Genomic DNA, 56,621 nt, shown 5'->3' with positions numbered 1-56,621 from the left:
GGGACGTTCGTCCGGTACGACGGCGAGGGGCGCCCGCCGGTCACCGACGGCCCGTTCGCCGAGACCAAGGACCTCATCGCCGGGTGGGTGGTGATCGACGTCGACAGCCACGAGCGCGCCATCGAGCTGGCCGGGGAGCTGTCGGCCGCCCCCGGCGCGGGCGGGAAGCCGATCCACGAGTGGCTCGAGGTGCGACCGTTCCTGGCCGCGCCGCCCACCATCACGGAGTGACCTCCCCGATGAACGAGGCCCTGCTCCGGGGCCTCACGCCGAGCGTCCTCGGGATCCTCGTCCGCCGCGGAGCCGACTTCGCGGCGGCCGAGGACGCCGTACAGGACGCGCTGGTCGAGGCGGTCCGCGTCTGGCCGGCCGACCCACCGCGGGACCCGAAGGGCTGGCTGGTCACCGTGGCCTGGCGCAAGTTCCTCGACGCGACCCGGGCGGACGCGGCCCGCCGGCGGCGTGAGGACCTCGTCGACGTGGAGCCGGCGCCCGGGCCGGCGACCGCGGTGGACGACACGCTTCAGCTCCACTTCCTGTGCGCCCACCCGTCGCTGACGCCGTCGTCCGCGGTCGCGCTCACGCTGCGCGCCGTCGGCGGGCTGACCACCCGGCAGATCGCCCAGGCCTACCTGGTGCCCGAGGCGACCATGGCGCAGCGCATCAGCCGGGCCAAGCGCACCGTCGCCAGCGTGCGGTTCGACCAGCCCGGCGACGTGGCCACCGTGCTGCGCGTCCTCTACCTGGTCTTCAACGAGGGCTACTCCGGCGACGTCGACCTCTCCGCCGAGGCCATCCGGCTCACCCGGCAGCTCGCGGCCGCGATCGACCACCCCGAGGTGGCGGGGCTGCTCGCCCTCATGCTGCTCTACCACGCCCGGCGCGCCACCCGGACCGCGCCCGACGGCCGCCTGGTGCCGCTCGCCGCGCAGGACCGCGGCCGGTGGGACACGGGGTCGATCGCCGAAGGCGTCGAGATCCTGCAGGCCGCCCTCGCCCGCGACCGGTTGGGCGAGTTCCAGGCCCAGGCCGCCATCGCGGCACTCCACGCTGACGCGCCCACCGCCGAGGAGACCGACTGGGTGCAGATCGTCGAGTGGTACGACGAGCTGGCGCGCCTGACCGACAGTCCGGTCGTCCGGCTCAACCGCGCGGTGGCCGTCGGCGAGGCCGACGGTCCGCGCGCCGGGTTGGCGGCGCTCGCGGCGCTGGACGACTCGCTGCCCCGCCACACCGCGGTGGCGGCGTACCTCCACGAACGCGACGGCGACCCGGCGACGGCTGCGCGGCTGTACGCCGAGGCGGCCCAGAAGGCACCCAACCTCGCCGAGCGCGACCACCTGACACGTCAGGCCGCCCGGCTCAACGCTCGCCGGCGTCGCTGAGGGGGCGGATGGACAGGTCGTGCCGGAACACGTTCCGGGGGTCCCAGCGGGCCTTCACCCGCGGAAGCCGCCGGTAGGTGGGGCCGTAGTCGCGGTAGTCCCATCAATCGCCGTCGGGGTACTGTCCCGGTTCCACCGACCTATCGATGGTGTTGGTGGAACGATAGAAGACGTGGGAACTGCGGAAACTGCCATGCCTGCTATCTCGCCGCTTGCCGGCGAGCCGATTAAGCGTGCCGATGCCGAGCGGCTCGCGGGAGTGCTGAAGGCCTTCGCCGACCCAGCCCGACTGCGCCTGCTCAGTCTGATCCAGTCCTCTCCGGAGGGCGAGGCGTCGGTGACCGACCTCACCGCGCCGCTCAATCTCTCCCAGCCGACCGTGAGTCATCACCTTCGGATCCTCACCGAGGCCGGCCTGATCGAGCGCGAGAAGCGGGGCGTCTGGGCGTACTACCGCCTGGTGCCGTCCTCGATCGCGGCGATAGCCGACCTGTTGACGCCGCCCCGGAAACGGGCGACGAAGAGGTCCCGCTGAGCGGCACGTCGCCGACGACTCCCCACTCCTCGCGCCGCCGGTTCGTCGGCGGCGCGAGGAGCTGTCGGCGTACGCCGCCCTGAGGGGGCGCTAGCCCAGGCGCAGTCCGGCGGTGAGGAGCCCGACCATGCGACGCGCGTCGTAGCGGGGGTTGTCGTCCGCGCCGATGCAGAGATTGCCGACGCCGCGCAGCAGCTCGTAGGCCTCGACGTCCGAGCGGATCTCCCCTGCCGTCGCGGCGGCGTCGAGCAGTTGGGCGCACACGGGGACGAGGCGGTCGAGGAAATAGGCGTGCAGCGTCTCGAAGGCGGCATCGTCGGACTGCAACGCCTCGGCGAGGCCGTGCTTGGTGACCAGGAAATCGACGAAGAGGTTGATCCAGCCCGCCAGGGCGGCGTACGACGTGCTGCTGTTGGCCAGCAGTGTCGGGCCGGCCTCCGCGCAGGCCTCGACCTGGTGCCGGTAGACGGCGACGATGAGATCGGCTCGCGTCGGGAAGTGACGGTAGATGGTGCCGACGCCCACGCCTGCCCGCGCGGCGATGTCGCGCACCGGCGCACCGACGCCCTGAGCGACGAAGACCGCGGCTGCCGCGTCCAGCAGGGTCTTCTCGTTGCGCCGGGCATCGGCGCGCTTCCGCGGGGCCGGCTCCCCTGATCCGCTGTCGAACTCGACCACCGCCTGTTGCCTCCGTCACTCGCCTTGTCAAATGGAACCGTGTTCCGTATGTTGATTGCGGAACACGGTTCCGCTTGCCCATGGTGCCACGAACAGGTGACCCATGACCAGGCCGGGCCCACCACTCACCCCTCAGGAGGAACCGCCATGCAGTACCGCACCTTGGGCCGTACCGGTGTGCAGGTCAGCACCCTCGTGCTCGGCGCGATGAACTTCGGAAAGATCGGCAACACCACCCAGGACGAGGCGACCGCCATCGTCGATGCCGCCCTCGACGCCGGGATCAACCTCATCGACACCGCCGACATGTACAGCGACGGCCAGTCCGAGGAGATGGTCGGCAAGGCCATCGCCGGCCGCCGCGACGACATCGTGCTGGCGACGAAGGCGAACATGCCGATGAGCGACGAGCGCAACCATCGGGGCAGTTCGCGCCGCTGGTTGGTGACCGCGTTGGACAACAGCCTGCGCCGACTCGGTGTGGATCACGTGGACCTCTACCAGATCCACCGCTGGGACCCCACCACCAGCGACGACGAGACGTTGTCGGCGCTGACGGACCTGCAGCGGTCGGGAAAGATCCGGTACTTCGGATCGTCGACCTTCCCGGCCTACCGCATCGTGCAGGCCCAGTGGGCCGCGCGGGACAACCACCTGAGCCGTTACGTCACCGAACAGCCCAGCTACTCGATCCTGCAGCGCGGGATCGAGGCCCACGTCCTGCCCGTCACCGAGCAGTACGGACTCGGCGTGCTCGCGTGGAGTCCGCTGGCCTCGGGCTGGCTGTCCGGCGCGATCCGCGAGGGCCGGGCAGTCACGACCAGCCGCTCGACGTTCATGCCGCAGCGCTTCGACACCACCGTCCCCGCCAACCGGGCCCGGCTCGAGGCCGTCGAGCAACTGGCCACCGTCGCCGACGACGCCGGCCTGACCATGATCCAGCTCGCCCTCGGCTTCGTCACCGCACACCCCGCCGTGACCAGCGCGATCATCGGCCCGCGCACACTGGACCACCTGCACTCGCAGCTCGCCGCGGCGCACACCGTGCTCACCCCCGACGTGCTCGACGCGATCGACGCGATCGTCACTCCCGGCGTCGACCTCGCCGCACACGAGAAGTTCGACACGCCGCCCTCCCTGCTCGACCCGGCGCGGCGACGTCGCTGATCGCTCCCCGACGCTCGCCGCACACTCCGCGGCGCGGCGGTTCGCCGGCGGTAGCGTGGGGCCGTCCCGACAGGAGGAGGTACGGACCATGACCCGGCGGCATCCCGCGCTCGACTCGACCTCAAGATCGCGTACCGCCGCTGACGGAGGGCGCCCCGTGATCGACCCGTACGCGAGTCTTGACGATGCTGGGGTTGCGGTAGCGGCGGTCCGTGCCGGCGCGGACGTGGTGCGCACCAGGTACGGCCACCGGCTCACGCGCATCGACAAAGGCGCCGGCGACTTCGCCACCGCCGCCGACGTGGCGGCCGAGCAGACGATTCTCGAGGTCATCCGTGCTGCTCGGCCGGATGACGCGGTGCTCGGCGAGGAGGGCGGGCAGCACGGCGCGGCCGACGCCGCGCGGCAGTGGTTGGTGGACCCGCTGTGCGGCACGCTCAACTACGCCGTCGGCAACCTGCTGGTGGCCGTCAACGTTGCCCTGCGCGACGGGGCCGCGGCGGTCGCCGACCCGTTCGGCGGCGAGGTCTTCTTCACCGACGGTCAGACCGCCTGGGTACGGCAGGACGGGGTAGACGCGCCGCTGACGCCCACGTCCGCCACCCGGCTGGTCGACGTCAACCTGGATCCGCCGTTCCCGAGCGCGCCCGGCTTCCGGGCCGTCGACCTGCTGGCCCACCCCGGGTTCATCGAGCGGTTCCGGCCGCGGGTGGTGTCCACGACGCTGGCGCTGGCCTGGGTCGCGGCCGGCAAACGCGCGGCGTACGTCACCGATGGCGGTGACCTGGCCCGAAGCGTGCACTTCGCCGCCGGCATCGCCGTGTGCCGGGCCGCCGGATGCGTGGTCACCGGGATAGACGGCGCCCCGATCGGGCAGACCGGCGGCGGGCTGGTGGCAGCCGGCGACGCCGAGACCCACGAACTGCTGATGTCGATGATCCACAACGGACGTCAGCCGATCTGACCTCCGCACGGCCGAGCCTTCTCCCGCCGGTTGCGCACGGTTAGGCTTCGGCGCATGTCGAGCTGGCGATGGCATGGCCGGACGGCGAACACAGCCCTGATGCTCGGGGTCGGCCTGGTCGCCCTTCTCGGCCTGATGGTGCAGTCGCAGGGCATCGACACCGGCGCGGAGTGGGCGGCGCTGCTCGCCGTCCTGGCATCCTCCGGAGCGCTATACGTCCGCCGCCGCCATCCAGTCGCGGTGGGCGTGGTGGCGCTGGCCGCCGTCGGCATCTACGGAGCGTTGCTGCACCGGCCCGGGCCGATCATGCTGGTGTTCGTCGTGGCGCTCTACACCGTCGTCGACGAGGGGCACCTCGCGGTGGCGATCGGGCTCGGTCTCGCCTCGGTCGTCGCCTTCGCCGCCGCGGACAGCTACCACAGGTCCGCCGACAGCGCGAACGGGGCGACCCTGCTGCACGCCGGTTGGCTCGTCGCGGTCATCGCCGGCGTGACCCGCAACCGCCGGGCCTACGTCGCTGAGGCCCGGGCCAGAGTGCTCGCCGCCGAGCAGGGCAAGGAGGAGGAGGCCCGGCGCCGGGCCACCGAAGAGCGGTTGCGCATCGCCCGCGAGTTGCACGACGCGCTCGGCCACCACCTCTCGCTGATCAACGTGCAGGCCAGCGCCGCGCTGCACCGTCCGGACCCCGCCCGGTCCGAGCAGGCGCTCACCGCGATCAAGCAGACGAGCAAGGAGACGCTGCGGGAGTTGCGGAGAACGCTGGACGTACTGCGGCAGGAAGGTGCGGCGCCGACCGTTCCCACCCCCGGCCTGAACCGCCTCGGCGACCTCGTCACGACGGCCGGACGGTCCGGATTGGCGATCCGCACCGAGCTGGCCGAGACCCGGCCGTTGCCGCCGGAAGTCGACCTGGCGGCGTACCGGATCGTCCAGGAGGCCCTCACGAACGTGACCCGGCACGCCGGCGCGACCGCCGCGGTGGTCAGAGTCCGGCCGGACCGCAACGACGTGCTGGTGGAGGTCGACGACGACGGTACGGGCGCACCGGGCCCGCCCGGCAACGGAATCCTCGGCATGGGCGAGCGGGCCCGCGCGCTGGGCGGTTCGCTGACCACGGGCCCCGGGCCGGACGGCGGCTTTCAGGTACGCGCCCGCCTTCCGCTGCGACCCGGCCCGACACAGGCGGGAGCGCCGGCGTGATCCGGGTGCTGCTCGCCGACGACCAGACCCTGGTACGCGCCGGCTTCCGATCCATCCTGGACGGTGAGGACGGAATCGAGGTGGTCGGCGAGGCCGCCGACGGCGCCGAGGCCGCACGGCTCGCCCGGCAGCTGCGGCCCGACGTCGTCCTCATGGACATCCGGATGCCCGGGCTGGACGGCCTGGCCGCCACCCAGGAGATCACCGCCACCTCCCACGTCCGCGTCATCATCCTGACCACGTTCGATCTGGACGACTACGTCTACGGCGCGCTGCGGGCCGGAGCGAGCGGCTTCCTGGTCAAGGACACGGAACCGGCGGAGCTGATCCACGGGGTGCGGGTGGTGGCCCGCGGTGACGCGCTGATCGCGCCGTCGATCACCCGCCGGCTGATTTCCGAGTTCACCGCCCGTGCCGTGCACCCCGACCCCGGGCCCCGGCTGAGCGCGTTGACCGATCGGGAGCGGGAGGTGATGGCGCTGGTCGCCGCCGGGCTGTCCAACGACGAGATCGCGGCGCGGCTGGTGCTGAGCCCGGCCACGGCGAAGACGCATGTCAGCCGGATCATGACCAAGGCCCAGGTCCGGGACCGGGCCCAGCTGGTGATCCTCGCGTACGAGTCGGGCCTGACGGTGCCCGGCTGGCTCGGCCGTTCCTGACGACAGCGTCCCGGGTACGCCGCCGCCAGGGTGTCACCGCCAGTCAGACGGTGCGGCGGGTGCGGGCCAACGCCAGCCCACCAAGGACGGTGGCGATCAGCCCCACCGCCAGGGCGACGTACGCCCCACCTCGCCCGTTGCCGGTGCCGATACCACTGTCGGAGGTGGCCACCACGAGCCCACCGACGGCCATACCGACCAGCCCCGCCACCAGTGCCACGGTGGCCCCGAGACGCCCGGAGCCGGTGCCGATACGGCTGGCGGGACGGGCCAGAGACAGCCCGCCGACGACCGCGCCGGTCAGCCCCAACAGGGCGGCGATACTGGCCCCGGCTCGGCCGGCGCTCATGGTGTAGACACTGGCGGCGACCGGCTGAGCCAAGACGTGCGCGGCCGCCGCGAGCGGGGCGGCGGCGAGCAGGTGACGGAGGTACATCGAGGATCCCTTCGCTCACGTGACGGGTACAGGCGGCAGCGTATGTAGCGGCGTGGTCACCGGTCGTCAGGCCGCGGTTGCCAGTTCGGGTACCACCCGGGTTGCGCGCGCCCGGGACGTCGTACCACCGCGGTTGTCCTCCCCGTCTGTCACACCCGTCCGGCAAGCTGGCCGCGACTGGTCAGGGCCGGTGCGGCACCGGCCCCGCGCTTCTGGAGGAAACCGTGGCGGTCACCGCCGATGATCTCGACGCGGCGATGTCCAGCGTCGTTGCCCGCCTGCGACCCGCGACCGGCCTGAACTGGCTCGCGCGCGCCGGCGGTCTGGAGTGGGACTGCTGGCACACCGCCGAGCACATCGGTGACTGCCTGATGTCGTTCGCGGGCCAACTCGTGGCCCAGCCGGAGAAGCGGTATGTGCGCTTCCTGGCGAGCGCCGACCGGGACGCTTCGCCGGACGAGGTGTTGGAGTTCGCCGAGGCGGGCGGCCGTATCCTGGCGGCGACGATCCGCACGTCCCGAGCAGATGTGCGGGCCTACCACCCGAGCGGCCAGGCGGATCCCGAGGGCTTCGCCGCCATGGGGTGTGTGGAGACGTTGCTGCACGGGGACGACATCGCCCAGGGCCTCGGCCTGGCCATCAATCCCCCGCGGGAGGTGTGCGCCCGGGTCCTCGCTCGGCTGTTTCCCGAGGCGGCGCAGGACCTGGCCGCCGTCGACCCGTGGGCGGCGCTGCGGTGGTCCACCGGTCGGATCGAGTTGCCGGGGCGTCCGCGACTGACGGAATGGCGCTGGCGGGGCACTCCGCCGGGCGAATGAGCCGGTGAGCCGTGCTGCCGTCGCGCGGGCGGCCGCCTCCCGGAGCGTCAGTCCGCCGGTCGGCCGTACTCGCGGTCGGTGAACAGGTCCACGTCGCGGGGTCCCAATCTCGCGACCCGGCGGGCGTGCAGGGCGAGCTGCCCACGCGCCTCGCCGAGGCGGCTGCTGGCGACCAGCATCTCGTCGCCGGCGTCGAACTCCTGCGTGCCGCTGGACTTCACGGCCGCGTCCATCACTCCGTTGAACGCGGTCATCAACCCGTTGGCCAAGGCGATGCCGTCCTGGTCACCGCTGGTCCAGATCTCCGACCACGCGGTCTCCACGGTGACCATGTCCCTGGCCAGCCAGTCGTGGAGCACCATCGGATCGAGCGGCTTGTGCCCGCCGAGCAGTTGGTTGCCCACCTCGCGCAGGCCCGAGCGCCAGTACCTGGTCTGCCGCAGCGCCTCGGCTTTGTGCGTGAGGCGCAGGGCACCGGAGAGCATCAGGATGTACGCCCGCTGAAGGTCCGCCCGCTCCCTCCGCCGCCGCCTCAACCGACTCTGCAGCAGGACCACGAACAGTGAGGCGAAGGCGGTGATCGCGGAGCCGAGCAGAGCGGCGAGGGTCGAATTCACGCCGACATGATGCCTGCCGGCCATCGACGCCGATTCGCGGGGCCGCCGGGGCCGCTCCCCCACCGGGTCGTCGGCTGTCGAGAGGCCCGGTCAGCGGCGCAGAGCCGTCTCCCGTTCCATGTGCGACAGCTTCTCGGGATTGCGCACGGCGTAGAGCCCGGTGATGAGGCCGTCGTCGATGCGCACGGCCACGACGGTGTCGATCTCGTCGCGCTGCCGCAGGATCAGCGCCGGATAGCCGTTGACCTGCGCCGGCTCCAGCGACATCACGGTGGCGACCCGGCCGAACCCGACGGCCAGCAGGCGGGCCACCTTGTCGGCCCCCACGACGGGCCGCAGGACGGCCTGTTTCACTCCGCCACCGTCACCCAGGAGGACGACATCCGGTGCGAGGATGTCGAGCAGGCTCTGCAGATCGCCCGTCTCGGCCGCCCGCTGGAACGCCTCGAGCGCGTCTCGGGTCTCGGCCGCGGAGACGGCCCCGCGCGGCCGACGCGCCGCGACGTGCGCCCGTGCCCGGTGCGCGATCTGGCGGACCGCGGCGGGGCTCTTCTCGACGGCTTCGGCGATCTCGTCGTACCCCACGTCGAACACCTCGCGCAGCACGAACACCGCCCGCTCGGTCGGCGCCAGCGTCTCCAGCACCAGCAGCATCGCCATCGAGACGCTGTCGGCCAACTCGACGTCCTCGGCCACGTCGGGCGTCGTCAGCAGCGGCTCGGGCAGCCAGGAGCCGACGTACGTCTCCTTGCGCCGGCCGAGGGTACGCAGCCGGATGAGTGCCTGGCGGGTGGTGATCCGGACCAGGTACGCGCGCTGCTCCCGGACCGTGCCGAGGTCGACGCCCGCCCACCGCAGCCAGGTCTCCTGCAGGACGTCCTCCGCGTCGGCGGCCGAGCCGAGCATCTCGTAAGCGACCGTGAACAGCAGGTTGCGGTGCGCGAGGAACACCTCGGTGGCGGGGTCCGGGCGGTCGTCGCGGCTGGTGCCCCTGCCTCGATCGTCGGACGCGGTCTGCGACGTGCCGGCCATGGGTGGCTCCTGTTCCTCTCGGCTGTGTCACCCATCAGATGCCGGGCTCCGCCGTTCTGTGACACCGGAACGGTAGCCAATCCCTGTCGTCCGGCGCCGAACCGCGTGATGACGAGGTGACGTCGTGGGCAGCGGCGCGGCGGGTGTCCCCGAGGCGATCTGCTGTGGCGCGCGCCACGTGACCGCGCTGTCACAGCGACCGAGTCGCCGGCATCTCGTGGTCGTCCAGCGCAAACGCCACGAGTGAGGACGAGGTCATGGACGCTCGATTCAACATGTTCGGCAACGACATCGCCGTCAGGTTCGCCAAGCGGTTCGCCAACGCCGGCCTGGTGATCCACCAGTCGCCGCTGCCGCCCTCCACGCAGGAGCTGGTGTCGCTGCGCGCCAGCCAGATCAACGGCTGCGGTTGGTGCATCGACATGCACACCAAGGAGGCCGCGGCCGCCGGCGAGACCTCGGTCCGGCTCAACCTGGTCGCCGCCTGGCGCGAGTCCACCGTGTTCACCGAGGCCGAGCGGGCCGCGCTGGCGCTCGCCGAGGAGGGCACCCGGCTCGCCGACGCCCACCAGGGCGTCTCCGACGAGACCTGGGCCCAGGTACGCGAGCACTACGACGACGATCAGGTCGCCGCCCTGGTCGCCCTGATCGCCCTGATCAACGCGGCCAACCGGCTCGCCGTGATCGTGCACCAGCGGGGCGGTTCCTACGAGCCCGGCATGTTCGCCGCGATGGTCAACTGACCAGCGGTCGAATCCGGCCCGGCCCAGGATGTCGACCTGGGCCGGGCCGGCGCTCGTTATCGGCCGACCGACCTTCCCCAGGATCGCCCGACGGTCGCCGACGATCTGGGCGAACAGCGGCCGGGCCTCCTTGACCGCCACGTCCATCCCGGTGAACTCTTTGGTACCGGGACCTACCCGCTGCCGCTACTGGTCGGTGTGCTGGGCGGCGCCCAGCTTCTCGCGGCGGTGCTGCTCGCGGCGACTCTCACCCGAAGGCGGCCGGCGACCTGACGCGGTGGACCGGAGCGCCACCTGGCCGTCCTAGCCGCGGTGGCTGCCCGCCTCGGCGTGGCGTTCGGGCCGATCGAGCGGCATCCTCGCCACGCCCTGAGGTCGACCGGTGCTCAACAGCGCGGTGAGATGCTCGGCGGGCGCCGGCATGCCAAGCAGGTAGCCCTGCGCGTACGGCACCTGGAGGTGCCGCAACCAGTCGAGCTGCTCACCGACTTCGATGCCCTCCGCCGTCACGTCGATCCCGACGCTGCGGCCGAGGTCGCCGAGCAGCTTGACGACGGCATGATCGTTGCGGCTCTCCAGCATGCCGGCGACGAACGAGCGGTCGATCTTGATGCCGGTGACCGGCAGGACCGACAGGTGGCGGAGCGTCGCCGAGCCGGCACCCATGTCGTCGAGCACGATGCCGACGCCGTGGTCGCGCAGTTCGCGCAGCTGTTGGACGGCCTCCTGCAGCTGCGCGAGGTCGGCCGACTCGGGCAGTTCCAACCGCAGGCGGTCTCGGGCGAGTCCGACGCGGCCCAACGCGCCGAGCACCTGACCGGCGAGATCGACCGCCCCGAGCGTGTCAGCGGTGAGGTTCACGTTGACATATCGCGGCGCGCGGTGGCCGAGGATGGCGTCCCAGGTGGCGAGGTCGGCGCAGGCGCGGTCGAGCACCCACCGGTCCAGCGTCGGCAGTTGCCGGGCTCGACGCACGTCCGCGAGGAACCGGTCGGGGGTGAGCAGCCCATGTTGTGGGTGCTGCCAGCGGACGAGCGCCTCGACCGACCAGACCCGTCCGTCGTTGACGCCGATGATCGGTTGGTAGAACAGGCGGAGTTCGCCGCGTTCCACGGCGGCGAGGATGCCGTCGCCGGCAGCCGGGCGCGGGGCGAGCTGCGCGTCGACGTGCAGAGCGATGCGGACCTTGTCGCCACCGGCCTGCTTCGCCCGGTACATCGCCAGGTCAGCCTCTCGGAGCAGCGTGTCCGGGTCGACTCCGGCGGCGCCGACCGCGACGCCGACGCTGGCCACGCTGTGCGCGCCCGGAGGCAGTGCCGGGTCGGGCCTCGCGATCGCCTGGCGAAACCGCTCACCGAGCGCGACCGCCGACAGGTTCGGCGGGAAACCGCCGGCGATGCGGGTCAGCACCGCGAACTCGTCACCACCGAGCCGCGCGACGACCTCGTGGTCGTAGGCCGCGGCCGCCAGGCGGTGTGCGGCGGAGACGATGAGCCGATCACCCAGGTTGTGCCCCAGCGTGTCGTTGACCTCCTTCATCCGGTCCAGGTCGATGAACACCACGGCGACGCCCGCGGAGTCGGTGGCGCGGCAGGCAGCGCCCAGCCTGTTCCGGAACCGCGCCCGATTCGCCAGTCCGCTGAGCGGGTCACGGACGGCCTGGTAGGCCATGAGATCAGCGAGAGCCTCGTAGAGTCGTGCCGCCGACACCCGCGCGAGCTGTCCGCCGGATTGACGGACCAGAACATCGTCGTACCGGCGCACCCGCCCGCGACGGCCGAGCTGCTCGCACACGTCGACGACGGGAGCGAGCTCGTCGACGATCATCGGTTCCGGGTCTGCCGTGTGCCCGACCGGCGTCTTCTCCCACAGCGCCCGGCCGTAGCCGAACGGGCCGGACATGAGCTGCGCGAACCGGTCCCGGCCGATCAGACCGACGCCGCCGTCGAGGTAGCGGACGGCGACGCACGCCAGTGCGGGGTCGGCACGGAAACGTAGGTCCAGCTCGGCGCAGCGCACGTCGGCGTCGACGACAGCGACCGGCCGTGCGAGCGGCCCGACGACGTCGGGCGGCCTCGCGGCCGCGGCCACTGTCACGCTGTCCATCATCGACGATCCGCCGGACCGCACAAGGCGTAATCTCGCCGTTGGCCGGCCGGTCAGCTCTCGTTCAGGCACCGCGTCCACCAGCGGTCAGCCCGGGCGCTCGCCGGAGAGCGCGACGTCGGCCCAGATCGCGGCGTGGTCCGAGCCGGCGTGCACCGCCCGGGTCATCGTGTCGTAGATCGGCCACAGCGTGCCCCGCCGGCCACCCCACACCCCGGTACGGAAGATCCCGCCGCCGGTGACCCGCGCGTAGAGGGACGGCGAGAGGAGCACATAGTCGATCTTGTTGCGAGCGGTGCAGTAGCCGTAGGTGCCGGGCCGGCCGGCATCGTCGAAGGTCGGGTGGTCCGAGATGTCCCGCAAGTCGGTCTCCGCCAGCAGGGGCGCGAGCGGCTCGCTCGCCGGCGTGTCGTTGAGGTCGCCGACCACCACCACCTCGGCCAGCCCGTCGGCGGCCAGTCCCCGGTAGATGTCGGCGACCCGCTGTGCCTGCCGTCGGCGGATCGCGTCGGAGGCGACCTTGCCGCCGTACCCCTTGCTCTTGAGGTGGTTGACCAGCAGCACCAGCCGACCACCGCCGGGTGTGCCGAAATGGAACTCCGGACAGTCCCGGCTGAAGATCCGGCCGACCGCGTCGGTGTCGTCGACGTGGCTGCGCTGACCGAGGAGCGGAAAGTCGCCGGTGGCCAGTACGCCGACGTTGATCCCGCGTTCGTCGTTGCCGTCGATGACCATCACCTGCGGGTAGCGGGGCCGGTCGGCCGCCGTGAGGCTCGCCTCGGCGAACCGCTTCAGCGCCAGCCGGTTCTCCGCCTCGACCACGCCGAGCAGGTCGGCCCCGACGTCGTTGATCACCCGCGCGGTGTTGAGCATGCCCCGCTCGTCCACCCGGTCCGTGGTCAACTCCACCCAGCCGATCCAGTCCGCCCGCCCCCCGGCCACCACCTCGACCACGCCGGTCGACCGGGCGCGCTTCAGCAACCGCCCCCGGTTCTGGCGCAGCCGAGCGAACCGGGCAATGTCTCCCCGGAGCAGCCCGAGCCGGCGCAGCAGGCGGAGCACCTCGGCCTTGACGGCCGGGGTGTATTCCGGCTCCTCCAGCAGCACGCAGATCCGCTCGTACGCCTCCAGCAACGGCCGACCGGCGGACCAGGTCCGCTGGTCCAGCGCCCGGGCGCGATTGAACAAGTTCTCCACGTTGTAGCAGGCGATCCGCATCCGGTCCCCTCCCCGACCCCGTGCCCAACCCAGCCTCGCCGACGGCCGCAAGGCCGGCGCCGGGGTGAGTCGTGTGACCGCTTGCCGAAACGCCCGCGGGGCGACGCCGCACTTCCTAGCCTGGGAGCCGGGGGCGGGTCGCCGAGCGCCTCAGCATGGGCACCATGTCGCTGCCACGGACAGGTGAGGGGACGACAGCATGGCCGAGGTACGGATCGCCACCGGCGAACTGCCGGCGTACCTGGCGGTGCCGGCCGGGGACGGGCCGTGGCCCGGGGTGGTGGTGCTGCACGACATCCTCGGCATGACGGACGGGCTGCGGATGGAGGCGGACTGGCTCGCCGAGGCGGGCTACCTGGCGGTGGCGCCGGACCTGTTCGGGTGGGCCGACCGCGGGGTCTGTGTCCGGGCGGCGGTGCGCTCGCTGCTGACCCGCCGGGGACGGGTGTTCGGTGACATCGAGACGGTCCGCCGCTGGCTGGTCCGGCAGGAGCGGTGCACCGGCGTCGTCGGGGTGATCGGCTTCTGCCTCGGTGGTGGATTCGCCCTGCTGCTGGCGCCGGGTGGCGGGTTCGCGGCGTCGAGCGTCAACTACGGACAGGTGCCCCGCGACGCGGAGCGGCTGCTCGCCGGGGCCTGCCCGGTGGTCGGCAGCTTCGGCGGGCGGGACTACCCGTTGCAGGCCGCGCCGGGCCGGTTGCGCCGCGGGCTGGCCGCCAACGGCATCGCGCACGACGTGCGGGTCTATCCCGGCGCCGGGCACGGCTTCCTCAGCGACCACATCGAGGCGAACCGGCCGGTGGTCAACAAGGTGATGATGCGGGTGCTCGGCGGCGGCTACCACCGGACGTCGGCCGAGGATGCCCGCCGGCGGATCATCGAGTTCTTCGACCGGCATCTGCGTGCCGGTCAGCCCGCCGTGGAACGATCGCCGCGACCAGCCCGTACCGGGTGACCGGCGCCGACGCGGATCGTTCGAGAACGGTCACGGTTTGTGCTGGATCGGTGACGTCCCGGCCAGCCCCGATGACCGGGCAGGGAAATCCTCGATGAACTTCCCGTCATCTAGATCATGGGGTGACCACTCCACGTAGTCGCCCGCCTACGTTTGACTCATGGCACGCGGTCAGACCGTCGGCACGCGACGCAACTACTCTCTCCGGACGCTCAAGGTGCTCTTCGCCCTGTCGGGCGGATGCTGCGCGTTCCCGGGGTGTCGCATGCTGCTCGTCGACCGGCGGCACGACGTGAACGATCCCGTGAACCTGACCAACATCGCCCACATCCGGGGCGCCGCCGACGACGGGCCCCGCGCCGACCCGACCCTCAGCGTGACGGCGCGCAACGCGTACCCGAATCTCATGCTGCTCTGCCCGACCCACCACAAGCTCGTCGACGACCACCCGGACCGCTACCCGGTGGAGGTCCTGGTCGCCTACAAGGCGCGATTGGAGAAGTGGGTCCACGACCGGCTCACCGCCGCGATGGTCCGGGTCACCAGCGCCGAACTCGACGTGGTGTGCCGGCACCTGGTGCAGGGCCGTCCGATGCCGTCGTCCGCGCTGCGTGCCGTGCCGGCGGAGGAGAAGCTGCGCCGCAACGACCTCGGCGACCCGTCCCGCCTGCGACTGACCATCGGCATGGCGCAGAGCCCGCTCGTCGCCGATTACCTCCAGCGGATGGCCGCCCACGTCGACCACCGCTTCCCGGGCAACCTCCGGCGCGCCTTCGTCAGCGAGTACGAGCGCCTCTGGGACGAGGGGCTGCGGGGTGACAGTCTGTTCGTGGCACTGAGCGAGTTCGCCGGCGGCGAGGCGGGAGACCTGCCACGCCAGGCGGCCGGGCTCGCCGTCCTCGCCCACCTGTTCGGCCTGTGCGACGTGTTCGAGGAGGCGGCATGATCCTTCCCGACAAGTACGTCGGTCTCGAGCACTCGTTGCTCGCCCAGGCCGCCACCCTGATCCGGGTACGCGGTTCCGCCACGACGGTCTCCGACCTGTGGGCGGCCGCGCAGGCCGACATGACGTACGAGCGGTTCGTGCTGGCCCTGGATCTGCTCTTCACGGTCGGCGTGGTGGACAGCGGTGGCGGCGGCGTGCTGCGGTGGTCACGATGAGGATCCGCCGGATCTCCGCCAATCTCCCGGGCTTCCGCGAGGTACGCCTCAACCCCGGCTTCAACCTGGTGGTCGCCGACCGGGTCGTCGAAGGCACGCCGGGCACTCCCCGGCGAGGGCTGGGCAAGACCAGCCTCGTCGAGATCGTGAACTACTGCCTGGGCGCGAGCCTGGGCGTCGGGCAGAACCTGATGCACGTCAAGGCGCTGGACGACGCCTGGGCGTTCACCCTCGACCTGGAGCTCGACGGCCAGCAGGTGCAGGTGACGCGGGGCCTCCGCCGTCCGAATGAGATCCGGGTCCAGGGCGAGCTGGGCGACGAGCCGCCCGGTGTGCCGGACCCGGACGGCTCCCGGCTGCTGCGGCTCAGCGAGTGGCGGGCCTACCTCGGGGTCCACTGCTACGGCCTCAACGCCGACCGGCCGACCAAGTACGCTCCCGGCTTCCGATCGCTCTTCGCGTACTCGGCCCGAACCGGACCCGGCGCGTTCACCGATCCGTTCCGCATCGCTGCCGAGCAGAAGGCGTGGCAGGTGCAGCTCAACAACGCCTTCCTGCTCGGGCTGAACTGGCGAACCGTGGCGAGCTGGCAGCAGCTCAAGAACGACGAGTCCGCCCTGCGGATGCTCGCCGACCGCTCCGAGCAGTCCGTCGAGCGGATGGAGGGCGGGCTCGGCGAACTGGAGTCGGAACGGATCCGGGTCGCGGCGGACCTCGCCGAGCTGCGCCGCTCGATCGCCGACTTCCGGGTCCTCCCGCAGTACCGCGAGGCGCAGCAGCGCCTCGACGTCGTCACGAGCGAGATCAAGGAGCTGATCTCCGAGATCACCCTGACCGAGAACCTGCTCGCCCTGTACGCCGAACGCGTCTCCGCCCAGCCCGAGGTCGATGTCGCCGACGTCGTCGCGCTCTACGCCGAGGTGGGAGTGGCCCTACCCGACACCACCCGGCGGTCGCTGGACGAGGTGCTGGAGTTCCATCGGACCATCACCCGCAACCGGCGCGACTACCTCCAGGTGGAGATGACCCGCCTGCGCACCACGAACGCCGCGGCGCAGACCCAGCTCCGGCACTTGGAGGAGGAGCAGCAGCAGGCCCTACGCCTGCTCACGTCGGGCGGCGCCCTCGACGACCTCGCCGAACTGCAGGCGCGGTTCGGACAGTTGAGCAGCCGGCTGGAGACCCTGGACCGGCGGGCGGAGGACATCCGCCGGCTCCGCACCGACCTCGAGAAACTGCGCACCCAGCGGCAGATCCTGCGGCACCAGACCTTCGTCGACCACTACGAACGCCGAGAACAGTGGACCGGCGCCGTCGCGACGTTCGCGCGCATCACCCAGGCGCTCTTCGGTGAACCGGGTGACCTGGTGATCGACGTCACCGACGCCGGGTACGCGTTTCGGACCAGGAGCCGGCCGGAGGCCGGCCCCGGCACCGACCGGCTGCACGTGTTCGCGTACGACCTCACGCTCGCCACGATCTGGGCGGATCGGCCGAACACTCCGGGGCTGCTCATCCACGACAGCGCGGTCTTCGAGCGCGCGGAGGACCGGCAGGTGGCGCGGGCGCTGTCCGTGGCCGCCGGGCAGAGCACCACCCGGAACTTCCAGTACGTCGCCATGATCAACTCTGACGTCCTGCCGGAGGAGGAGCTGAGCGCGCTCGGCGTGGATCTGGACAGCCGTATCGTGCTGCGACTCACCGACGCCGACCCCAGCGGCGCCCTGTTCGGCCAGTCGTTCTGAACGTGACAGCCCCGGCCGCCCGGCACCCGCCGTCGGCCGCGTCGCCGGCTGGTCGCGGTCGTGGCGAATCGTCGGATCACGTAGGTTGTCGCGTCGTGAGCACTCCTGCATCGCGCGAGCCCCACCCGGCGATCCCGGAAAAGGTTGCCGGGTGAACCGGCCCAACCCGGACGAGGCGACCCGGCTCCTGGACCGGTGGACCGGCGGCGTGGAGCCCCGACTGCTCGGTCAAGGGATGGAGGGGCTCGTCTACGAGGTCGACCACGACCTGGTCGCCAAGGTCTGGTTCAGCGGGTCGGAGACGTCCCTGGTGCGGACCACGACGTTCTACGACGCCCTGGCCGGCAAACCCTTCGACTTCGCCGTCCCCCGGATCCTCGACATTCACCTGCGGGAGGGCCGGTGCGTCACGATCGAGCGGCGCCTGGCCGGCACCACCATGACCGACCAGCTGGCGGCGGGTCACCGCACCCTCGACGAGGCGCGTCGCACCGTCGTCGACGTGCTGTCCGACCTGGCGGGGAGCGGGCCGCTGCCCGAGGCGCGAGCCCTCTCGGTCCTGGACGACGACGTTGCGCTGTACGACGCGGCCGACGACTTCCCGGCCGCGCTCGCCGCGTTGGCCGCCCGGCGCGTCGCCCGCTTCAGGCGCGTGCTCGACCCGGCCGTGGAGAACCTCGACAAGAAGGTCGACGCGCTACGCGGCCGCCTCCGCGAGATCGACAGCGGCCGCCGCTCCGTCATCCACGGCGACCTGATTCCCGCGAACATCCTCGTGGACGGCGCCGGCAGACCGGCCGCGGTCCTCGACTGGGGGTTCCTCACGACCGAGGGCGACCCGGTGTTCGACGCCGCCGTGGCAGCGTCGATCTTCGACATGTACGGGAGGTCCGCCCTGGAGACCGAGCTCGGACTCCACGCGCAGATCGAGGAGCGCCTGGGCTACGAGCGCGATGCGCTCCTCGTGTACCGCGCGGCGTACTCGGTGATCACCGCGAACGCGTACGACGCCGATGGCGAGGACGGTCACTTCGCCTGGTGCGTCGCCGCGCTGAACCGGCCGGACGTCGTACGGGCGCTGCTGGGCTGAGTCGAGCAGGCGGCCGGGCCGCGACCGACCGATCGGCGAGTCATTCCTTGTCGCGGACCGGTGGGATCCCCGCTCCGGCCGACAGCAGTCTCTCCGCCAGCTCACGACAGCGCGTCACGAGCTCCGGAGGATCGAGCACCTCGAAGTCGTGCCCGAGCAGGAGCACGTGCATGAGCACGAAGTCGAGGGTGCCGCCGCCACTGAGCACCTCGCAGCGCTCACTCCCCCGCGGCTGCACGACGGCCGCCGACGCCGGAATCTGTGCGCGTACCGTGTCGGCCGACGCGTGCACGAGGAAGCGCGCCTGGTGCGGGTAGGCCCGGCTGGCCACACCCTGCTGCACGTACGTCGCCGCGTCGGGCGCCGTCCGCGGGCGGAAGCGCCAGGTCCGGGCGGACACGTCCGTCATCCGGTCGACGCGGAAGCTGCGCCAGTCGTCGCGGTCGAGGTCGTAGGCGAGGAGGTACCAGCGGCGGTCGGAGGCGACCAGGCGGTAGGGCTCGACCCGTCGCCGTCGTACCTCCCTCCCCGACGGGTAGTCGAAGCCGGTCTCGACCTCGTCGCGGCAGGCTCTGGCCAGCGTCGTGAGCACCTCGGGGTCGACCGGTGCGCGCCCTCCGCCGAAGGACTCCACCGAGCCGGCGAGCGCGCGCACATCGTGCCGCAGCCGGGTGGGCAGCACCCGGTCGAGCTTGGTCAGCGCCCGGAGTGCGGCGTCGCCGGCGCCGGCGACCGCGCCCCCGGCGCCGGCGAGCAGCGAGACCGCGGTGGCGATCGCCTCCTCGTCGTCGAGGAGCAGCGGCGGCAGCCGTTGTCCCGGGCCGAGCTGGTAGCCGCCGCCGACACCGTGGCTGGCGTGAACCGGATAGCCGAGCGTGCGCAGCCGCTCGACGTCGCGCCGAATCGTGCGCGCAGTGACCCCGAGCCGGTCGGCGAGCTCGGGGCCGGTCCAGACGTGGCGCTGCTGCAGCAGCCCGAGCAGGGTGAGCACCCGCTCCGTCGTGTCCCGGTCGGCACCGCGCGGCACGGCCATGTCACCACCCTGCCAGAGATAGCGGACCGACGCTGTCCGCTAGGGGTGTCAGGGTAGGCGGCATGGATGCGGACGAACTCGACTGGAACCGGACGCTGCGCGAGCAGTGGGAGTTCCACTGGAACCATCAGCTCCGGGCCCGACTCGACGGTCTCACCGACGACGAGTACTTCTGGTCGCCGGTGCCGGACGCCTGGAGCGTGCGGCCACGCGGCAGCTCGACGGCGCCCGTGCAGGCCGGCGCCGGGGACTTCACCATCGACTACGCCTTCCCCGCGCCCGATCCGGCGGCCTTCACCACGATCGCGTGGCGACTCGGTCACGTCGTCGTCGGCGTGCTCGCCGCGCGCAACGCGGCGCACTTCGGCGCGCCGGCGGCGTCGTACGAGACCTGGGAGTACGCCGGCGGCGCGGCCACCGCGCTCGACCAGCTCGCGACCCAACTCGACGTCTGGCTGGCCGGCGTCCGCGGCCTCGGCGAGGCCGGGTTGCGGGTCCCGGTCGGCGCGAAGGAGCCCTACCCCGACGCGCCCATGGCCGATCTGGTGCTGCACATCCACCGCGAGCTGATCCACCATCTGTCCGAGGTCTGCCTGCTGCGCGATCTCTACCTGCACACGAAACCCGCGACGAACGGAGCAACGCGATGAGCCGCCACATCCAGGTCACCTTCGACGCCCACGACCCGCGGGCGCTGTCGACCTTCTGGCGTGACGTGCTGGGCTACGTCCACCCCGGGCCGCCCGGAGTCGACCTGCCCGAGGGCACCGACCCGCTGGCGGCGTGGGACGACTACCTCGCGCGGATCGGCGTACCGGAGGAGCAGCGCAACACGAGGTCGGCCATCGAGGACCCGGACGGGCACGGCCCCCGGCTGTTCTTCCAGCAGGTGCCGGAGGACAAGGTCGCCAAGAACCGCGTCCACCTCGACGTCCGTGCGGCTCCCGGACTGCAGGGCGAGGAGCGGATGGCGGCGCTGGAGGCCGAGTGCGATCGGCTCGTCGCGCGGGGGGCGACGCGGGTACGTCGCCACGAGCCCGCTCCCCCGATGAGCACCGGATGGATCGTGATGACCGACCCCGAGGGCAACGAGTTCTGCCTCGACTGACCCTTCGCCCGGACAACTCGCTCGGCGCCGGGGTCGATCCGGCCCCGGCCCGGGAGGAGGGCACCGATCCGCCGTCCCGCGCGGCCGATTACCGTGCAGGCGTGGTCCGGACCGAGCTGTTGAGCACACCACCGGACCTCACGCGCGCCGTGGTGCCCGTTCCGCGCGGCGACCGGAGCGAGTCGTGAACGACGACGCGCTCGCCGCCTCGCTGACGGCGCACCTGAGCCGGCTCACGTTCGTGGACCGGTCGACCCGCGACGTCACCACGCTCCTCGTCGAGGCGGTCGCCGCGTGGGGGGAGGCCCACGGCTTCCGGGTGTACCGACGCGCCGCGAGCGTCGTCCCGCTACCCGCCCCGTACCAGGATCGGCACTCGGTGGTGGATGTCGCCTTCGCCCGTCCCGCCGGCCGTCCGATCGTCGTCGAGGTGGACCACACCGACCGCCGGCGCACCGTCGAGAAGCTGCTCGCCGAGGCGGACGCGGGCCGGGTCGCGCTCTGGGTCCGCTGGGGTCCGGGGCCGTTCGCCGCACCGCCCGCGCCGATCCACCTCGTCACCTGCGAGGTCGCCGTGCGCAACCACCGGCACTCGCGGTTGCCGGCCCGCGCCGCGCCGCAGCACTCCGCGCCCGCCGGCGCGACCGCCGAGCCGGTCGAGCTGCCGCTGGACACGGACTGACCGTCAGCTCCGGCTCGTCGTAGGGCAGTTCCTCCGGGGCCATCAGGCGCTCGGGCAGGGCGCCTCGCCCAGGGACCGGCCGCAAGTGGCGAGGCTGCACCAGCGACGCATGCCCGCCTCGTCGAGGAACAGCCACCCACACCGTTCGTCGGGGCAGACCCGGATGGTCACCCGCCGCGGATCGGCCAGGAGCTCGGCGGCGCTCCATGCGGCTGCATGGAGAGGCAGCCGAAGGCCGGCGCTGATGCTTGGCCACCACCGTCCGCCGCCGTTGGTGTCCCGTCGAAACACCAGCGTCTTGGCGGCGGCCTCGGCGTACCGTGCCACGTCGTCGAACGCCTGTCGGTCGTCCGGGTTGCTGGTCAGACAGGCATACATGCGGGCGCGTAGGGCGCGGGCCTCGTTGAGCACTTCGGTGGCGGTGTCCGGGTCGCGCCGGGCGAGTGCCGTCAGGCGACTCACGGCCGCGTCGTCGACCAGTCCGACATGGCCCGTCCACACGGCCAGCGTGCGGTACTCGCGGAGCCACTCCGAGCCGGGCAACGGCGGTTCGTGTCCCCAACCGGCGAAGGTGTTGCAGAACTCCAGCGCCGGGTGCCCGCCGACGCTCCACGGCAGGCTCTCGTCGCGGACCCGCACCTCGTAGATCGGCCGGCCCGGTCGGTCGAGCCCCTGGTCGTCGCGGAGGATTCGCCGGTGCGCCTCACGCAGGCGCACACCCGGCTCGATCCCGAAATCGTCCACCAGTGTCTGCCGAGTGCTCCGGTAGAGCTGCAGCGCGTCAGCCTGCCGCCCGCCCCGGTACAGCCCGGTCATCAGGGTGGCGACGAGCCGTTCCCGGGTCGGATGCTGGGTGACCAGCGGCGTCAGCTCGGTGATCACCCGGGGGTGCCGGCCGAGCGCGAGCTGCGCCTCGGCCCGTAGTTCGAGGCCGGTGAGCCGGAGCTCCTCGAGCGGACCCTCCAGCCGTTCACGCAGCTCCCAATCGGCGGTGTCAGCGAGCAATGGGCCGCGCCAGAGGGCAAGCGCCTGGTCGAGCAGCCGCACCCGCTGCGCAGGGTCCGTGGCAGCGCTCGCCTGGTAAGCGAGCTGGCTGAACTCGTCGACGTCGACGTGGTGATCGTCCTGCTCCATCAGGTAACCGTCGCCGCCGGTGCGGATTCGTGCCCCGTAGGGCGCCAGCCCCGCGCGGAGCCGTCCGATGTAGGTGTGCACCGCGCCACGCGCCGACGCGGGCGGGCGGCCGTTCCAGAGCAGGTCGATGAGGCGATCGATGCTGACCAGGTGGCCCACGTCGAGCAGAAGGACCGCCAGTATGCACCGCTCCTGCCGCCGGCTGCTCAGGTCAACGAGCTGACCCCGGTGGCGGGCTTCGAACGGACCGAGCAGTCGAAACTCCATGTCAGCTGTTCCTCCTCCGCGCCCACGATAGGTCGCCGGAACTGGTGAGGCATTGGTGAGCCCGGTGGTCGACGACGTCGCGGCAGCTGCCGCCGAGCGGGCTTCGTGCCGTCACGCGGTGAGGACGTGGTCAACGGAGTTGGTGATGCTCGTCAGGTCCGACCGCCGACGAAGCGGAGTCAGCAATGAACTGGAAAAGCAAGATCGGATCGATCCTGACCGCGACCGTGGTCGTCGCAAGCGTCTCCATCGCCAACCCCGCCCTCGCCAATGGCGACAGGCACGGCGGCTGGGTGCCCGCGCCGCAGGAGGCGTTCGAGCAGCCGGCCGGAGCGCGGTGCGACTTTCCCGTCCGCGTTCAGCCCGTCGTGGACGAGGTCCGCAAGCTCGTGCTGGCGGAATACCCGAACGGCTCACCCCGGCGCGAGCTGTACACGGGCGCACTCATCGACGAGGTGACGAACCTTGCGACCGGGGCCGTCACCAGAGTCGACGCGAGCGGGACCTCGCTGGTGGAGTACGCCCCTGATGGCGCGATGACCTGGTACGTGACCGGGCCGGTGCTGCTCGGCTTCCGGGAGAACGCCGGCTCACTGCCACGCGGTATCTGGATCGTCGACGGCGTCTTCGTCGTGGAGTTCGATCCCACGCTCGTCCACAAGACCATCACGATGGTCCACGGCACGACGCACAACGTCTGCGCCGACGTCGACTAGCGCAGAGTCGTCCCGTTTGCACGACCACACCACATAGCGCGGCCTCACGGGCGCCGACTTCGTCGCGTGGGACTCCGTGGGGGAATATCCGTCGACCCACCGGACGTTCGAGGCTAGCGTGATGGCCATGTTCGGCACCGTCGGCGCTGTGCGGCCCGCAGGTATCCACCTGCCGGGCCCCGCCGACGTGTGCGCGTGGCTGGCTGATACCCGAGGCTGACCCTCCTCCCGCTCCGGCAGAACCACGGAGGAGGGTGGCCCGGTGCTCCGGCGCCGCCCTCGCGGGCGCGCCGTGACGTGCGGTTCTGGCGCGGTATCTCGCGGGGTTGCACCCGCCCGCGTTCGTCGACCGCCATTTTTTTCTCCACTGTGGAGTCTTATTATGGCCAAGAGCCAGTTCGTGCGCGCGAAGCCGCACCTCAACATCGGCACGATGGGTCACGTCGACCACGGCAAGACGACCCTGACCGCCGCCATCACGAAGGTCCTCGCCGACCGCGACCCCTCCGTCAACCGGTTCGTGTCCTTCGACGGCATCGACCGGGCGCCGGAGGAGGTGGCGCGCGGCATCACCATCAACATCGCGCATGTCGAGTACGAGACCGCGACCCGGCACTATGCCCACGTGGACATGCCCGGCCACGCCGACTTCGTGAAGAACATGATCACGGGGGCGGCACAGGTCGACGGTGCGATCCTCGTCGTCTCCGCGCTCGACGGGGCGATGCCGCAGACCCGCGAGCACGTGTTGCTCGCTCGGCGGGTCGGCGTGCCCTACCTGGTGGTGGCGATGAACAAGGCCGACGCGGTGGAGGACCCGGAGCTGCTCGACCTGGTCGAGCTCGAGGTCCGCGAGCTGGTGTCCGAGTACGGGTTCCCCGGCGACGAGGTGCCTGTCGTTCGGGTGTCGGCGCTGCGGGCCCTCGAGGGCGACCCGCGCTGGGTGTCCTCCGTCGTGGAGCTGCTCGACGCCGTCGACCGGTACGTCCCGGTGCCGGCCCGCGAGCTCGGCGAGCCGTTCCTGATGCCGATCGAGAACGTGTTGACGATCTCCGGGCGGGGGACGGTGGTGACCGGCGCGATCGAGCGGGGCGTCCTGCGGGTCGGCGACCCGGTGGAGGTGGTCGGTCTCGGCCCGACGCTGTCGACGGTGGCGACGGGGTTGGAGACCTTCGGCAAGTCGTTGGCGACCGCCGAGGCCGGGGACAACGCCGCCGTACTGCTGCGGGGGGTCAAGCGCGACCAGGTACAGCGGGGTCAGGTGGTGGCGCTGCCGGGCAGCGTGACGCCGCACCGGCGGTTCCGGGCCAGGCTCTACGCGCTGACCACCGCCGAAGGCGGGCGCCATACGCCGTTCTTCGCCAACTACCGGCCGCAGTTCTACTTCCGCACGACCGACGTGGTCGGGTCGGTCGACCTGGGCGAGGTGACGATGGTCCTGCCCGGCGACACCGTCGACCTGTCGGTGGAGCTGGGCAAGCCGATCGCGATGGACGTCGGGCTCGGCTTCGCGGTCCGCGAGGGCGGCCGCACGGTGGCCGCCGGCACGGTGACCGAACTGCTCGACTGAGGTACGGGGAGGGGCCCCTTGCCCCAAACAAGTGGCCCCTCCCCGTACGACGGCCCTTCCGCGCCCGCGCGGCCGTCGTCAGCACCGTCCACGGGCGCAGGGCTCCGACGAGATCGACGGCGACTTCGTCCGCTTTGGGCTACGGTGACCTGGAAACGTCCACCCCCTGGCGGCTTCGGCCGGCGCGCCGACGGCACCGCCGCTTCCACAGGTCCGGCTGGAGGTCGGCATGGCAGGCACCAAGAGGGAGGGCCTGAGCCTCACCCTGCCCGGCATCGTCCTGGGGGTCGGGCTGGGCGGGTTCGTCGACGGGATCCTGCTGCACCAGATCCTGCAGTGGCATCACATGCTGACCAGCACCGACAGCGACCATATCGGCGTCAGGTACTACCCGGCCGACACCGTGCACGGCTTGAAGGTCAACACCGTGTGGGACGGCATCTTCCACGCCGTCACCTGGCTCGCGGTTCTGACCGGACTCTGGTTGCTGTACTCCCGAGTCACCCGTTCTCGCGGCCGGGTCTGGGCCTCACGCGCGCTCTGGGGTTGGATGCTTGTCGGCTGGGGCCTGTTCAACCTCGTCGAGGGAATTGTGGATCACCACATCCTCGGCATCCACCATGTGCGCACCGGCCCGGGCCAGACCGCCTGGGACATCGGCTTCCTGATCCTCGGCGCACTGCTCGTGCTCGGTGGATGGCTGTTGCAGCGTGGCAGCCGGTCTCTCGACCTGTGCGCCACCGACTCCGGGGTCCCCACCCGAGCATGATCATCGCGCACGGCACCGACGGCACCCACGTCGGCGCGCCAGTCCTGCCCCTCGTCGTCCTGGCGGTCGCCGCCTGCGCCTACCTGCTGCTCGCGCTGGGGCAGCAGCGCCACCGGCGGCGGTGGAGCCACCGACGGACCCTCAGCTTTCTCACCGGGACCGCACTGCTCTGCGCGGCCCTCGTCCCGCAAGCCGCGCCGTTTCCCGCGGGTGACCTGCGCGGGCACATGCTCCAACATCTCATCATCGGGATGGTCGCCCCGATGGCGCTCATGCTCGGCGCGCCTATCACGCTTCTCCTGCGGTCGCTGGCACCGCGCCAGGGCCGGGCCATCGGCCGGGTCCTGCGCAGCCGGCCCGCGCACCTGGTCGCCCATCCGGTAACCGCCCTGGCGCTCAACATCGGCGGCCTCGCCGCGCTGTACCTCACCCCCCTGTACACCGCCACGGTCAGCAACCCGCTGTTGCACGACCTCGTACATCTGCACTTCCTGGCGGCCGGCTACCTCTTCGCCTGGGTCATCGCCGGCCGCGACCCCGCCCCCCGGCGGCCATCCGTCGGCGCCCGCATCCTCGTCCTCGGCATGGCCATCGCCGCTCACGCGGCGCTCGCCCAACTCATGTACGCCGGACTGTTGGTACAGATCCCCGCGCCCGCCGACGAACTGCGGGGCGCCGCCACCCTGATGTACTACGGCGGCGACATGGCCGAACTCCTGCTCGCTCTGGCGCTGCTCACCGACTGGAGGCCCCAGCGCCGAGCCCGCCATGGGCACACGCCGGCGGCAGGCGCTGCGGGAGGTGCTGCCGGCGCCGCTGCGGCCGGCGATCAGCGTCCACCCGCCGCGACGCCACGCTGACTGCGGAAACGCCCGCGCATGGCCTAACGTCAGGCTGGTTCGACGACCAGAGGACGACGAGGAGCCCATCCATGATCGTGCTGGCCGATATCCGCAGCTACGCGATGGCGCTGCCGGACGTCGTGGAGCAGCCACACTTCCGGCTGCCCGGCTTCCGCGTCGCGGACCGACTCCTCGCCCATCTCGAGAAGGGCGACGCGCACGCCATCGTGTGTGTCGGGCAGGCGGAGGCCACGGCGGCGGCCACGGATCAGCCGGACATCTACGAGGAGGTGTGGCGGCAGGGCCGGATCTTCGTCGGCCTCCGTGTCGACCTGGCCAGGGTCAGCAAGGAGCGCATGCAGGAGCTGATCGAGCACGCCTGGCGCAACCGGGCGCCCAAGCGCCTCGTCGCCGAGTACGACGGCCGCTGATACCCCCCGACGAGGCGTCCGCCCTCAGGTGGCGACGCCGGCGTCCCTCGTCGACTCCCCACTGCTCACCGGCGGGCGCGTCGCCTGCGACGCAGATCGGCGCGGCACCGCCCTTTGCAAGCGCGATGGTGCGACAGGTCAAGATTGAATGAGATCGAGATGTGTCAAGTTGGCGACACATCGCCGGGGCCATCGTCGCTGCCGCCACTAATACGATAGTCGCATGTCACCAAAGGTCTCGATTGTCGCCACGGACAGCCACCGTGACCTGGGCCCGCAGCCCGGCGTCGACGTGACCTTCCTGCCGTTCGCCGAGGATGACGGAGTACCGGTCTACGACGAGTCCACCCCGGATCTGGTACGGGAGTTGCAGGCCGCGGGGGTGACGGTGGAAACCTGGCACGCCGCCGGGGCATACGAGCTGGTCTCGTCTCGCGGTCTGGTGACCGACACGCTGCTGCAGATCGGGGTCGGGATCAGTTCGTCCGCCGGTTGGTACGGCCTGCAGTCGCTGCTGCGCCGTCGTGGCGGGCAGCTCAGGGTGGTGGCGATCTTCGACGACGGTGTGCAGCGGCGGCGTGCGGAGGTGACCGGAGAGGCGGCCGACGTGGTCGATGTGCTGGAGCGGCTCGACCCGTTCAGCTCGGGGCCCTCCTGATGACGCCGGCCGCGTTGTCCCGACCGGGTTTCGCTGGTGAGCGATCACATGAGGGCCGTGCGTGAGGCCCCGCGGCGCTATTCGCCATCTGTAGCGGAGGAGCGCCGCCGACTCGTCGGGCAGATCGCGACCGCCATGGAGGCGTCGTCGGTCATCCGCGACCCGAACAGCCGACAGTTGCTGCTTCAGGAGTTGGGGCACGCGCTGGGTGGCGCGTTGGGCTACCGGGAGCTGGGGCTGCTACGGGCCCAGATCGTCGAGCTGGTGACGGTGTGCGTGGATCGCCCGGGTGGGTTGCGCTGCCTCGTCGAGTGCCTGGAGCTGCTGGAACCGGGCAGCAAGCAGACCGTCGCGGTGCTGCGGCTCGCCGACGAGTGGCAGGTCGTCGAGCTCTTCTCCGACTACGACGTCGCGTGGTTGCGTGGCTTGCTGTCCACGCTCGAGGTGACCCGGGAGCTGCGGCGGTTCGTCGCCGAGACCCGCGCGGCCCCTGCCCCACCCTGGTGCGAGACGGCCTGGGATCTGTTCGCACATCTCGCATCGGCGAACGCCCATGGTGAGGTGCCGCCGTGGCTCGCGCTGCTGGAGAGGCTGGCACCGGTGGTGCCGCAGGCGTCGCTGCCTCGGGTGCGCGAACTCACCACCCAGATGGCCAAGGACTGGGGAGTCGCTGATCAGGTTGACGGGTCGGCGCAGGACGCGCCCGCGGTGACCGGCACCGCCTATCTGCTGATCCAGTTCGAGAAGTACGGCGGCGACGACGACACCTACATCTTGTCGCACTGGTACCAGTGGGCGTCGCCGGTGTGGCAGCCGATCCGCGGCGAGGACCGCCACGTCCCGTACGCGGGGCTGGAGGCGGCCGTCGACCAGGTCGTCAACGAGACCGAGCGCCGGTGGGCGGACCAGGCCGGAGCGGTGACCATCGAGTTCGTCCTGCCCTGGCAACTGATGAACGAGCCGGTCGACACCTGGCGCAAGGAACTGGGCTCCCGCATGCCCAGTCCCCTGACCACCGAATATCCGCTCGTGATCCGAAGTCTGGAGCGCATCCGCGCCAGCCAGTGGCACCGCGTGTGGCGCGGCCGCTGGCAGGGTCTGGCAGATCGCGGTGGCGAACGGAAGCTGGTGCACTGCGCGGCGTCGCACCAGGCCGACGTCCAGCTGGAAGCGACTCTCAAACGCGAGAAAGCCGTCGCCGTGCTGGTGCTCAGCGAATCCCCGACCACCGACAGCGTCGGCGAGCGGCAGCTGCTCGTCGGGCTGCGCTCCGGGGTGCCGGCGATCGTGTGGCACCGACATTCACCATCCACAGAGGACCTGTGCCAGACTGTTGCGTCGATGGTCGGCGATCAGGCGTCGGGGGCAGGGGTGCGAGACCTGCCCAACCGTACCGCGCAGCTGCGACAACTGGCGTGGAGCGAGGACCCCAAGGGCCTCGACCAGCACCTCGGGCACGGCTTTGTGATCTTGTTCGATGATCCGGATCGGCAGCCCGGCGGGGCGGTCTCCGTCGAGAGGGACAGGCGAAAGGTCCTCGCATGAGCGGCAACGGCCACGACAGGACGGGCGGCGTCGCCGACCGACGCCCACGCCGGACAACCGACAGGACCGTCGGCCAGCACCGCCGAGTGGCGCCGTGGCGCGTGCCGGCGACGACGGGTCCCTGATGAATCCGCCGTCAGTGACCGCCGCCCCCGCAAGCCGCCCCGCCGACGGGGCACGACTCGAGCCGGCGGGTGACCCCCGGGATCTCGTCGTGGTCGTCGACGACGACCCGGTGATGGAGTTCTGGGCCGACGAGGTCTCGACGTTCGTGGCGGTGCTGCGCGCCCAACCTGCCTTCGGCTCTGTCGAGGTGTGGCGGATGGCCGCCGAAGACGGCGCGCTTCGAGTGACCGGTCGGCCGGACGACGGCCCCCTCGCGCCGGTGGACCTGATCGATCACTCCGGGCGACGCGTCGTGTTCCTGCTGACTCACAGCGGGTCCGACGCCTGGCGGAGCGGGCTCGTCCACCCCGTTCTCGCCTCTTGGGCGGCCAGCATGACGGTCGCCGTGGTGCACCTGCTGCCCCAACAGCGGTGGCGTGAGCGGGGCCTGGAGACGACCGGGGTGACCTGGAGCCCGGACGGCTCAGGGTCGGCGCGGTTGTCGTGGCGGGTGAGCGGTCTGGACCTTCGCCCCCTCGAGGAGCAGGACGACGCCCGGCTGACGGCGGTGCCGGTCATCGAACGCGGCACCGACTGGTTGCAGCGGTGGAGCCGGCTGCTGGGCGGGCGAGGCGACGTATGGATGCCGGCGCTGCTGCTGCCGCCCGAGGGCTTGACCGTCCGCCGACCGGGCCGCTCGCTGACCGCACACGACCTCGTCGCCCGTTTCCGGGCCACCGTGTCACCGGCGTCGTTCACGCTGGCGACCCGGCTGGCGGCCGCCCCGCTGAACGCCCGGGTGGTCCGTGCCCTGCTGCACACGGTGGTGCGGTCGGGGCCGGCGCAGTTGACCGAGGTGTTGACCAGCGATCTGGTGCGGCCCCTGCCGTACCGGGGGGCGGCCGCCGGCGACACCCGAATCGGGTACGAGTTCGTGCACGGGGTCCGCGAGCGGCTCCTGACGCTCGGGTTCCGCGACCGCACCGTCGAAGTTCAGCACGTCGTGGAGTACGAACTCGCACACGACATCGAGGCGGTGCGCAACCTGACCCTCCGCATCAAGGATCCACGCAACGCGTCGTACGAGCGTGTCACTCCGGCCGCCGAGCCGTATCTACGGGTCGAGTTGGCAGTTCACCTCTCATTGGGCGGGCCGAACCTCATCGCGGCGGCGCGTCTGGGGCAGGCACTCGGCTCGCCCATCCCGCGGCAGGTGCGTCGAACACTGCAGCCGTCGTCCGTTACCGATCACAGGACCATGGAGTCCGGAATGTCTGACAGAGTGAACTCGCCGGGCTCGGGGGTCTCGTTCGGCACCACACCGCACGCCACGCTGGACGCCGAACCGGGCATCATCTCGAGCCGTCCGCCAACCCACGACCTGCCGTCCGCACAGCGGCTCGACGGGCATTTCCCGGCCGTTGTCGGCAATCTGCCGCTGCGCAACACCAACTTCACCGGGCGGCGTGACCTGCTCGACTCCCTGCATCAGCGGCTACGCGCAGGCACCACCGCGGTGCTACCCGAGGCGCTGCACGGCGCCGGCGGGGTGGGCAAGTCGCAGTTGGTCGTCGAGTACGTCTACCTCCATCAGCAGGACTTCGACCTGATCTGGTGGATTCCGGCCGAGCGGCCGGCGCAGATCCAGTCCGCGCTGGTGGAGTTGGCGGCGCGGTTGGACCTGCCGGTGCCGTCGACCGCCAACACGGCCGTGCCGGCGGTGCTGGAGGCGCTGCGGATCGGCCGGCCGTACTCGAACTGGTTGCTTATCTTCGACAATGCGGAAAATCCGGAGGACGTCGAGCGGTTCTTCCCCAAGGGCGGCCCGGGCAGCATCGTGGTCACCTCCCGCAACGGCGCTTGGCGGGAGGTCGCGAACAGTCTTCCGGTCGACGTGTTCGAACGGCGGGAGAGCATCGAGCTGCTCCGCCGTCGAGGGCCGGACCTGGCCGTCGACGACGCCGACCGGCTCGCCGCCGCCCTCGGAGATCTTCCGCTGGCTGTCGAGCAGGCGGCGGCCTGGCGCGCCGAGACGCAGATGCCGGCCAACGAGTACCTCGAACTGCTCGACGCCAGTCGCCCGGCACTCGACGAGGAGACGGCGCAGCAGGATTACCCAGAGCTCGTCGCCGCGGCGTGGAACGTGTCGCTCAACTGGCTCCGCGAGCAGGACCGCTCCGCCCTGCGGTTGCTACAGGTGTGTGCGTTCTTCGCGCCCGAGCCGATCGGCAAGGTGCTCCTGTCCAAGCCACGGGCGCTGCGCATCCACCCCGACCTGGATCCCCTCGTCCGTAATCCGATCCGGCTCAACCGGGCGATCCGCACGATCGGCCGCCTGTCGCTGGCCCGGATCGACCACCGGACGAACTCGTTCCAGATGCACCGCCTCGTCCAACGCGTCCTGATCAACCAGATGGACCCGGATGACCGCGACGCGATGCGGCACGGCGCCCACATGCTGCTCGCGGGCAACGACCCCGACCAGCCCGACGATGCCGACCACTGGCCGCGCTACGCCGAGCTGTATCCACACATCGTGGCCTCGGGCGCCGAGCAGTGCGGCAACGAACTCGTGCGGGACATGGTGCTCAACGAGGCGAAGTATCTCTGGCGGTGGGGTGACCACCTCGGCGCACGGGACCTGTCGCAGCGGGCCTGGAGGGCCTGGACCGCCTCGACCGACGGCACCGACCCGGACGGCCTGCGGATGGCGAGCTGGTTGGGCTTCATGCACTTCGTCGTCGGTGACTACGCTGCCGCGGCCACGCTCAACGCGCAGACGCTGGAGCTGTACCGGCAGACCGTCGGTGAGGACCAGGAGGAGACTCTGTACGCCATCGGCGCCGTCGCGGCCGATCACCGGGTCGCCGGTGACTTCGCCGGCGCGCTGGACCGCGCGCTGACGGTGTATGAGAGGGCCAAGCAGAACTTCGGCGACGAGGAGCCGTTCACGCTGCGCGCCGCGCACAACCTTGCGGTGAGCATGCGGCTATCCGGCCTGTTCGGACGGGCTCTGCAGCTCGACGAACAGACTTATCAGCGGCTGGTGCAGATCTACGGCACGGACCACCCGGACAGCCTGAGCACCTTCGGCGGCATCAACCTCGACCGACGGGAGCTCGGCGACTACGTCGCGGCCCACGCGCACCAGGAGAACGTCGTCGCGACCGCCCGGCGGATGCTGAAGTACGACGACCACCCGGATCTGCTGCGGCAGAGCCACATGCTGGCGAGCTTCCGACGCAAGGCGGGGCACCACCACGACGCCCTTGACCTATCGAGCGACGTGCTGCGCCGTTTCCGCACCCGCTACGGCGACGACCACCCCGACACCGCTCTGGCCACGCTGACGTTCTCGATCGACCAGCGGTTGACCGGTGACCTGCGCGCTGCACGGGAGGCCGCGGAGGTCGCGGTGGAGGGGCTGCGCCGACTGTACGGCGAGGACCACCCGCACACCGCCGGCGCGCAGGTGGACCTGGCAGTGACGCTGCGCCTGCTGGGCGAGGCCGACCAGGCCCGGGAACTCGACCAGGCGGCGCTGCAACGCCTCGCGACGGCGCTCGGCGACTCGCACGCCCTCGTCCTGGCCGCCCGGATCAACCTGGCCAGCGACCACTACGAGGTCGGCGACTACGCGCAGGCCGAGGCCCTGGACGTGGACACCCTCGCGCTGTGTCGTCAGATGCTCGGCAGCAGCCACCCCACTACGCTCGTGTGCGCGCTTAACCTCGCCATGGACCTTCGCGACCTCGGACGTGAGGCGGAGGCGGGTGCCCTGTTCGATCGGGGCATCGAGCAGCTGCGGCAAACCCTCGGCGTGCGGCACCCGGCGGTCGCCGCGGTGGGCGCGGGCGTCCGCGCCAACTGCGACATCGACCCGCTGCCGCTGTAGCGGCACAGGTCCGACCCGGTGGGTCAGGCGGTCTGCCAGCCCGCCGGGTCGGACGTGTCGACCGCGCCGTCCGGGAGGCCGTGACCGACCCAGGTGGCCAGCTCCAGCGGATCCGGCAGCGCGATCGCCTGGTAGGCCGGCGCGAGCGCATGGACGACGGCCAGGACGAGTTCCGGGCGGCCGAGCAGGGCGCGCGTCGCCGGACCGGCGCGACCGTCGACGTCGGTGAGGCCGAGACCGACCCAGGCATGCACGCGCGACGGGTCCTGCCTCAGCTCCGCGAGGTAGCCGACGCGCGCCCGCTCGAGGTCACCGGCGACCAGGGCGAGGTCGGCCGGTGTGGCGCCGGCGACGCGGTCGCCCACCTCCTGTGGTGCGGCGCGCAGGCCGGCGAACGCGTCCGGGTCGACCAACAGGTATCGGCGGAGCACGGCCCGGGCGTCCAGCAGGCCCGCCGGTGGCTGTGCCAGCACGGTGCGGGCGTCGACGGCGCGCACCGCCTCCATGGCCGGGTCACGGCGCTGCCAGGCGGCCGTGAGTGTGTCCCGGTCGGCGTGGTCCAGCCGGATGTTGTGGCCCCGCCACATCGCCCGGTGGTCGACGGCGACGGCGCGCGCCGAGGCGAGCGCGGCGGCGGGCACCGGCTCTTCCTGGCAGGTCTCCAGCTGCGCGTGCAGGGTCGCCACGAACCGCTGGCCGTGGCCGGTCAACCGGCCCGACGCCATGATCGCCCGGACGGCGCCGAGAGTCTGTTGCCGCCATAGCGCGAACTCGAAGTCCGCGGCCGCCCGGTGCGCGGATGGCCCGTGGCGCCGGTGAGCGCGCCAGAACTCTGTGATGCCGGCGAAGGCGTACGCACCCTGTAGCGCGCCGGCCAGGGGCCGGGGGTCGTCGCGCCACGGGACGTAGTAGCGGATCCGCGCGTCGCTCTCGCAGAGGGTGAGTAGGTGCGACAGGGCGCCGAGTTTGTGATGCTGCGACTCGTGCACCAGCGTCACGGCCAGCTGCGCCGCGTCGTCCGGCTCGGAGAGCAGGATGCCGCCGAAGGCCTCAGCGCCGGAGGCGGACAGTTGGCGGAACCGCTCCCGCTGCTCCAGGGGCGCGAGGGTCCGCAGACTCTTGGCGATCGCGAGTGCGCGGTCGCGCTGCTCGCGCACCAGCAGCTCCCAGGCGTCCGCCAGACGCGCCCGCCACCGAGTGATCTGGGAAGCCGACAGGGGCTGCGGTGGTGCGGGGCCCCGCAGGTCGCGGTACACGTCGCGGTCGAGCAGTTCGACCCGCAGCCCGGCGCCGTCTACGTCCACCTCGACGATGATCGGTTCGTGCCAGTCCGGGTCGTCCGCCGCTCGTCGAATTGTCCGCGCGGCGGCCACCACGTCGACCTGCCCATCGCGGCTGCGCACTCGGACCACCGGGACGTCCGGCGGGACCGACGCCGTGCCGACGGTGGGCAGCACCGCGGCCCCCTGCCGGGCCGGGATGTCGAGGTCGAAGGAGAGCCCCGCCCGGACCGCGCTCGCCGCCGACAGGGCGTGCAGGTATCCCACGTCCATCCACAGCGGCACCGCTTGCGGGGAATCGTCCCGCAGCCGACGCAGGGTGTGCGCGGCCCAGATGCCGACCTGCGGCTGGGCCAGAATGTCCTCGCTGACGTCGGGATCAGCAGCGTAGGCCCGGACCAGGAGCTGCCAGGCGTCGGTGATCGACGCGAGCGGCCCGGTCGCGTCGAGCCGGGTGACGCAGCTGTCCAGCAGGGCTCGCAGCACGAGCAGCCGCCAGCTGCGCTCGCCGCGCCAGAGCGCGGTGATGGTCTCTTCGTCGCCAGCGCCGATCGCCAGGGCGTGGAAGTGCTCGGGTTCGAGGAGGGTCGGACCTAACGGCACGGTGTCAGACGACATGGTCCTCCGGATCCGGCCCGGCAGGCCGTGTCCGGCTCGGGAAGGAGCCGTTGTAGCCGCTGATACTGCCCCCCGAATCGGCGACTCTGTCCCGCACCCGGGAGATCGCCGCAGTGATGCCGGTCAGGTCAGCGGATCGCAGGGTCGCGATGTTCACCGTTGACAAATCGAGCAGCTCGGACTCGATACCGGCGAGGCCTTCCTCCATGTACGGCAACCCTCCCCCACGATGACAGTCAATAGCTCCATCATTGCTCATGTCTGGAGCGCAACGAAAGCGTCACATCGAGCAACGGGCTACCACAAGCCGGATTCCAGCGACGCGCGTCCGATGTAGACATGCTGGTGACCTGCGGGTCAGGCGCACGCGGTGAGCTGCGCGGCTGCGTCCTCGACCCGGGCCATCGCCGCGTCGTCGCTGGCGAAGAAGCGCACCGCCTCGACGAGTTCCGACAGTGCACCCGGGTACCGCAGGCAGGTTCGCACCACGCTGATGGCGTCGGGCCGCGCCGCGCTGCTGCGCCGGATCGCCGCGTACACCTGTCCCCGCAGCAGCGACAGGATCTCCTCCCGGTCGTTGGGTCGCAGGAATTCCGGTATCTCCAGCAACGCGTCCACCAGCGGCGCCATGGCGGCCGGCGGCGGAGGCGCGGACGTGGACGCGGTGGCACCTCCCGCAGTGGGCCTGCCCAGAACAAGACCCTCGTCGCCGAGCGCGTTGCGGTACCAGAGGTAGGTGGGAGTCTGCGCGGTGAGCCCGCTGGCCCGCAGCTCGACGAACCGCTGTCGCAGCCTGCCGACGAGGTGCTGCGGGTCGGCCAGCCAGTCCATGTCCCCGGAGTCGAGGAGTCGCAGGATCTCCCGGCTAAACACCCCGGTACGCCGCACGCGCAGGTTGGCCGCGGCCTGACCGAGGCCGGCGGCGAACAGCACGTCCTGCGACCGGCCAGCGACCGGATCACCGGCGGGAAAGGTCTCGGTGCCGGGCGAACGCACCGCCTCTGGACGATCATGCAGCTGGCATGCGTCGACGATCCACAGCTGCCGGTCGAACGCCGGGACCAGGTCGGAGGCGAACGTGGCGAGCATGGAATCAAGGTCGAGGGACCCGGCGTCGACGGCGGTGGCGTCGGCGTAGTAGAGCCGCCGATGACGGCCGGTGTCGACATAGCCGTGGCCACCCCACACGACGTACAGAGCCGACCCGCGCCGGGTCGGCAGCTCCCGCAGCAGCACCTCCCGCACGCTCGCCCGGTCGGCGCCGCCCAGGACGACTCCCGGCGGTAAGGCGTCCACTCCGGAGTTAGGCGCCAGCAGCAGGGTCACCTGGTCCGGCGGCACGCCCCGGGCCACGAACCTGCGGGCGAACCGGACCGCGTCGTCGACCGGCCCGGCCAGGCTCCACTCGCCGCCGGCCGCGTACCGGTCGATGCCGATGCCGACCACGTGGACGTCGCGTGGATCATGGTCGGCGCCCACCGCTCGCTCCCCCGTCGTACCCGAATCCTTCGATCACCCACCGCACGATAGCGTCCGGTCCATATCCGACCGACCCGTCGGTGGCCGCGTCAGTTGGCGCGGGCGGTGACCGTGATGCTCCTGGACTTCTGCGGACCGCCGCCCTTCGTCGTGATGGTGTACCGGTGGGTGACCTTCCCGCCCGGATTTCCGGCGCCGCACGGGAAGCTCAGCGATTCGGTGCCGGTCACCCCGTACTCGCCGTACGCGCCGGAACCGTCGACCGAGAGCACGGACCCGGTGGCGCCGCCGGCGACCTTCCACTCGATCACCACGGGGCCGCCCGGGAACGGGTTCGGCACGCCCTGCCCGCTCGGGCAGTTCGGCTGCTGCGTGACCCGCAGGTACTCCACGTAGGGCACGGGCGGGCGACTGCTGGCGGCCGGCCGACCGCTCGCGCGCGGCGCCGGTTGCTTCGCCGGCAGGGATATCGGTGGGTCCACGGGCGCGGTCGACGGCGCACTCGGCGCCGCGGACGCGGTCGTCGCGCCGGCCGTGGGGGTCGGCGCGGCCTCGGACGTCGCGGCGTCGGTGGTCGCGGAGACCGGGCCGCCGGCGGCGACCTGCCTGGTCGTCGGGTCGTCGGCGACCCGGTGGTAGCCGAGGTAGCCGCCGACGCCGCCGAGCAGAAGCAGCACGACGATCCCGGCGAGGACTGGCGTCGCCCGGCGGTTGCGTTTCCTGGTCGCCGCCGGCCGCACGATCGGGCCCACGGCCGGATGCACCGTCGGCAGCTCCACGGTGACGCTGTCGTCGGCCGGCGCCGGCATCGCGACGAGTGGCGGGACCGCTCTGGTCCCGGCCGCAACCGGGACAACCGTGGCCGGCAGCGCCGTCGGGGTGGCATCGCCCGGAGAGGGCCCGATGCTCATGGTCGTCGCATCGAGGCCGGCCGACTGTTGCACCCGGCGCAGCGCCTGACCGAACGCCTCGGCCGTCGCGTAGCGCTCGGCGGGCGTCTTCGCCAGCCCGCGGGCGATGACGTCGGCCAGCTCCGGAGGGTCGCCGGGACGGGAAAGTCGCGGGGCCGGCTCGTGCGCCACCCGCTGGAAGTACGCCAACAGCCCCTCGTCGGGGCCCCGGCGGAACGGCGGGCTGCCGGCGAGAGCCTGGTACGCGGTGCTGGCCAGCGAATAGACGTCGGAGGCCGCCGAGGCGCCGCCGCCGTCGAGCACCTCGGGCGCGGCATGGTCAGGGGTGAGCGCGGCGATGGTGGACGACCCGTGCGCGCCACCGCTCATCGAGGCGATGCCGAAATCGGCGAGGGCCGGTTCGCCATAACCGGTGAACAGCACGTTCTCCGGTTTGAGGTCACGGTGCAGGACGCCGGCACGGTGCGCGGTGGCGAGGGCGCCGCAGAGCTTGACCAGGACGGGCAGCGCCGCGGCGGCGTCGAGCGCACCGGCGCGAAGCCGGTCGGCGAGGCTTCCTCGGTCGCAGAACTCCATGACCAGGTACGGTTCGCCGGCGGCGGTCACCCCGGAGTCGTGGACGGTGAGGATGTGGGGATGGTTGGCCATCCGTCCGGCCGCCGCGCACTCGCTGAGGAACTGGTCGCGCGCCCGCGGATCGGAGAGGTCCACGTGCAGGACCTTGACCGCCACGGTCCGGCCGAGACGGTCCTGGCGGGCGCGGTACACGGTGCTGAAACCACCACGGCCGACAAGCCGCAGGTCGGGGAAGCCCTCGATGACCGGCTCACTGACCACGTCGCCCTCCACCTCGCGCGCTCACGGGATCGGCTTCGTCCCCGGCACGACAGGGTGCTGGCAGCGCGTGGCCGGTTGACATCAGACGGTAACGGCACACTCCTCAAAGGACTACCGCCGACCGGGTGGATTGCGGCAACCGGACGATCGCAGCCGAACTGGCTGCCGGAAGGTCGTGGCGGACGTGGCCGACGACCCACCGGCAGCCCTCGACCGGGGGGAGCTAGCGCGTCGGGACCGCTGCGTCCGGTGCCAAATCGGTCCTCGCCCGACCGGTGTCCGGGTCGAACGGGAAGGACACGTGCTGGTGGATCAGCTCCCAGCCCTGGTCGGTCCTCTGGAAGACCCGGGTGCCCCGTGACCAGCTCTCGGCTTCGCCGCCGTTCCCGTGTTGCGCGGTCATCCGGTTGAGGCCCCAGGAGACCGCCAGGTCGTCGCGGACGAGGAGCGTCAACTCCGGAACCGTCCAGGTAACCGTTCCGTCGCTGGCGTCGAGGCCGTTGGCGCAGACCTCGCGGAGCCGGTCACGACCAACGTGTTCCAGCGGCTGCTCGTGCTCGTACGGGACGACGGCCTCGGCGACGGGTCGCATGAGGCCGTCGAGGTCCTTCGCCGCGGTGGCGTCGAACCAGCGCTGGTGCAGTGCCCGCACCTCTCGTTCGGACACCTCCCGGGCCGAGCCGCTGTCGTCGGGGAACGAATGGTGCTCGTGCGCCACGACCCACCGGCCGTCCTCCTTCCGCAGTCCGAGGGTCAGGCGCAGCAGGAACTCCGGCTTCCTCGCCAGGTCGGCGGGCGTGCCGCAACGAAGTAGAGCGTGCGCGTAGGCCACGGTCTCACCCGCCGTGATGTCCAGCTCGGCCAGTTCGAACGTGGCACCCGCCGCCTGCCATTCGAAGAAGGCCGGCCATGATCGCGCGTACGCCTCGATTCCTCTCACCCCCTGACAGGGCGGCGGCACGTCGTACATGACGATGTCCTCAGCATGGTCGGCGAGCACCCCGGCCAGGTCGCCGGCCCGCACCGCCCGTGTCCAGCGTTCGACCAGGTCGCGGATCCGTGTTTCGTCCTCGGTCATATCGTCCTTCCCTGGGTTGGTCGACTCTCGCGGCTACAACCCGCCCGAGGGCACGAACTCATCGCAGGTGGCCGACTACCTTTGCTCGTCGGGCGAGAGTTCCATCCCGAGGCCGAACATCGGGAAGATCCCGGGGGTCAGGAACGACACCACCTCGGCGATCCTGGAGCCGCGTAGTGCGACCAGGTCCAGTGCCGCCGCCACGAAGACGGCCGCTTCCGGGTTCCACAGGTAGGTCCCGAAGGCCAGCTGCCCGTTCGCGTGAGCCGGGACGAACCGCCACCGCAGCGACAACGGGCCGTCCAGCAGGAAGCCGCGGATGCGGTCCTGGCCGGCGTACCACTGCGGCGACGGCGGCATCGAGTACCTGGCGTCGTCGGTCAGCATCGCCAGGATGGCGTCGACGTCGCCCCTTTCCCAGGCGGTCGCGTACTGCCGCGCGACCTCGCGCACCTTCTCCTCGCCGAGATCGGTGAATTCCGCCTGTTGGGTGGCGGTCGGGCGGAGGGCGTCGACCACGCCGCGGGCCCGTTGGAGTGCGCTGTTGACTGCCGGGGTGGACGTGTCGAGCAGGTCGGCGACCTCACTGGCGGGGTAGCCGAGGGCATCCCGCAACAGGAGGACTGCCCGCTGAAGGCCCGACAGGCGCTGCAGCGACGCCACGAAGGCAAGCTCCAGACTCTCGCGGGCCAGGATCCGCTGCGCCGGGTCCGACTCCGCGACGGCGCCCAACCGGCTGTCGGGGTACGGCTCGAGCCAGGCAGCCTCGGCCAGTGGTGCCGCGCCCGGCGTGAGGTCGGTCGGCAGCTCCCGGCGACGACCCCGACGCTCGATCATGGTCAGGCACCGGTTGGTCGCGATCTTGTAGAGCCAGGCGCGCAAGGTGCCGCGATCCTCGTACCGGTCGCGGCTCTGCCAGGCCCGGACGAGGGTCTCCTGCACCGCGTCCTCGGCGTCGTGCACGGAGCCGAGCATGCGGTAACAGTGAGCGGTCAGCTCATCCCGGTACGAGTCGACCAGCCGATCAAACGTCACGCTGGTCCACCCTACCGACGGGCCAGGCGCCCTCCGGGTACGTGACGGCTTGTCGGTGGCGCTCCTGATCGCACCGGTCAGGCGCGCGGCCCCGGTCGGGAGCCGGCCGCCGCTAGGCTGGTCGGCGTTGCCAACCGGCAGGGAGGACGAACGGGTGAACGCCACGGCCGCCAGCGAGAGTCACCCGTGGGCGAGGTGACCGGACCCGCCCACCGGACGCGCCGGTGGCGTAGACGCCTGGCCCGGACGGCCATCCTGGCCCTCGTGGCCCTGATTCTCGCCAGCGTCCCGTGGCTCTGGACGACGATCGCCGCGCGGGGCCACGTGTACGACGTGGCTGACGCGCCGGTCGCCGACGTCGTCATCGTGCTCGGCACCGAGGTGGCGGCGGACCGACGCCAGCCGGGAGCCCGGCTCGCCGGGCGCCTGGAGACCGCCGCGGACCTGGTGCACCGTGGGCGGGCGCGGGCGGTCCTCGTGTCCGGGGACGGCGGTGGCGCGTCCGGCGACGAACCGACGGTGATGACCGCCTACCTGACCGAACGGCTCGGCGTCGATCCGCGTCGCGTGGTGGCCGACCCGTTCGGCCTGGACACGTACGACACCTGCGCGCGGGCGCGTCAGGTGTACGGCGTGCGACGCGCCCTGATCGTGACCCAGTCCTACCACGTGTCCCGGGCGGTCACGCTGTGCCGGCACCTGGGTGTCGACACCGATGGCGTCACCGCCCGCTGCCCCGACTGCGGGCCCGTCCTGCTCGTCGAGAAGTCGATCCGGGACTACCTGGCCAGCGGCAAGGCGGCCTGGGACGCGATCCGCCGCCGACCGCCCGCGGTGCACTCGCCGGCGCATCCGGGAGTGCAGGACGCCCTGAAGCCCTGAGTCCGGCCGTCGGCAGCGGGAAGGCCGCGCGTCAGGCGTGGTGGATGGGGACTCCGAGGCCGGTGAGGGGGCGACCCGAGCCGCCCCAGGCCTGGGCGATGATCTCGGCGGCGATCGCCACGGCCGTCTCCTCCGGTGTCCGCGCGCCGAGGTCCAGGCCGATCGGGGAGACGAGCCGGGCCAGGGCGGCTTCGTCGACGCCCTCGTCCCGCAGCCGTCGAAGCCTATCGGAGTGGGTGCGGCGACTGCCCATGGCGCCGATGTAGCGGGCCGGCGTCCGCAGGGCGAGCTTCAGCAGCGGCACGTCGAACTTGGGGTCGTGGGTGAGCACGCAGAGCACGGTGCGCTCGTCGACGACGGTCGACTCCAGGTATTTGTGCGGCCACTGGACGACGAGGTCGTCCGCCTCCGGGAAACGCTTGCGGGTGGCGAACACCGGGCGGGCGTCGCAGACGGTGACGTGGTAGCCGAGGAACCGGCCGATCCGGGCCACGGCGGCGGCGTAGTCGATCGCACCGAAGACGATCATCCGGGGTGGCGGGACGTACGACTGGACGAACACGGCGACGTCGTCGCGTCGCTGCTCCCCCTGCCGACCCAGGTGGATCGTGCCGGTGGTGCCCAGCGCGAGCATGCCGCCCGCCTGCTGCGCCACCGCGCGATCCAGGTCGGGATCGCCGAGGCTGCCGGCGACCCGGTCCGGCCAGAGCACCAGCTGCGCGTCCGGCACCGTGGCGGTGGCGACCGGGCGGCCGTCCCTGATCGCGGCGAGCACCTCGTCGGGCTCGGTCATCGCGACGTCCGGCTGCACCAGGACCTCGATGGTGCCGCCGCAGGTCAGGCCGACGTCGAACGCGTCGTCGTCGCTGACGCCGTAGGTGTGGCTCTGCGCCTGGCCGGTCTCGATCGACGCCAGGCAGAGCTCGTAGACGGCGCCCTCGACGCAACCACCCGAGACGCTGCCGAGAACCTCACCGTGGGCGGAGACCGCCATGGCCGCGCCGGGTTGCCGGGGCGCCGAGCGCCAGGTCCGTACGACGGTCGCCACGGCGAAGGCGACGCCGGCGGCGCGCCAGGCCGTCAGCCCGTCGACGATGTCCCGCATGGCGGCACGATCCGCGAGCCGGGTGGCAGCGTCAACGCCGACCTAAGTAAGTGCTTAGGTCGGCGTTGACTTCGCCGGGTGCCGGGGTGAGATTTTGCCGGACTGCGGAGGTGCGACATGCAGGTCCCGGCACCGTTCGAGTACGAGCGAGCTACCAGCGTGGACCAGGCGATCGACCTGTTGGAGCGGCTGGGTAGCGGGGCGCGGCTGATCGCCGGCGGGCACAGCCTGCTGCCGATGATGAAGCTTCGCCTGGCCGATTTCGACTATCTGATCGACATCAACGATCTGCACGCCGAGCTCGGCTACATCCGGCCGGGCCCGCACGAGGTGCGGATCGGTGCGCTGACCCGGCACCGGGAGTTGCTGGAGTCCGCCGAGTTGGCCGCGGCGTTCCCGATCTTCGCCGACGCGGAGCGGGTGATCGCCGACCCGGTCGTACGGAACCGCGGCACGTTGGGCGGGTCGCTGTGCCAGGCGGACCCGTCGGAGGACCTCTCCGCGGTCTGCACGACGTTGGACGCGAGCTACGTGATTCGCGGGCCGGGCGGCACCGAACGGGTCGTGTCGTTGGAGGAGTTCCACGTCGGGCCGTACGAGACGGCGGTCGGCGACGCGGAGATCCTGGTGGAGGTCCGGCTGCCGGTGCGGCCGGGCGGCGGCAGCGCGTACGAGAAGGTCGAACGGCGGGCCGGTGACTGGGCCGTGGTGTCGGCGGGCGCGGCGGTCTGGCTCGACGGCGGGCTCATCGTGGACGCGCGGGTCGGGCTGGCGGCGGTGGGGCCGAACACGACGGGCATCCCGGGGATCTCCGCGCTGCTGCGGGGCCGGCAACCCGACGAGAGCCTCCTGGAGCAGGCCGGGGCGATCGCGGCGCGCAGCTGTGACCCGGTCACCGACCAGCGCGGCAGCGCGGACTACAAGCGGCATCTGGCCGCCGAGCTGACCAGACGGGCCCTGCGCCGGGCCGTGGAGCGGGCAAGGAGCTGAGCATGCAGGTCACGATGACCGTCAACGACGTGGAGGTCACCCGGGAGATCGAGGGTCGGCTGCTGCTGGTGCACTTCCTGCGGGACGTGCTCGGCCTGACCGGCACGCACTGGGGCTGCGACACCAGCAACTGCGGCACCTGCGTCGTGTGGCTCGACGGCGAGCCGGTGAAGTCGTGCACGGTGCTCGCCGCGATGGCGGGCGGCCACGAGGTGCGGACGGTGGAGGGCCTGGCCCGGGGCGCCGAGCTCGACCCGATCCAGCAGGGCTTCATGCAGTGTCACGGGCTGCAGTGCGGCTTCTGCACCCCCGGGATGATGATGACGGCGCGGGCGCTGCTCGACCGGAACCCGGACCCGAGCGAGGCGGAGATCCGCGAGGCGATCTCGGGCCAGATCTGCCGGTGTACGGGCTACGCCACGATCGTGCGGTCGGTCCGCTGGGCCGCCGCGCACGAGGCGGGTGCCGCGGCGCAGGTCACCGAGACCACCGAATCAGACGACGCCGGCGAGATCGCGGACGCCGGCCAGCCCGCGGGGAGCGTCGCATGACGACCGTGCACGAGCGCGTGGACACCTTCCACGACAACGACCAGAAGCCGGTCGGGCACGGCCGGATGCTCCGCAAGGAGGACCCGCGGTTCCTTCGGGGCCGCGGCCGGTACGTCGACGACATCCAGCTGCCGGGCATGCTGCACCTGGCCATCCTGCGGGCGCCGGTCGCGCACGCGCGGATCGTCGGCATCGACACGAGCGCCGCCGAGGCCTCCCCGGGGGTGAAGGCGGTGGTGACCGGCGCGATGCTCGCGCAGCAGGGCCTGGCCTGGATGCCGACCCTCTCCAACGACGTGCAGGCGGTGCTCGCCACCGACAAGGTGCGTTTCCAGGGCCAGGAGGTGGCGTTCGTCGTCGCCGAGGACCGGTACGCGGCACGGGACGCGCTGGAGCTGATCGACGTCGAGTACGACATCCTCGACCCGGTCATCGACGCCCGCCGTGCGCTGGAGCCGGACGCGCCGCTGATCCGCGACGACCTCGAGGGCAAGACGAACAACCACTGCTTCGACTGGGAGACCGGCGACGAGGCGGCGACCGCGGCGGTGTTCGCGCGCGCCGACGTGGTGGTCAGCCAGGACCTCGTGTATCCGCGGGTGCACCCGGCGCCGTTGGAGACGTGCGGGGCGGTGGCCGACTTCGACGCCGTCGAGGGCAAGCTGCGGCTCTGGTCCACCACCCAGGCGCCGCACGCGCACCGCACCCTCTACGCCATCGTCGCGGGCCTCCCCGAACACAAGATCCAGGTGATCTCACCGGACATCGGCGGCGGGTTCGGCAACAAGGTGCCGATCTATCCCGGTTACGTGTGCGCGATCGTCGCCTCGATCGTCACGGGCAAGCCGGTGAAGTGGATGGAGGACCGGTCGGAGAACCTGATCAGCACCGGCTTCGCGCGCGACTACATCATGCGCGGCGAGATCGCGGCGACGCGGGACGGCCGGATCCTGGCCATCCGCACCAACGTCCTCGCCGACCATGGCGCGTTCAACGGCACCGCCGCGCCGGTGAAGTACCCGGCCGGCTTCTTCGGCGTGTTCACCGGCAGCTACGACATCGAGGCCGCCTACTGCAGGATGACCGCGGTCTACACGAACAAGGCCCCGGGTGGCGTCGCCTACGCCTGCTCGTTCCGGATCACCGAGGCGGTCTACCTGGTCGAGCGGATCGTCGACTGCCTCGCCGACGAGCTGGGCATGGACCCGGCCGAGCTGCGGTTGAAGAACTTCATACGGCCGGAGCAGTTCCCGTACACGACGAAGACCGGCTGGGTGTACGACTCCGGTGACTACGAGCCCACCATGCGGCTGGCGATGGAGATGGCCGGCTACGACGATCTGCGGCGTGAGCAGGAGGAGAAGCGGGCCCGGGGCGAGTTGATGGGCATCGGCATCGCGTTCTTCACCGAGGCCGTCGGCGCCGGGCCGCGCAAGAACATGGACATCCTCGGGCTGGGCATGGCCGACGGATGCGAGTTGCGGGTGCACCCGACCGGCAAGGCCGTGGTCCGGCTCAGCGTGCAGTCCCAGGGGCAGGGGCACGAGACGACGTTCGCGCAAATCGTCGCCGAGGAGATCGGGATCCCGCCGGCCGACATCGACGTGGTGCACGGCGACACCGACAACACCCCGTTCGGCCTCGGCACCTACGGCAGCCGCTCGACGCCCGTGTCCGGTGCGGCGGCGGCGCTGGTCGCCCGCAAGGTCCGCGACAAGGCCCGGATCATCGCCTCGGGCATGCTCGAGGTGTCGGTCGCCGACCTGGACTGGGAGAAGGGCGCGTTCCACGTCAAGGGCGACCCGGGCAAGTCCGTCACGATCCAGGACATCGCCCTGCGGGCGCACGGCGCCGGCGACCTGCCCGAGGGCGTCGAGGGTGGGCTCGAGGCGCAGATCTGCTACAACCCGTCGAACCTGACCTACCCGCACGGCGCGTACATCTGCGTGGTGGACGTCGATCCCGGCACCGCACAGGTGAAGGTACGGCGGTTCATCGCGGTCGACGACTGCGGCACCCGGATCAACCCGATGATCATCGAGGGGCAGGTGCACGGCGGGCTGACCGACGGGGTCGGCATGGCGCTGATGGAGATGATCGCCTTCGACGAGGACGGCAACTGCCTCGGCGCGTCGCTGATGGACTACCTGCTCCCGACGTCGCTGGAGGTGCCCGACTGGGAGACCGGCTTCACCGTCACCCCGTCGCCGCACCATCCCATCGGTGCGAAGGGCGTGGGTGAGTCGGCCACCGTCGGTTCGCCGCCGGCGATCGTCAACGCCGTCGTGGACGCCCTCAAACCCTTCGGCGTACGGCACGCCGACATGCCGCTGACGCCGTCGCGGGTCTGGGACGCCATGCGCGGCCAGGCCCGGCCGCCGGTCTGAGCGGGGCGGCCATGACGACCATCGCCGAACGCGCCCGGGAGCTGACCCGCGCGCGTGCGCCGTTCGTGCACGCCACCGTGGTCCGCGCCCAGGATCCGACGTCGGCGCGGCCGGGCGACGACGCGGTGATCCTCCCGGACGGCTCGATCGAGGGATTCGTCGGCGGGGTGTGCGCCGAGAGTTCGGTGCGGGCGGCCGCGCTCGACACGCTGCGCGACGGCACGACGCTGCTGCTGCGGGTGCTGCCCGACGGCACCGCCACGTTTCCCGAGACCCCGGGCGCGCGGGTCGTGGTCAACCCGTGCCACTCGGGCGGCGCGATCGAGATCTTCCTACGCCCGGTGCTGCCCACGCCGGTGCTGGGGCTGGCCGGCAGCACGCCGATCAGCGCCGCGGTCGCCACCCTCGCCGCGTTCCTCGACTTCGAGGTCGCCGATCCCGGCGACTACGCGGGCGCCACCGCGGTCGTGGTAGCCGGGCTCGGCAAGGGCGACGACACGGCGGTACGGGCCGCGCTGGACGCCGACGTGGGGTTCATCGCCCTGGTCGCCAGCCGCACCCGCGGGGCGGCCCTGCTCGACGAGCTGACGCTGACCGACGCCGAACGCGCCCGCGTCCACACGCCGGCCGGACTTGAGATCGGCGCCCGCTCGCCACAGGAGATCGCCCTGTCGATCATGGCGGAGGTGGTGCGGGCGATCAGGGTGGACGCGCTGGCCCCCTCCCCCGTCGCACCGGCGGCACGGCCGCCGCAGGTGCTCGACCCGGTGTGCGGGATGACCGTGCTGGTCGGCCCGGAGACGCCCCACGCGCGCGTCGACGGGCAGGACCACTGGTTCTGCTGCGCCGGCTGCCTCGCCAGCTTCACGGCGGCGTAGCCGTGTTCGTCGCCGGCCTGGTGCTCGCCGCGGGCGCGTCCGTGCGCCTCGGCGAGGCCAAGCAGCTGCTCCCCTACCGCGGCCGGACCCTGCTCGACGCCACTCTGGACCTGGCCCGCTCGTGCGACTTCGACCAACTGCTCGTGACACTGGGCGGCGCGGCGGGCCCGATCCGCGATCGGGTGGACCTCACCGGCGTGCAGGTCGTCGAGAACACGGAGTTCAGCACCGGCTGCGGATCGTCGATCAGCACCGCCGTGCAGGTCGTGGACCCGCGGGCCGACGGCCTGGTCCTCCTCCTCGGCGACCAGCCCGGCGTGCGCGCCGCCGACGTACGACGCGTCTCCTCCGCGACCACCCCGCTCGCCGTGTGCCGGTACGCCGACGGGCTGGGCCATCCGTTCTGGTTCGCCCGCGAGGTCCTGCCCGAGCTGCGCGACCTGCACGGCGACAAGGCCGTCTGGAAGCTGCTGCACTCCGGCCGCCACCCGGTGACCGAGGTGCCCGCGGACGGGCCGGTGCCGATCGACGTCGACACCCGCGCGGACTACGAGCGGCTGTTGGCGGGCGATGCGCGGTGAAGGATCCCGTGGCCGTGCGGCACCGGCTCGACGCCGTCGACTACCTCGCCGACGACGGCATGGCGATGGCCATCTTCCTGGCGCTGCGGCTCGGCAAGCCGCTGCTGCTCGAGGGCGAGCCCGGCGTCGGCAAGACCGCAGCGGCGAAGGCCTTGGCCCGGGCGCTGGACACGACGCTGATCCGGCTGCAGTGCTACGAGGGCCTGACCGCCGGCGAGGCGCTCTACGAGTGGAACTACCAGCGGCAACTGCTCGCGATCCGGCTCGCCGAGGCGCAGCGGACGCCACTGACCGACGCCGACCTGTTCAGCACGGAGTTCCTTCAGGAACGGCCGATCCTGCGGGCCGTACGCCACGCGGGGCCCGTCCCGCCGGTGTTGCTGATCGACGAGATCGACCGCGCCGACGACGAGTTCGAGGCGCTGCTGTTCGAGTTCCTCGGCGAGGCCGGGATCACGATCCCCGAACTCGGCACGTTCACCGCACGCACACCGCCGGTCGTGGTGCTCACCTCCAACCGCAGCCGCGACCTGCACGACGCGCTGCGCCGCCGCTGCCTGTACCACTGGATCGACTTCCCGGAGCCGGGCCGGGCCGCCGAGATCGTCCGCCGGGCCGTGCCTGGCGCGACGCGGCCGCTGATCCGCGCGGCGACCGAGTTCATCGGCGGGGTACGCGACCTGGACCTGGACAAGGCGCCCGGCATGGCCGAGGCCATCGACTGGGTCGCCGCGCTGTCCGTGCTCGGCGCCGCCGACCTCGCCGCCGGCGACGTCGTCTCGACCATCGGCACCATCGCCAAGACCCCCGACGACCGCGCCGCCGTCGCCGCCGCGCTCGGCGCCTACCAGGAGAGCCGCGCATGAAGATCACCAACGAGTTCGCGGTCAACACCCCCATCGAGCGGGCCTGGGCCGTCCTCACCGACCTCGAGGGGATCGCGCCGTGTCTGCCCGGCGCCCAGCTGACCGGCGTCGACGGCGACGTCTACCGGGGCAGGGTGAGGGTCAAGGTCGGGCCGGTCCTCTCCGAGTTCGCGGGCACCGCGCAGTTCGTCGAGAAGGACGCCGCGCGGTATCGCGGAGTGATCGACGCGAAGGGCCGCGACGCCAGGTCGGCGGGCAACGCGGCCGCACTGGTCACGGCCGCGCTGCGGCCCGACGGCGACCGGACGCTGGTCAGCGTGGACACCGACCTGCGGATCTCGGGACGGCTGGCCCAGTTCGGCAGCGGCATGATCAAGGAGGTGTCGGGCAAGCTGCTCGCGCAGTTCGTGGCCAACCTCGAGGCCAAGCTGGCGGCCGAGGAGACGGAAACCAGCGCGCCGGCGGGCACCTCCGGCACGTCCGCCGCGCGGCCCGAACCCGACGCCGCCGCCACGGCCGCGCCCGGCGCCGCAGCGACCACGACCACGCCCGGCGCCGCAGCCACCACGACCACGCCCGGCGCCGAAGGCTCCGCGAACGCGGCCGGCGCCGCCGTTCCCGCCACCGCCGCAGTCGGGTCGGCGCCCACGAGACCCTCCACCACCACCCGCGTCGAGCCCGCCGCCGAGCCGGAAGCGCTCGACCTGCTCAGCGTCGCCGGCGGCTCGATCACCAAACGCGTCGTCCCGGTGCTCGTCGGCCTGCTCGCGGTCGGCGCGGTGATCGCGTGGCTGGCCACCCGCGGGTGAGCCCCACCCTGCTGCGCGGCGTCGATCGGGCGGCGTTCGCCGTGGCCCTCGCCGACCGGCTGCGGCACGCCGGTGTCCCCGCCGGGCTCACTGACGTCGACATCTTCGTCCGGGCCCTCGCCGTCAGCCCACCCGTGCGGATGTCCACCCTCTACTGGACCGCCCGGATCAGCCTGGTGCGCCAGCACACCCATCTCGCCGCGTTCGACCGCGTGTTCGCCGCCGTCTTCGCCGACGCGCCGCCGCTGCCGCTGACCCGCTCCGCGAGCCCGCCGGGCGCCCGCGACGACGTGCACCTGCCCGTCCCGGCGGACACCGACACCACGGGCCCCGGGGGCGGGCTGCCCTGGGCGACGCTGCCAGCGGCCGTCGCCGAGACAGCAGGGTCCGAGGCCGACCTGCGGCTGCCCGAACGCCGGCCGGCCGCCCTCGCCGGGCTCGCCGACCGGCCTTTCGAGGAACTCGAGAGCGCGCAGGTCGACCTGCTCGGCGACGCCCTCCGCGCGGCCGTCGCCCGTTGGCCGACGCGACGCACCCGGCGGCACACCATGGGCCCGGCCGGACGGCGGGTCGCGCTGCGGCCGACGATCGCCCGGGCCCGGCGCACCGCGTGGGAGCCCGTCGAGGTCGTCCGCGAGCGGCCGGTACGGCGACCCCGCCGGGTGGTGCTGCTCTGCGACGTCAGCGAGTCGATGCGGGCGCAGGCCACCGCATACCTGCACCTGCTGCGGGCGTTCGCGGTGGTGACCGACGCGGAGGTGTTCGCGTTCGCGACGACGCTGACCCGGCTCACGATCGCGCTGCGACACGCCTCGGCGACCGCGGCGATCGCGCAGGCCAGCGCGGCCGTGCCCGACCGGTTCGGCGGCACCCGCATCGCCACGAACCTCCGCGCGCTGCTCGCCTCCCATCATGGCGACGCCGTCCGCGGGGCGGTGGTGGTGATCGGCTCGGACGGCTGGGACAGCGACCCGCCCGGCGAACTCGCCGCCGTGATGGCGCGGCTGCGCCGCCGCGCGTACCGGATCGTGTGGTTGAATCCGCGGGCCGGCGCGCCCGGCTTCGCCCCTCGGGTGGCGGGCATGGCCGCCGCGCTGCCCTACTGCGATGTGATGCTGCCGGCCGGGACGTTCCGCGACCTGCTCGACGCCGCCCGTCAACTCCACAACGTCACGTGCACCGACGGCCTGAAGTGATTCACGCGCACACCCACGCCGCGCATCATCGCCTGGATCGCCCGGGGCGTCGACGCGAACCGGGACAGCTCGGCCGCGGCCGACGGCGCGCCCGGGTTGGTGAGCGCCAGCGAATGCCAGACGGCCTCAATGGTCGCGTGCGGCCCGGCCAGCGCCAGGAGATGACCCTTGCGGATGTCCGGCGCGACGGTGAACGACAGCGCCGCGGCGACGCCCTTGCCCCGCTTCGCCTCCCCCAGCGCCGCCGCGTGGCTCTGGAAGATCTGTTGTCGCTCCTCGGGCACGGCGAGCCGGCGCAGCATCGTCGGAATCGCGCCCAGGTCGGCGGCCGCCGACGGCCCGAGCAGCCACGTCTGGTCCCGTAGCTGGCCCGCCGACGCCGGCACACCGGCCAGCGGATGCTCCGGACCGACCACGACCACGAGCCGGTAGTTCATCACCGGCCGACAGCCGATCGCCGGGTCGACGACCGGCGGCTGTGGCCCGATCGCGATGTCCGCCGCCCGGGTCAGCAGGAGCGTCTCGAACGATCCGGGGTTGCACACGCTCAGCTCGACATCGAGGTCGGCGGCGCGCTTGGCGAACAGCTCGATCAGCCCCGGCGCGGCGAACTCGGCGAACAGGCTGGACGCGGCGACCCGCAACAGTCGACGGCCGCGTCCCGCCGCGCTCACCTCCAGCACCGTCCGGTCCTGCAGGCCCAGCAGCTCGGCCGCGCGACTGGCCAGCCGCAACCCGCCCGGCGTGAAGGCGAGCCCCGCCGCCGTGCGGGAGAACAGCGGGTCCCCGAACTCCTTGCGCAACTGTCCGATGAGCAACGACACCGCCGACTCGGAGACCTCCAGCTCCGCCGCGGCCTGCTTGACCGACCCCAGCCGGACGACGGTGACGTAGGCACGCAGCTGCGTCGGGGTCATCGGCGTCGACCCACTTTCCCGCTTCCGATCGAGTGATCTGGCCGTCCTCGCGTTGTCCCTCGATCATTCCCGCTGCGCCGCCGTACCGCCACTGTCAGTTCACGTCAGCGACCCCGCGCCGCCCCGGTCCGCGCCGTCGCCCGACTCGTCCCGTCGGCGGCCATCAGGCTGACCGCCACGAGCGACGTTGAGGTGCGCTCGCGCCGGTGTCACCCTTGACGCCCGAGACCACCACCGTCGCCGCATCCAACCTTGCCGTGGCCGCTCAGCGAGGCTGGGCCTCGTCTGGCAGGCCGGCGGCCCGGCGCCAGCGGGCGACCTCGACCTGGTGCGATCCGGTGGCGGTCGCGGCCGCCACGGCCACCGGATCCGCTCGGCCGGTCAGGAGGGTCAGGGGCCAGGCCGGCACGCCGCCCGCACCGTCGTAAGCGGCCCAGCTCCATGGATCGTCGAACCTCCAGGCACGACCGTCGGCGTCGGCGACGTCGTCGCCGGCCTCCACAAAGGCGTACGGCCGGAAGACGAGTTCAAGCGTGAACGGAACCCCGCCGCCGGGCTCGATGCCCGTTCCCTGGAACTCCGATGCCGCGTCCGGAGCCTCACCGGCGCGCAGAATGATCAGGCTCAGGCTCGGGCGGGGAAGCCAGCCCGTCTCCTGCGGCGGATCGTACTGGTGGACCTCGATGACGTGGACGATCCGCGCCGGGATACCGACCCGGCAGGTGTCGCCGGGCGCGAGGCGGAGGGCGGGCGGGTCCGTCACGTACAACTCGCTCGAATCGGCGCGACCCAGGGCCGCCTCGCCGTTCCAGCGCGAGCCCTCCGCGTCCGGGTCGATCTCCCACCAGGGCCAGCGGACGCAGACGTACTCCTCATTGACGCCGGTGACGACCGTCGACGTGAACGGGCAGGCGATACGCAGAACGTCCCCGACGCGGTGAGCCATGCGCGACAAGTTAGCGCGCAACCCACGTCAGGTCGCGCGCGGTCCGGCGCTCCTTGCCCGGGTCGGACGCACACCGCAGCGGTTCAACCGCCCGAGCTACCGGGGCGTCAACACACAGCACGTTCGACGTGCGGCCGACCGCCGGTCAACGTCGTAGGTCGAACTCGATCTCCACCTCGACGTCGTCACGGACCTTGAGCGCGCCGAGAAACGCCGAGTACGGCTTGATTCCGTAGGTCGACTGGGTCACCACGGTGGTGGCCCGGTGCCGGTCCGGCGCCGCCGCACGCACCTCGACGGTAATGGGGGCGGCGATCCCGTGCAGAGTGAGCGTTCCGCTGATGGTGGCGGAGTCGTCGCCGGCAACGACCCGGGTGGACTCGAAGGTGGCCGTCGGGTGGCGATTGACGTCCAGCGTCCGCCGGGCGTTGTTCTCGACGTCGCGTCGGTCCTTATCGGTCAGCGGTCGGGCGCCTCCGGTACCCGTCCGGACGGCCAACGATCCCAACTCGACCCGCGCCGTCGCGGTGGCATCCGCCGGACCGGTCTCGGGAACGGTCACCTCCACCGACCACTCGGTCACCTCGATGGTGAGGTCGTGGCCGACGGTCGAGCCCACACCCGTACGGCCGGTGCGCAGCAGCAGGCGCCCGTTCTCCGGGCCGAACCGCAACCGGCCGGTTCTGATCGTCACTCCCCCCAGCGTAGGCGGAATCACCACCGAAGTGACGTGATCGAGCGCATGCGACGTACGCCGCCGCCTGGGCGACGTGTGGGTGGCCCTGATTCTTTACTGCGATGTCACCGACCGATCCCACGAGTGACGCGTCGGTGTCTGTCCGCAGGAGTTGGCTGTCCAATCGTCACACTTGTCTTGACAAGGAGCTGATCTGCGTGCCGTCTTCTCGTCGTACCTTCCTCGCCGGCGGCGCCGCCGCCGGCGTGGGCCTTGCCGTCGCCGGTGGCCTTCCGTCCCTGGCTCAGGCCCACCCGGGTCGGCCCCGCCCGCCGGCCGGGGCCAGCCACGTGCCCTTCCCGCCGCTCGTGGACGACCCCGACGGCATCCTGGCCCTGCCTGAGGGCTTCCGCTACACGGTGGTGACCCGGACCGGCGTCACCCGTCTCGACCGCGGCCAGGGCCTGACCCCGGCCGACCACGACGGCATGGCCGTCTACGACGCCGGCCACGGCCGTTACACCCTGATCCAGAACCACGAGATCGACCCGGGCGCCGAGTTCGGCGTACCGCACGTCAAGGGCACCGTCTACGACGCCGGCGCCGTCGACGCCGGCGGCTGCACCGTGATCCGGACCGACCGCGCGGGTCGCAACCTCGGTGAGTTCGTCGCCCTCTCCGGCACCGTCAGCAACTGCGCGGGCGGGCCCACCCCGTGGGGGACGTGGCTGACCTGCGAGGAGACCGAGGACCGGGCCGGGGACGACTGGGCGGAGGGCGACCGGTCCGGCGTCTTCCAGAAAGATCACGGCTACGTCTTCGAGGTCTGGGCCGACGGCAGCGCGGACCCGAGGCCGATCAAGTGCCTGGGCCGCTACGCCCACGAGGCCCTGGCGATCGACAAGGACCGCACCAAGGTCTACCTCTCCGAGGACGCCGACGGACCCAACGGCCTCTTCTACCGCTGGACCGCACCCCGCGGCGTCAAGCTCGGTCCCGGCGTGCTCACCCGCCTCGCTCCGGACGCCGGCGTCCTCGCCGCGATGCAGATCATCATGGACGACGGCTCGGTGCTGCCGGACGTCGCCTACCTGACCTCCGCCCAGCTGGGCCGCCCCTTCCCCGTGCGCTGGATCGAGGTGCCGGAGCGCGACGCGCGGACCACGCCGGTGCGCGAGCAGTTCGCCGAGGGCCAGGTCACCCGCGGACGCAAGTTCGAGGGCGTATGGGGCACCGACGAGGGCGTCTACGTGGTCAACTCCTACGCGTGGGACGACGGTGAGCTCCCGGCGGACGCGGCCAAGCACGACGGCATGGTCTGGTTCTACGACTACCGGGCCCAGACCATCCAGCTGGTGACGTACTTCCCGCACCAGACCGCGTCGGAGGAGGGTGACCCGGTCCGGTACAACGACCTCACCTTCGACGGGCCGGACAACGTGACCGTCACCCCGTGGGGAAGCCTCGTGCTCGCCGAGGACGGTTCGGGCGCCTCCCACGTGCTCAGCGCGTTCCCGGGCGGCCCCACGTACGCGATCGCCCGCAACCAGCTCAACGACTCGGAGTTCTGCGGGCCGACCTTCACCGCCGACGGCAAGGTGCTCTTCGTCAACATGCAGGACCCGGGCCTCACCCTGGCCATCACCGGTCCGTGGGAGAAGTACCTGGGCTGACAGAGCCAGACCGACCGCTGGGGGCCAGGCGATCCGCCTTGGCCCCCAGCGCGTTCGTGATGCCCGGTTCGGCCGGCGCCCGCGCGGTCCGGGGCGCGCCTCGTGCCACCGGTCGGTGCCCGCGTCGCGGATCAGCCGGGGTTGTCGGTTCGTGACCGGCGGAGGTAGGAGATCGTCGTCCCGACCAGCAGCACCGCGCCCGCGAAGAAATAGGTGTTGATCCCCATTCCCGCCCAGACTTCGGCCGTGGAGATGTCTTCCGCGCCAACGAAGCCGCCTCGGCGGACGGCTGTCGCCATGAGCAGGTTCTCCACCATTCCGGGAACCCCCCGGACGACGAGCAACGCGCTGCCGAACCACAGCGGCGCGAGGAGCGCCCACCGAGGGACGCGACGTCCCCACGGCCGGACGGTGGCCACCACGACGGCTGCCCCGACGGCCGACACGAGGATGAGAACGACGTTGAAGGTCACGTATGCCCTCATACCCCAGGGTCCGTCACCGGTCGGATCGTCACCGGGAAAGAACACCGCCGCCACGTGGGACACCACGAAGAAGACCAGCCATGCGAACATGCCGTACGCCCAGCGAGGGCCAGAGTGGATTCTCACCCCGCCAAGATCGTTGACCCGGGCGCGGTGACGCCTCCCATCCTGCGGGGAACCGCCTCCCCCGCAGGTGGGAGGCTCCGGCTCTCGGGCAGGTTCAGCCCTCCTGCCGGCGCTGCTTGTGTTCCCGGATCACCTCCGCGTACCGGTGTCCGCTGGCCTTGATCGTCCGGCGCTGGGTGAGGTAGTCGACGTACACGAGGCCGAACCGCTTGTCGTAGCCGTACGCCCATTCGAAGTTGTCCAGCAGCGACCACGCGAAGTAGCCGTCCACCGGGACGCCTCGGGCGGCGGCGGCCGCGCACGCCTCCAGGTGCAGTTCGAGATACTCGGTGCGCCGCTTGTCCTCGACCTCTCCCCCCGGCCCGACCTCGTCCCCCCACGCCGAGCCGTTCTCCGTGACGTAGATGCTGGTGGCCCCGTAGACCTCGGCGAGGCGGACGAGCAGCTCCGTCAGGCCGACGGGGTGGCTCTCCCACCCCATCGCGGTCTCGAGGGCGCCGGGCACGGACACCTGGCGGGCGTACGGCACCGGTCCGCCGGGATCGTCGGCGACGACCTGCCGGAAGTAGTAGTTGACGCCGAAGAAGTCCAGCGGCGCGCCGATCGCCTCGAGGTCGCCGGGGCGGACCGGCGGGGCGACCCGGTAGGTGTCGATCATGTCGGTCGGGTAGCCGCGGCCGAACAGCGGGTCGAGCCACCAGCGGTTGACGTGACCGTCGGCGCGTACGGCGGCGGCGACGTCGGCGTCGCTGTCGCTGGCCGGCTCGATCGGGCTGAGGTTGCACACGGCCCCGACCGACGCCGGCGCGGTGGCGTTGGCGCGCACCGCGGCAGCGGCCAGCCCGTGCCCGAGCAGCAGGTGGTGCGAAGCGGGCACCGCGCGGGCCAGGTCGCACTCCCCGGGCGCCATCCGGCCCTCCAGGTAGCCGATCCAGGCGCAGCAGAGCGGCTCGTTGACCGTCATCCAGTCGGTGACCCGGTCGCCGAGCGCGGCGGCCACGGTGGCGGCGTAGTCGGCGAAGGCGAGCGCGGTGTCGCGGGCCGGCCAGCC

At 71.9% G+C, this 56,621-nt stretch carries 55 protein-coding genes and 1 pseudogene (2 of these 56 cut by a window edge); 35 read left to right on the top strand and 21 right to left on the bottom strand.

The window, feature by feature from the left end; all coding sequences use genetic code 11:
• A protein-coding gene (locus tag O7603_RS02835; RefSeq protein ID WP_281574108.1) for a YciI family protein crosses the window boundary here: on the top strand, positions 1 to 231 show its 3' portion. 177 nt of this gene lie to the left of the window's left edge; only the last 231 of its 408 coding nucleotides appear in the window; its start codon lies beyond the left edge, outside the window; it ends in the stop codon at positions 229 to 231.
• A gap of 8 nt (positions 232 to 239) precedes the next feature.
• Complete coding sequence (locus tag O7603_RS02830; protein ID WP_281576579.1) at positions 240 to 1,385, top strand: DUF6596 domain-containing protein; 1,146 nt, start codon at positions 240 to 242, stop codon at positions 1,383 to 1,385.
• On the opposite strand, the pseudogene O7603_RS02825 reads toward O7603_RS02830, so the two are convergent.
• Positions 1,363 to 1,461: pseudogene (locus O7603_RS02825) on the bottom strand (BBE domain-containing protein); the annotation flags it as partial. The gene O7603_RS02830 and the pseudogene O7603_RS02825 overlap by 23 nt on opposite strands.
• 117 nt (positions 1,462 to 1,578) lie before the next feature.
• Between O7603_RS02825 and O7603_RS02820 the strand changes: the two are divergent.
• Positions 1,579 to 1,920, top strand: coding sequence for a metalloregulator ArsR/SmtB family transcription factor (locus O7603_RS02820; RefSeq protein WP_281574107.1), 342 nt, complete (start codon positions 1,579 to 1,581; stop codon positions 1,918 to 1,920).
• A 90-nt stretch (positions 1,921 to 2,010) separates the two neighbouring features.
• On the opposite strand, the gene O7603_RS02815 is transcribed toward O7603_RS02820, so the two are convergent.
• Positions 2,011 to 2,598 (bottom strand): TetR/AcrR family transcriptional regulator, encoded by a 588-nt coding sequence (locus tag O7603_RS02815; RefSeq protein ID WP_281574106.1) that lies wholly within the window; start codon positions 2,596 to 2,598, stop codon positions 2,011 to 2,013.
• Between the two features lie 147 nt (positions 2,599 to 2,745).
• Here O7603_RS02815 and O7603_RS02810 point away from each other — a divergent pair, with 147 nt between their 5' ends.
• The 4 genes from O7603_RS02810 to O7603_RS02795 all read left to right on the top strand — a co-directional run bounded on the left by O7603_RS02810 (position 2,746) and on the right by O7603_RS02795 (position 6,588).
• Positions 2,746 to 3,765 carry an aldo/keto reductase gene (locus tag O7603_RS02810; protein ID WP_281574105.1) on the top strand — a complete coding sequence of 340 codons (1,020 nt, stop codon included), beginning with the start codon at positions 2,746 to 2,748 and terminating at the stop codon, positions 3,763 to 3,765.
• Between the two features lie 157 nt (positions 3,766 to 3,922).
• Complete coding sequence (locus O7603_RS02805) at positions 3,923 to 4,729, top strand: inositol monophosphatase family protein (protein WP_281574104.1); 807 nt, start codon at positions 3,923 to 3,925, stop codon at positions 4,727 to 4,729.
• A 54-nt stretch (positions 4,730 to 4,783) separates the two neighbouring features.
• On the top strand, positions 4,784 to 5,929 hold the full coding sequence (locus tag O7603_RS02800; RefSeq protein WP_281574103.1) for a sensor histidine kinase: 1,146 nt from the start codon (positions 4,784 to 4,786) through the stop codon (positions 5,927 to 5,929).
• Positions 5,926 to 6,588 carry a response regulator transcription factor gene (locus O7603_RS02795; RefSeq protein WP_281574102.1) on the top strand — a complete coding sequence of 221 codons (663 nt, stop codon included), beginning with the start codon at positions 5,926 to 5,928 and terminating at the stop codon, positions 6,586 to 6,588. Before O7603_RS02800 ends, O7603_RS02795 begins: the two co-directional genes overlap by 4 nt.
• Positions 6,589 to 6,631: 43 nt before the next feature.
• Here O7603_RS02795 and O7603_RS02790 read toward each other — a convergent pair whose 3' ends face one another.
• On the bottom strand, positions 6,632 to 7,024 hold the full coding sequence (locus O7603_RS02790; RefSeq protein WP_281574101.1) for a DUF6223 family protein: 393 nt from the start codon (positions 7,022 to 7,024) through the stop codon (positions 6,632 to 6,634).
• 224 nt (positions 7,025 to 7,248) lie between these two features.
• On the opposite strand from O7603_RS02790, the gene O7603_RS02785 reads away from it, so the two are divergent.
• Positions 7,249 to 7,842 carry a hypothetical protein gene (locus tag O7603_RS02785; RefSeq protein ID WP_281574100.1) on the top strand — a complete coding sequence of 198 codons (594 nt, stop codon included), beginning with the start codon at positions 7,249 to 7,251 and terminating at the stop codon, positions 7,840 to 7,842.
• A 47-nt stretch (positions 7,843 to 7,889) separates the two neighbouring features.
• On the opposite strand, the gene O7603_RS02780 is transcribed toward O7603_RS02785, so the two are convergent.
• Together O7603_RS02780 and O7603_RS02775 are read right to left on the bottom strand one after the other, a co-directional pair.
• Positions 7,890 to 8,459, bottom strand: coding sequence for a hypothetical protein (locus O7603_RS02780; RefSeq protein WP_281574099.1), 570 nt, complete (start codon positions 8,457 to 8,459; stop codon positions 7,890 to 7,892).
• Between the two features lie 90 nt (positions 8,460 to 8,549).
• Positions 8,550 to 9,491: an RNA polymerase sigma-70 factor gene (locus tag O7603_RS02775; protein ID WP_281574098.1), complete on the bottom strand. Its 942-nt coding sequence runs from the start codon at positions 9,489 to 9,491 to the stop codon at positions 8,550 to 8,552.
• Positions 9,492 to 9,748: 257 nt separating this feature from the next.
• Between O7603_RS02775 and O7603_RS02770 the strand changes: the two genes are divergently transcribed.
• Positions 9,749 to 10,234 (top strand): carboxymuconolactone decarboxylase family protein, encoded by a 486-nt coding sequence (locus O7603_RS02770; RefSeq protein WP_281574097.1) that lies wholly within the window; start codon positions 9,749 to 9,751, stop codon positions 10,232 to 10,234.
• Between the two features lie 303 nt (positions 10,235 to 10,537).
• On the opposite strand, the gene O7603_RS02765 is transcribed toward O7603_RS02770, so the two are convergent.
• Both O7603_RS02765 and O7603_RS02760 read right to left on the bottom strand, forming a co-directional pair.
• Positions 10,538 to 12,412, bottom strand: coding sequence for an EAL domain-containing protein (locus O7603_RS02765; RefSeq protein WP_281574096.1), 1,875 nt, complete (start codon positions 12,410 to 12,412; stop codon positions 10,538 to 10,540).
• Between the two features lie 15 nt (positions 12,413 to 12,427).
• Positions 12,428 to 13,558, bottom strand: coding sequence for an endonuclease/exonuclease/phosphatase family protein (locus O7603_RS02760; protein WP_281574095.1), 1,131 nt, complete (start codon positions 13,556 to 13,558; stop codon positions 12,428 to 12,430).
• Between the two features lie 199 nt (positions 13,559 to 13,757).
• Between O7603_RS02760 and O7603_RS02755 the strand changes: the two genes are divergently transcribed.
• The 5 genes from O7603_RS02755 (at position 13,758) to O7603_RS02735 (ending at position 18,509) form a co-directional block, all read left to right on the top strand.
• A complete protein-coding gene (locus tag O7603_RS02755) occupies positions 13,758 to 14,513 on the top strand; it encodes a dienelactone hydrolase family protein (RefSeq protein WP_281574094.1) in 756 nt (251 codons plus the stop codon).
• A 160-nt stretch (positions 14,514 to 14,673) separates the two neighbouring features.
• A complete protein-coding gene (locus O7603_RS02750; RefSeq protein ID WP_281574093.1) occupies positions 14,674 to 15,459 on the top strand; it encodes an ABC-three component system protein in 786 nt (261 codons plus the stop codon).
• Positions 15,456 to 15,674: an ABC-three component system middle component 6 gene (locus tag O7603_RS02745; RefSeq protein ID WP_281574092.1), complete on the top strand. Its 219-nt coding sequence runs from the start codon at positions 15,456 to 15,458 to the stop codon at positions 15,672 to 15,674. Before O7603_RS02750 ends, O7603_RS02745 begins: the two co-directional genes overlap by 4 nt.
• Positions 15,671 to 17,419, top strand: coding sequence for a DUF2326 domain-containing protein (locus O7603_RS02740; RefSeq protein WP_281574091.1), 1,749 nt, complete (start codon positions 15,671 to 15,673; stop codon positions 17,417 to 17,419). Before O7603_RS02745 ends, O7603_RS02740 begins: the two co-directional genes overlap by 4 nt.
• Positions 17,420 to 17,570: 151 nt before the next feature.
• Positions 17,571 to 18,509 (top strand): aminoglycoside phosphotransferase family protein, encoded by a 939-nt coding sequence (locus O7603_RS02735; protein WP_281574090.1) that lies wholly within the window; start codon positions 17,571 to 17,573, stop codon positions 18,507 to 18,509.
• A gap of 40 nt (positions 18,510 to 18,549) precedes the next feature.
• On the opposite strand, the gene O7603_RS02730 is transcribed toward O7603_RS02735, so the two are convergent.
• Positions 18,550 to 19,542, bottom strand: a complete 993-nt coding sequence (locus tag O7603_RS02730; protein WP_281574089.1) for a YafY family protein — start codon at positions 19,540 to 19,542, stop codon at positions 18,550 to 18,552.
• Positions 19,543 to 19,604: 62 nt separating this feature from the next.
• Here O7603_RS02730 and O7603_RS02725 point away from each other — a divergent pair, with 62 nt between their 5' ends.
• From O7603_RS02725 to O7603_RS02715, 3 genes are all read left to right on the top strand, one after another.
• Positions 19,605 to 20,192: a DinB family protein gene (locus tag O7603_RS02725; protein ID WP_281574088.1), complete on the top strand. Its 588-nt coding sequence runs from the start codon at positions 19,605 to 19,607 to the stop codon at positions 20,190 to 20,192.
• On the top strand, positions 20,189 to 20,650 hold the full coding sequence (locus O7603_RS02720; RefSeq protein ID WP_281574087.1) for a VOC family protein: 462 nt from the start codon (positions 20,189 to 20,191) through the stop codon (positions 20,648 to 20,650). The genes O7603_RS02725 and O7603_RS02720 overlap by 4 nt, the downstream gene beginning before the upstream one ends.
• A gap of 184 nt (positions 20,651 to 20,834) precedes the next feature.
• A complete protein-coding gene (locus tag O7603_RS02715) occupies positions 20,835 to 21,332 on the top strand; it encodes a hypothetical protein (RefSeq protein WP_281574086.1) in 498 nt (165 codons plus the stop codon).
• Between the two features lie 42 nt (positions 21,333 to 21,374).
• Here O7603_RS02715 and O7603_RS02710 read toward each other — a convergent pair whose 3' ends face one another.
• Entirely contained in the window at positions 21,375 to 22,733 is a 1,359-nt protein-coding gene (locus O7603_RS02710) for a BTAD domain-containing putative transcriptional regulator (protein ID WP_281574085.1), read from the bottom strand.
• A 185-nt stretch (positions 22,734 to 22,918) separates the two neighbouring features.
• Here O7603_RS02710 and O7603_RS02705 point away from each other — a divergent pair, with 185 nt between their 5' ends.
• From O7603_RS02705 to fxsT, 8 genes are all read left to right on the top strand, one after another.
• The gene (locus O7603_RS02705) at positions 22,919 to 23,449 is read left to right on the top strand and encodes a hypothetical protein (RefSeq protein WP_281574084.1); all 531 of its coding nucleotides are present in this window, start codon (positions 22,919 to 22,921) and stop codon (positions 23,447 to 23,449) included.
• Positions 23,450 to 23,831: 382 nt separating this feature from the next.
• On the top strand, positions 23,832 to 25,019 hold the full coding sequence (gene tuf, locus O7603_RS02700; protein ID WP_281574083.1) for an elongation factor Tu: 1,188 nt from the start codon (positions 23,832 to 23,834) through the stop codon (positions 25,017 to 25,019).
• Positions 25,020 to 25,248: 229 nt separating this feature from the next.
• Entirely contained in the window at positions 25,249 to 25,788 is a 540-nt protein-coding gene (locus O7603_RS02695; protein WP_281574082.1) for a DUF2243 domain-containing protein, read from the top strand.
• On the top strand, positions 25,785 to 26,648 hold the full coding sequence (locus tag O7603_RS02690; RefSeq protein WP_281574081.1) for a cytochrome c oxidase assembly protein: 864 nt from the start codon (positions 25,785 to 25,787) through the stop codon (positions 26,646 to 26,648). Before O7603_RS02695 ends, O7603_RS02690 begins: the two co-directional genes overlap by 4 nt.
• Positions 26,649 to 26,719: 71 nt before the next feature.
• Positions 26,720 to 27,061, top strand: coding sequence for an MmcQ/YjbR family DNA-binding protein (locus O7603_RS02685; RefSeq protein WP_281574080.1), 342 nt, complete (start codon positions 26,720 to 26,722; stop codon positions 27,059 to 27,061).
• A 223-nt stretch (positions 27,062 to 27,284) separates the two neighbouring features.
• The gene (locus O7603_RS02680) at positions 27,285 to 27,719 is read left to right on the top strand and encodes a hypothetical protein (protein WP_281574079.1); all 435 of its coding nucleotides are present in this window, start codon (positions 27,285 to 27,287) and stop codon (positions 27,717 to 27,719) included.
• Positions 27,720 to 27,755: 36 nt separating this feature from the next.
• Positions 27,756 to 29,264, top strand: coding sequence for a hypothetical protein (locus tag O7603_RS02675; RefSeq protein WP_281574078.1), 1,509 nt, complete (start codon positions 27,756 to 27,758; stop codon positions 29,262 to 29,264).
• A gap of 124 nt (positions 29,265 to 29,388) precedes the next feature.
• Positions 29,389 to 33,264 (top strand): FxSxx-COOH system tetratricopeptide repeat protein, encoded by a 3,876-nt coding sequence (gene fxsT / locus O7603_RS02670; RefSeq protein WP_281574077.1) that lies wholly within the window; start codon positions 29,389 to 29,391, stop codon positions 33,262 to 33,264.
• Positions 33,265 to 33,287: 23 nt separating this feature from the next.
• Here the strand turns inward: fxsT and O7603_RS02665 are convergent, their stop codons facing one another.
• From O7603_RS02665 to O7603_RS02640, 6 genes are all read right to left on the bottom strand, one after another.
• Positions 33,288 to 35,162 carry an HEXXH motif domain-containing protein gene (locus O7603_RS02665; RefSeq protein WP_281574076.1) on the bottom strand — a complete coding sequence of 625 codons (1,875 nt, stop codon included), beginning with the start codon at positions 35,160 to 35,162 and terminating at the stop codon, positions 33,288 to 33,290.
• Entirely contained in the window at positions 35,152 to 35,370 is a 219-nt protein-coding gene (locus tag O7603_RS02660) for a hypothetical protein (protein ID WP_281574075.1), read from the bottom strand. The genes O7603_RS02665 and O7603_RS02660 overlap by 11 nt, the downstream gene beginning before the upstream one ends.
• Positions 35,371 to 35,519: 149 nt before the next feature.
• Complete coding sequence (locus O7603_RS02655) at positions 35,520 to 36,641, bottom strand: hypothetical protein (RefSeq protein ID WP_281574074.1); 1,122 nt, start codon at positions 36,639 to 36,641, stop codon at positions 35,520 to 35,522.
• 89 nt (positions 36,642 to 36,730) lie between these two features.
• Positions 36,731 to 38,389: a serine/threonine protein kinase gene (locus tag O7603_RS02650; protein WP_281574073.1), complete on the bottom strand. Its 1,659-nt coding sequence runs from the start codon at positions 38,387 to 38,389 to the stop codon at positions 36,731 to 36,733.
• Between the two features lie 223 nt (positions 38,390 to 38,612).
• On the bottom strand, positions 38,613 to 39,467 hold the full coding sequence (locus O7603_RS02645) for an SgcJ/EcaC family oxidoreductase (RefSeq protein ID WP_281574072.1): 855 nt from the start codon (positions 39,465 to 39,467) through the stop codon (positions 38,613 to 38,615).
• 75 nt (positions 39,468 to 39,542) lie between these two features.
• On the bottom strand, positions 39,543 to 40,502 hold the full coding sequence (locus tag O7603_RS02640) for a sigma-70 family RNA polymerase sigma factor (RefSeq protein ID WP_281574071.1): 960 nt from the start codon (positions 40,500 to 40,502) through the stop codon (positions 39,543 to 39,545).
• Positions 40,503 to 40,766: 264 nt separating this feature from the next.
• Here O7603_RS02640 and O7603_RS02635 point away from each other — a divergent pair, with 264 nt between their 5' ends.
• A complete protein-coding gene (locus tag O7603_RS02635; RefSeq protein ID WP_281574070.1) occupies positions 40,767 to 41,384 on the top strand; it encodes an ElyC/SanA/YdcF family protein in 618 nt (205 codons plus the stop codon).
• Between the two features lie 31 nt (positions 41,385 to 41,415).
• Here O7603_RS02635 and O7603_RS02630 read toward each other — a convergent pair whose 3' ends face one another.
• On the bottom strand, positions 41,416 to 42,489 hold the full coding sequence (locus O7603_RS02630) for an XdhC/CoxI family protein (protein ID WP_281574069.1): 1,074 nt from the start codon (positions 42,487 to 42,489) through the stop codon (positions 41,416 to 41,418).
• Positions 42,490 to 42,606: 117 nt separating this feature from the next.
• Between O7603_RS02630 and O7603_RS02625 the strand changes: the two genes are divergently transcribed.
• The 8 genes from O7603_RS02625 to O7603_RS02590 are packed head-to-tail and all read left to right on the top strand — an operon-like array spanning position 42,607 to position 50,747.
• Positions 42,607 to 43,479, top strand: coding sequence for a xanthine dehydrogenase family protein subunit M (locus O7603_RS02625; RefSeq protein WP_281574068.1), 873 nt, complete (start codon positions 42,607 to 42,609; stop codon positions 43,477 to 43,479).
• 2 nt (positions 43,480 to 43,481) lie between these two features.
• Entirely contained in the window at positions 43,482 to 44,030 is a 549-nt protein-coding gene (locus tag O7603_RS02620; RefSeq protein ID WP_281574067.1) for a (2Fe-2S)-binding protein, read from the top strand.
• Positions 44,027 to 46,417, top strand: coding sequence for an aerobic carbon-monoxide dehydrogenase large subunit (locus O7603_RS02615; protein ID WP_281574066.1), 2,391 nt, complete (start codon positions 44,027 to 44,029; stop codon positions 46,415 to 46,417). Before O7603_RS02620 ends, O7603_RS02615 begins: the two co-directional genes overlap by 4 nt.
• An 11-nt stretch (positions 46,418 to 46,428) precedes the next feature.
• Positions 46,429 to 47,295 (top strand): XdhC family protein, encoded by an 867-nt coding sequence (locus O7603_RS02610; RefSeq protein WP_281574065.1) that lies wholly within the window; start codon positions 46,429 to 46,431, stop codon positions 47,293 to 47,295.
• Between the two features lie 2 nt (positions 47,296 to 47,297).
• Positions 47,298 to 47,876: a nucleotidyltransferase family protein gene (locus O7603_RS02605; protein WP_281574064.1), complete on the top strand. Its 579-nt coding sequence runs from the start codon at positions 47,298 to 47,300 to the stop codon at positions 47,874 to 47,876.
• Positions 47,873 to 48,742, top strand: a complete 870-nt coding sequence (locus O7603_RS02600; RefSeq protein ID WP_281574063.1) for a MoxR family ATPase — start codon at positions 47,873 to 47,875, stop codon at positions 48,740 to 48,742. The genes O7603_RS02605 and O7603_RS02600 overlap by 4 nt, the downstream gene beginning before the upstream one ends.
• Positions 48,739 to 49,551: an SRPBCC family protein gene (locus tag O7603_RS02595; protein ID WP_281574062.1), complete on the top strand. Its 813-nt coding sequence runs from the start codon at positions 48,739 to 48,741 to the stop codon at positions 49,549 to 49,551. Before O7603_RS02600 ends, O7603_RS02595 begins: the two co-directional genes overlap by 4 nt.
• Positions 49,530 to 50,747: a VWA domain-containing protein gene (locus O7603_RS02590; protein ID WP_281574061.1), complete on the top strand. Its 1,218-nt coding sequence runs from the start codon at positions 49,530 to 49,532 to the stop codon at positions 50,745 to 50,747. The genes O7603_RS02595 and O7603_RS02590 overlap by 22 nt, the downstream gene beginning before the upstream one ends.
• On the opposite strand, the gene O7603_RS02585 is transcribed toward O7603_RS02590, so the two are convergent.
• The 3 genes from O7603_RS02585 to O7603_RS02575 form a co-directional block, all read right to left on the bottom strand.
• The gene (locus tag O7603_RS02585) at positions 50,708 to 51,664 is read right to left on the bottom strand and encodes a LysR family transcriptional regulator (RefSeq protein ID WP_281574060.1); all 957 of its coding nucleotides are present in this window, start codon (positions 51,662 to 51,664) and stop codon (positions 50,708 to 50,710) included. The genes O7603_RS02590 and O7603_RS02585 overlap by 40 nt on opposite strands.
• A gap of 265 nt (positions 51,665 to 51,929) precedes the next feature.
• Positions 51,930 to 52,610 (bottom strand): hypothetical protein, encoded by a 681-nt coding sequence (locus tag O7603_RS02580; RefSeq protein ID WP_281574059.1) that lies wholly within the window; start codon positions 52,608 to 52,610, stop codon positions 51,930 to 51,932.
• Between the two features lie 145 nt (positions 52,611 to 52,755).
• The gene (locus O7603_RS02575) at positions 52,756 to 53,304 is read right to left on the bottom strand and encodes a YceI family protein (protein WP_281574058.1); all 549 of its coding nucleotides are present in this window, start codon (positions 53,302 to 53,304) and stop codon (positions 52,756 to 52,758) included.
• Positions 53,305 to 53,504: 200 nt separating this feature from the next.
• On the opposite strand from O7603_RS02575, the gene O7603_RS02570 reads away from it, so the two are divergent.
• A complete protein-coding gene (locus O7603_RS02570; RefSeq protein ID WP_281574057.1) occupies positions 53,505 to 54,959 on the top strand; it encodes an alkaline phosphatase PhoX in 1,455 nt (484 codons plus the stop codon).
• Positions 54,960 to 55,090: 131 nt separating this feature from the next.
• Here the strand turns inward: O7603_RS02570 and O7603_RS02565 are convergent, their stop codons facing one another.
• Both O7603_RS02565 and O7603_RS02560 read right to left on the bottom strand, forming a co-directional pair.
• Positions 55,091 to 55,570: a hypothetical protein gene (locus O7603_RS02565; protein WP_281574056.1), complete on the bottom strand. Its 480-nt coding sequence runs from the start codon at positions 55,568 to 55,570 to the stop codon at positions 55,091 to 55,093.
• A 94-nt stretch (positions 55,571 to 55,664) separates the two neighbouring features.
• On the bottom strand, positions 55,665 to 56,621 hold the 3' portion of the coding sequence (locus tag O7603_RS02560; protein WP_281574055.1) for a GH1 family beta-glucosidase. Its footprint extends 414 nt past the window's final position; 957 of the gene's 1,371 nt are visible here — the last part of the coding sequence; its start codon lies off the right edge, out of view — the gene reads right to left on this strand; the stop codon is at positions 55,665 to 55,667.

Source organism: Micromonospora sp. WMMD812 (assembly GCF_027497215.1).
In the GTDB taxonomy this organism is placed as follows: Bacteria; Actinomycetota; Actinomycetes; order Mycobacteriales; family Micromonosporaceae; genus Micromonospora.
This window is presented reverse-complemented; position numbering and strand designations above follow the sequence as displayed.

Coding starts and splice junctions, on each gene's coding strand:
- O7603_RS02830 (WP_281576579.1), top strand. CDS start 240: ATGAACGAGGCCCTGCTCCGGGGCCTCACGCCGAGCGTCCTCGGGATC.
- O7603_RS02820 (WP_281574107.1), top strand. CDS start 1,579: ATGCCTGCTATCTCGCCGCTTGCCGGCGAGCCGATTAAGCGTGCCGAT.
- O7603_RS02810 (WP_281574105.1), top strand. CDS start 2,746: ATGCAGTACCGCACCTTGGGCCGTACCGGTGTGCAGGTCAGCACCCTC.
- O7603_RS02800 (WP_281574103.1), top strand. CDS start 4,784: ATGTCGAGCTGGCGATGGCATGGCCGGACGGCGAACACAGCCCTGATG.
- O7603_RS02790 (WP_281574101.1), bottom strand. CDS start 7,024: ATGTACCTCCGTCACCTGCTCGCCGCCGCCCCGCTCGCGGCGGCCGCG.
- O7603_RS02775 (WP_281574098.1), bottom strand. CDS start 9,491: ATGGCCGGCACGTCGCAGACCGCGTCCGACGATCGAGGCAGGGGCACC.
- O7603_RS02770 (WP_281574097.1), top strand. CDS start 9,749: ATGGACGCTCGATTCAACATGTTCGGCAACGACATCGCCGTCAGGTTC.
- O7603_RS02760 (WP_281574095.1), bottom strand. CDS start 13,558: ATGCGGATCGCCTGCTACAACGTGGAGAACTTGTTCAATCGCGCCCGG.
- O7603_RS02755 (WP_281574094.1), top strand. CDS start 13,758: ATGGCCGAGGTACGGATCGCCACCGGCGAACTGCCGGCGTACCTGGCG.
- O7603_RS02750 (WP_281574093.1), top strand. CDS start 14,674: ATGGCACGCGGTCAGACCGTCGGCACGCGACGCAACTACTCTCTCCGG.
- O7603_RS02745 (WP_281574092.1), top strand. CDS start 15,456: ATGATCCTTCCCGACAAGTACGTCGGTCTCGAGCACTCGTTGCTCGCC.
- O7603_RS02740 (WP_281574091.1), top strand. CDS start 15,671: ATGAGGATCCGCCGGATCTCCGCCAATCTCCCGGGCTTCCGCGAGGTA.
- O7603_RS02730 (WP_281574089.1), bottom strand. CDS start 19,542: ATGGCCGTGCCGCGCGGTGCCGACCGGGACACGACGGAGCGGGTGCTC.
- O7603_RS02725 (WP_281574088.1), top strand. CDS start 19,605: ATGGATGCGGACGAACTCGACTGGAACCGGACGCTGCGCGAGCAGTGG.
- O7603_RS02720 (WP_281574087.1), top strand. CDS start 20,189: ATGAGCCGCCACATCCAGGTCACCTTCGACGCCCACGACCCGCGGGCG.
- O7603_RS02710 (WP_281574085.1), bottom strand. CDS start 22,733: ATGGAGTTTCGACTGCTCGGTCCGTTCGAAGCCCGCCACCGGGGTCAG.
- O7603_RS02705 (WP_281574084.1), top strand. CDS start 22,919: ATGAACTGGAAAAGCAAGATCGGATCGATCCTGACCGCGACCGTGGTC.
- tuf (WP_281574083.1), top strand. CDS start 23,832: ATGGCCAAGAGCCAGTTCGTGCGCGCGAAGCCGCACCTCAACATCGGC.
- O7603_RS02695 (WP_281574082.1), top strand. CDS start 25,249: ATGGCAGGCACCAAGAGGGAGGGCCTGAGCCTCACCCTGCCCGGCATC.
- O7603_RS02690 (WP_281574081.1), top strand. CDS start 25,785: ATGATCATCGCGCACGGCACCGACGGCACCCACGTCGGCGCGCCAGTC.
- O7603_RS02685 (WP_281574080.1), top strand. CDS start 26,720: ATGATCGTGCTGGCCGATATCCGCAGCTACGCGATGGCGCTGCCGGAC.
- O7603_RS02680 (WP_281574079.1), top strand. CDS start 27,285: ATGTCACCAAAGGTCTCGATTGTCGCCACGGACAGCCACCGTGACCTG.
- fxsT (WP_281574077.1), top strand. CDS start 29,389: ATGAATCCGCCGTCAGTGACCGCCGCCCCCGCAAGCCGCCCCGCCGAC.
- O7603_RS02665 (WP_281574076.1), bottom strand. CDS start 35,162: ATGTCGTCTGACACCGTGCCGTTAGGTCCGACCCTCCTCGAACCCGAG.
- O7603_RS02660 (WP_281574075.1), bottom strand. CDS start 35,370: ATGGAGGAAGGCCTCGCCGGTATCGAGTCCGAGCTGCTCGATTTGTCA.
- O7603_RS02645 (WP_281574072.1), bottom strand. CDS start 39,467: ATGACCGAGGACGAAACACGGATCCGCGACCTGGTCGAACGCTGGACA.
- O7603_RS02630 (WP_281574069.1), bottom strand. CDS start 42,489: ATGCGGGACATCGTCGACGGGCTGACGGCCTGGCGCGCCGCCGGCGTC.
- O7603_RS02625 (WP_281574068.1), top strand. CDS start 42,607: ATGCAGGTCCCGGCACCGTTCGAGTACGAGCGAGCTACCAGCGTGGAC.
- O7603_RS02620 (WP_281574067.1), top strand. CDS start 43,482: ATGCAGGTCACGATGACCGTCAACGACGTGGAGGTCACCCGGGAGATC.
- O7603_RS02615 (WP_281574066.1), top strand. CDS start 44,027: ATGACGACCGTGCACGAGCGCGTGGACACCTTCCACGACAACGACCAG.
- O7603_RS02610 (WP_281574065.1), top strand. CDS start 46,429: ATGACGACCATCGCCGAACGCGCCCGGGAGCTGACCCGCGCGCGTGCG.
- O7603_RS02595 (WP_281574062.1), top strand. CDS start 48,739: ATGAAGATCACCAACGAGTTCGCGGTCAACACCCCCATCGAGCGGGCC.
- O7603_RS02585 (WP_281574060.1), bottom strand. CDS start 51,664: ATGACCCCGACGCAGCTGCGTGCCTACGTCACCGTCGTCCGGCTGGGG.
- O7603_RS02580 (WP_281574059.1), bottom strand. CDS start 52,610: ATGGCTCACCGCGTCGGGGACGTTCTGCGTATCGCCTGCCCGTTCACG.